Below are 56104 nucleotides of genomic sequence, written 5' to 3'. Positions count from 1 at the left end.
TCGCCGTGCGTGGTGGCCCGGTCACGGTGACGTCAAGGGCCACGGCGAGGAGCCGACCCAGCTGGTCGGCACCACCATGCCGCCGGAGCCCGTCGGCCGGTACTGAGTCCGGCACCGGGTCCGGCCTTGAGTCCGGCCCTGCGTCCGGCGCCCTGATCGAGGGTCGTACAACCAGGCGGCGCCCCGCTCCGGCGGGGCGCCGTCCCCCTTTCCCGGGCCCGGCAAACGTGATCTGTTGAGCAGAAAAGTCCCCGGTCAATCGGGGTGTCGCCGTGCTACAGTCGAGTCAGTTGCAGTTTTGGTTCCCATGAACGCTTGTGTGCGCCTGCTGGTCCCAACCAACAGGCGCATTTGTTTTGTCCGGTGTTTCAGTCTCCGGATGGGGATCGCGGCTACTCCGGGATTCACGAGGTGTGAGTCCCTGATGCCCCAATATGAGGAGACGGTTATGGCTACCGGCACCGTGAAGTGGTTCAACAGCGAAAAGGGCTTCGGCTTCATCGAGCAGGACGGCGGCGGCCCGGACGTCTTCGCCCACTACTCGAACATCCAGGCCAACGGCTTCCGCGAGCTCGTCGAGGGCCAGCGCGTGGAGTTCGAGGTCACGCAGGGCCAGAAGGGCCCGCAGGGCGAGAACATCCAGGTCATCGGCTGACGCCAGCATCACGCTGACGCGCGATCCATGATCTCGTGAAGCGGGGGCCCGTACCGCTCGACGGTGCGGGCCCTCGTTCATGCCGCCGAACGGCCGGGGCGGCGCACTCCCTTCCGACGGCCGATCGACCCGCGATCCCGCGGGCCACCGACCAACGGACGGAGACCCCGTGACCACCCCTGCCCGCACCCCGCGCGAGCGCGGCGACCGCAGCGCGGACCGCACCACCACCCGCTCGGCCGAGCGCTCGGCCGACCAGGGCCGTACCGGCCGCCCCCGCCGCACCGCGGAGGGCGCGGACCGCCCGCGCAAGCCGCGCGGCCGCACCGGCGCCCCCAAGACGGGCGCCCCGAAGAACGGCCGTGCCGTCGCCGCCGAGCCCGCCGACTTCACCGTCGTCGAGGGCACCCCGGCCCGGCCGCCGGCGGCCACCTTCGCCGAGCTCGACCTGCCCAAGGCGATCCTCTCCGCGCTCACCCGCGAGGGCGTCACCGAGCCGTTCCCGATCCAGGGCGCCACCCTGCCCGACTCGATCGCCGGCCGCGACGTGCTCGGCCGCGGCCGCACCGGCTCCGGCAAGACCCTGGCCTTCGGCCTGCCGCTGCTGGCCCGCACCGCCGGTCGCCGCGCCGACTCCCGGCACCCGCTGGCGCTCGTCCTGGTGCCCACCCGCGAGCTCGCCCAGCAGGTCACCGACGCGCTCACCCCGTACGCCACCGCCGTCAACCTGCGGATCACCACCGTCGTCGGCGGCATGGGCATCAGCCGACAGGCCAACGCGGTGCGCCGCGGCACCGAGGTCCTGGTCGCCACCCCCGGCCGCCTGGACGACCTGATCGGGCGCGGTGACGTCAACCTGTCCGACGTCGCCATCACCGTCCTCGACGAGGCCGACCAGATGGCCGACATGGGCTTCCTCCCGCAGGTCAGCAGGCTGCTGGAGCAGGTCGCCGAGGGCGGGCAGCGGATGCTGTTCTCCGCCACCCTGGACCGCAACGTGGACCGGCTGGTCAAGCGCTTCCTGACCGACCCGGTCACCCACTCGGTCGACCCCTCGGCCGGCGCGGTCACCACCATGGACCACCACGTCCTGCAGCTGGAGCCCACCGACAAGGCCTCCGCCACCGCCCACATCGCCTCCCGCGACGGGCGCGTGATCATGTTCGTGCACACCAAGCACGGCGCCGACCGGCTGGCCAAGCAGCTGCGCGCGACCGGCGTGATGGCCGCCGCCCTGCACGGCGGCAAGTCCCAGCCGCAGCGCAACCGGGTCCTCGACCAGTTCCGCGAGGGCGAGGTCACCGCGCTGATCGCCACCAACGTGGCCGCCCGCGGCATCCACATCGACGGCCTCGACCTGGTCGTCAACGTCGACCCGCCGATCGACCACAAGGACTACCTGCACCGCGGCGGCCGCACCGCCCGGGCCGGCGAGTCCGGCACGGTCGTCACCCTGGTGCTGCCCGAGCAGCGCCGCGAGGTCAACCGGCTGATGACGGTCGCCGGGATCCGCCCCACCGTGACCAAGATCCGTCCCGGCGACGCCGAGCTGACCCGGATCACCGGCGCCCGCACGCCCAGCGGCGTCGCGGTCGCGCTGGCCGTCCCGGTCGCCGCCCAGCCCGCGGCCCCGGCCGGCTCCGCCGACGGCAAGGGCGCCGACGGCCGGTCGGGCGGCCCGCGCCGCCGCTCCGGCAAGCGCTCCGGGCTGCCCACCGACGTCGACATGAACGGCAACCCGCGCCGCCCCCGCCCCAAGCAGCGCCTCGGCGCGGCCGGCCAGCAGGGCGAGCGGCAGCAGGCCGCCGGGTTCATCGGGCGCTCCTCCGGCCGGGCCCGGCCGGGCAGCGGCACCAAGTCCGGCTCCAACTACGGCACCGGGCGCCAGCGCCGCACGGCCGACTGACGGCCGGCGGCGTTCGGCCGCCGACCCGGGGTTCCTGCGGACGGGCTCCGCGACCTCCCACTGACGGGGAGGGCGCGGGGCCCGTTCCGCGTTTCGGGCCGAGCCGGGCTGTCCGGCGCGGCCTGGCTGGCTGAAATCATCAGCTCAGATGAATCAGTTGCAGACTGCTTTGAACTAACGCTTGACGGAGGACTGCGGAGGATCGATTCTTCTACACGGCCCGCACACACCTGTCGCACAGTCACCATGCGGCCACAGAAGTTGAGTTGACGTGATCCGCCGACCCGGAAGGACCATCCCCCGATGCGCCGAACCTCCGCTCTGCTGACCACCGCCCTGCTCGCAGGAGCCGCCGCCTTGGCCGCACCGGCCACCTCAGCCCAGGCCGCACCCTCCTGCGGCGCCTACGTCGCGGGCTGGAACGCGATCGGCACCTGCAGCGGCCTCGACCCGATGCAGACCTGGACCGTGACCGCCACCTGTTACTACTGGAACTCCAACCACACCGTGCAGTTCTCGCGCCCCGCGTTCGGCGGCGTGGCGATGGGCGACGGCAGCGCCTCCGCGGCCTGCGGCATCGGCGACACCGTCATGTTCCCGCGCGTCATCGTCGGCGCCGCCCCGCCGGCCGGTCCCACCGGCCAGATCACCGGCTACGCCAGCAAGTGCGTCGACGTCAAGGGCGCCAACTACAGCAACGGCACCCCCGTCCAGATCTACGACTGCAACGGCAGCCTGGCGCAGAAGTGGCGGATCGGCTCCGACGGCACCATCCGCGCCCTCGGCAAGTGCATGGACGTCTCCGGCGGCGGCACCGTCAACCACACCCTGGTCCAGCTCTACGACTGCAACGGCACCGGCTCCCAGCAGTGGCAGGCCCGCGCCGACGGCTCGCTGCTCAACCCGCAGTCCGGCCGCTGCCTGGACGACCTCGGCTTCTCCACCGCCAACGGCAACCAGCTCGGCATCTGGGACTGCAACGGCGCCGCCAACCAGAAGTGGAACCTCCCGGCCTGACGCCCGCCGGGCCGACCCGGGTCCGTCGGCGGACGGACCCGGGTCACGCCCGTACGACGGACCCGGGTCGCACCCGTACGACGGACCCGGGTCACGCCCGTACGGCGACGGCCGTCGGGGCCAGCAGGCGCAGCCGCTGCGCCGTCCGCTCGTCCCGCGGCGCCATCACGATCAACTGCAGCCCCTCGGCGGCCAGCAGCACGTGCTGGTCGATCCGCAACTCGCCCAACCCCTCGTGCCGGACCACCTTCTCGGCCCCCGACCGCTCCGCCACCTGGTGCTCGTCCAGCCAGCGGTCCGCCTCCGGGTGCTCGCCCCGCACGTGCTGGATCATCCGGCCCAGGTGCCGGCCCACCGCGGTGGCCTCACCGCCGCGCTCCGCGTACGCCGACCGCAACTGGGCCAGGAAGTGCCGGGCGTGCTCCTCCCAGTGGTCGACCCGGCGCCGGTGCACGGCGTTCCCGAACACCACCCAGGCCATGTTGCACTCCTCCGGCGGCCGCCCCTCCAGCCCGAACAGCGCGTCCGCGCCCGGATTCCACGCCCGCAGGTCCCAGTTGGCGTCCATCACCCAGGCCGGCGCCGGCCACTGCGCGTGCATCAGCCGCAGCAGCGGGGCCGGGACCTCGGCGGGCGCGCTCACCTCCCCGTCCATCGGGTGGCTGCCCGCCAGCCGGAACAGGTACGCCGTCTCCGCCCGGTCCAGCCGCAGCGTCCGGGCCAGGCTCGCCAGCACCTCCGGCGAGGGGTGGATGTCCCGCCCCTGCTCCAGCCACGTGTACCAGGTCACCCCCACCCCGGCCAGCAGCGCCAGCTCCTCCCGCCGCAGCCCCGGCGTCCGCCGCCGCACCCCCGGCGCCATCCCCACCTGCTGCGGCGTCAACCGCGCCCGACGGCTGCGCAGGAAGCCCGACAGCTCCGTGCGGCGCTCCTCCGACTCGTCCATGTCCCCCGCCCTTCCCGGTCCTTCCTGGTGGTCCGACTACCAGTATCCCCACGCACTGCCGGCGCGACGGTGCCCACGGGAGGCTTGATCACGACACCGAACGCCCCCTCCCAGGGAGTCCCCGATGCAGCGTCACCACCACGCCGTCCGCCGTACCCTGGTCGCCCTCGCGGCCGCCGCCACCCTGGTCGGCACCGCCGGCACGCTACCCGCCGCCGCGGCCGCCCGCTGCCCGGCCCCGGCCGTGATCACCGGCCACGCCCCCACCCTGGTGCCCGAGACCGCCGTCTGGGACCAGGCCCACCACCGCTTCCTGGTCGGCTCGCTGCGGCACGGTACCGTCTCCGCGGTCGGCCTCGACGGCAGCGTCCACACCCTGATCGACGACCCCGGCACCCTGATCGAGATCGCCGGCCTGCGGATCGACCGGGTGCACCGCCGGATCCTGGTCACCAACCTCGACAACGGCGTCGGCGAGCGCAGCGGCCCCGCCACCCTCGGCCGGGTCGCCGGCATCGCCGCCTACGACCTCGACACCGGCCGCCGCCTCTACTACACCGACCTCGCCGCCGTCGCGGGCGACGGCGGCAGCCACCTCGCCAACGACATCGCCCTCGCCCCCGACGGCACCGCCTACGTCACCGACTCCTTCGCCCCCGTCGTCTACCGGGTCGACCCGGACGGCACCGGATCCGTCCTGCTGCGCGACGACCGGCTCACCGCCGCCCCCGGCTCCTACGGCCTCAACGGCATCGCCTACCGCGAGGGCCGGCTCGTCCTCGGCAAGTGGGACGACGGCACCCTGTGGCAGCTCCCGCTGTGGGACCCGTCCGCGCTGCGCCGGGTCGAGATCGCCGACGGCGGGGCCCTGCTCCACCTCGACGGCATCTTCGGCCGCCCGGACGGCACCATCGCGGGCGTCACCAACGCCTTCTTCGGCGCGGGCCGCGACGCCGAGGTCGAACTCCGCTCCGACGACCACTGGCGCACCGCCCGCCTCACCGCCGTCCACCCCTCCGCCGACGCCACCCCCACCGCCGTCACCACCGGCCCGGCCGGCGCCCTCTACCAGCTCTCCGGCGGCCTCGCCGACGCCAACGCCGGCCACCCGGACGACACCTTCGTGCTCCGCCGGGTCTGACGCACCGAGGCCCACGGCGCGCACGGCTCCGGCCGTGCGCGCCGTACACGCTTCCGGCCGCCGTCGCCCGTCCGGGTGACGGTGGTTGGCCTTCGGCGCGGGATCGACGGCAGGCTGCGGCCGGAGAGGAGGTGGAGGCGCGGATGGCAGACGGAAGTAGGGAGTTCGAGGCGATCGCCGAGCACTACGGGACGCACGAGCTGACCGAGGACGAGATCACGGCCGCCGAGCCCGGCGAGCAGGTGGTGGCGGAGTCGGTGATGATCACCACCTCGCTGCGGCTGCCCAAGCCGGTGATGGACGAGGTCCGGCACCGGGCGTTGGAGCGGGGGGTGAAGCCGACGGCCGTCATGCGGGAGTGGATCGAGGCCGCCATCGCCGACGTGGACGAGCCCGTGCCGCTCAGCGTGATCACCGCTGCGGTGGCCGAGTACCAGCACCGCAGGGCCGCAACCGTAGGACGAGAGGCGAGCGGTGGGTCGGAGAGTACCGACACCGTGTCGGGCGAACCGTCGGAGCGCGGGATCCGGCGGCACTTCGCGAGGGCGCAGGCCTGGGAGGCGCTCGATCGTGCCGAGCGCCTGCACCGGGCCGAGAAGAACAGCCGGTGAGGCCTCGCGCTCAGGCGGTGAGGGCCTCCGCCGACCCCGCCTCCGCCGCCCGGCGGGCCTCGTCGTGGCGCTGGAGCAGCAGGGTGGCCAGTTCGGGGGCGGGGCCCAGGACGTCGGCGAGCAGGTCGGCGTCCTCGGCCGCCGCCGCGATGCGGTCGGGCAGCAGGCCCGGGGCCAGCAGGTAGGGCGCGACGGCGGTGCGGGTGGCGCCGGCGGTGCGCAGGGCGGCGAGGGCGTCGGGGACGCGGGGGCCGGCGGCGGAGGCGTAGGCGACCTCGACGGCGGCCCAGCCGCGGGTGCGGCGCCAGGTGGCGGCGGCGGCGCGGGTGGCGGCGTCGGCGGCCGGGTCGGAGGAGCCCGCGGCGGCCAGCACCACACCGGTGCGGGCCCGGACGGCGGCCGAGCGGACGTCGAGCCCGGCTCCGGCGAGGCGCCGGTCCAGGGCGGCGAGCAGCAGCGGGGAGGGGCCGAGCACGTCGGCGACCGGCAGCGCGGCGCCGGTGGCGCGCAGCGCGGCGGGGATGTCGTGCTTGGCGTGGAAGGCCCGGTTGAGCAGCAGCGGGACGGCCACCGCGTCCGTCAGCCGGGCGGCGACCTGCGGGATCCGCGGCGCGCAGTGGTCGAGGTAGGCGGTGGCGACCTCCAGGGCGGGCCGCTGGGCCCGCACCTCCCGCACCAGCGCGGCCACGGTCGCGGCGTGCCGCGGGTCGCGGCTGCCGTGGGCGATCAGCAGGAGGGCGGGCACCGGGGTCCGGCTCACTTTCCGGAGGCCAGCAGGCCGCGGTTGCGCAGCACCCGGCGCTCGACGGGGGTGAACACCAGCAGTTCGATGGCGATGCCGACGAACAGGATGAGGATGATGCCGAGCAGCACGCCGGACATGTCGGAGAACTCGCGCTGGTCCTCCAGGAACCGGCCGAGGCCGCGGCCGAGGTCGGGGGAGGAGGCGACCAGTTCGGCGGCCATCAGCGAGCGCCAGGAGAAGGCCCAGCCCTGCTTGAGGCCGGCCAGGTAGCCGGGCAGCGCGGCGGGGATGAGCACGTGCCGGGCGCCGGTGAGGCCGGTGGCGCCGAGGGTGCGTCCGGCCCGCAGGAACAGCGGCGGCACCTGGTCGATGCCGGCGACCAGGCCGTTGGCGATGGACGGGACGGCGCCGAGCAGGATGACGGCGTACATCATCGAGTCGTTGATGCCGAGCCAGATCACGGCGGCCGGCACCCAGGCGACCGAGGGCAGCGACTGGAGGCCCTGGAGGACCGGGCCGATCGCGGTGCGCACCGGCTTGACCCGGGCGACGACCAGGCCGATCGGGGTGCCGATGACGACGGCGAGCAGGAAGCCGGACAGGCCGCGCCAGACGCTGGTCCAGACGATCGAGAGCAGCGTGCCCTGGTACCAGAGGTCCTGGAGGGAGCGCCAGACGTCGGCGGGGCTGGGCAGCTTGTACGAGGAGGTCACGTGCAGGCTGTAGGCGCCCTGCCACAGGGCCAGCACCACCAGCACGCCGATCAGCGGCGGCAGCGCCTTCTGCCGCAGCACCTCGCCGAGCGAACTGCGCTGCGCGGAGACCGAGTCGAGGGCGTCCAGGCCGGCGCCGACGTCGGCGGTGTCGGAGGCGGTGTCGGACCCGCTGCCGGGGGCGGCGTCGGACGCGGTGTCGCGGTCCGGGCGGGGGAGGGTGGTGTCAGTGCTGGCCATGGCGGCGGATCTCCCCACGCAGTTCTTCGGTGATCTCGATGGACAGGTCGGCCACGCCGGTGGATTCGATGCGGCGCGGCTGGGGCAGGTCGATCCGCCATTCGCGGGCGACCCGGCCGGGCCGGGAGGAGAGCAGGACGACGCGCTGGGCCAGGCGCACGGCCTCGCGCACGTTGTGGGTGACGAAGAGGACGGACAGCTGCCGTTCGGCCCAGATCCGGGTGATCTCGTCGTGCAGCACGTCGCGGGTGATGGCGTCGAGCGCGGCGAACGGCTCGTCCATCAGCAGCACCTTGCTGCCCTGGGCGAGGGCCCGGGCCATCGCGACGCGCTGGCGCATGCCGCCGGACAGCTCGTGCACCCGCTTGCCGTACGCGCCGTTCAGGCGGACCAGTTCGAGCAGGCGCTCGGCCTCGGCGCGCCGTTCGGGGCGGGGGACGCCGGCCAGCTTGAGGGCGAGTTCGATGTTGCGGCCGGCGGTGAGCCAGGGGAACAGGGCGTGTTCCTGGAACATCAGGGCGGGGCGGCCGCCGGGCACCTCGATGCTGCCGCGGGTGGGCTCGTCGAGGCCGGCGACCAGGTTGAGCAGGGTGGACTTGCCGCAGCCGGAGGCGCCGAGCAGGGTGACGAACTCGCCGGGGGCGACGTCGAGGGTGATGTCGTCCAGCACGTGGGTCTGGGAGCCCGGGCGGCCGAAGGACTTGTGTACGTGCGAGATCCGGACGGCGGGCGCACCGCCGGGGGCGTCGGCGCCGGGTGCGTCCGCCGGGGTGGTCAGTGCCGGGGTCATCCGGGCACCTCCTGCGTGAGTGGTCTGGCAAGACTTGAGGGGGCTGCGGGGCCGCGGGGCGGTGAGCCGGGGTCCGGGCCCCGCCCGGCCGGTGGGCATCGATCGGGATCGACCGGGCGGGCGGGGCGGCCGGACCGCGGAACCTGGAGGGCCGGGGCGCTACTTGGCGCCGAGGCCGGCGTCCGACACGGCGGGCTGGCCCTGGGCGGCGAGCACCTTGTTCAGCAGGGTGAGGTCGTAGATGCCGTTGAGGTTGGGCTTCTTGAGGAGCCCGGCGGTGACGGCGTGGTCGGCCTCGGCCTGCAGGGTGTTCGCCAGCGGGTCGTCCAGGAAGTCGATGTCGGCCCAGGCCGGGTCGAGGATCGCGGGCTCCAGGGAGTTCCCGGCCTCCTTCTTGATCGCCTCGTTGGCGTCGGCCTTGGCCTTGTCGGAGTTGGCCTTGATGAAGGCGTTGGTCTTCACCGAGCCGCGCAGCACGGCCTCCACCACGTCCGGGTGCTCCTTGAGGAACTTCTGCGAGACGATGATGTTGGTGATCACGAACTTCTTGTCCGGCCAGACGTCCTTCTCGTTGAGCAGGACCTTCGCGCCGAGCGTGACCAGCTTGGAGGCGGTCGGCTCGGGCACCCAGGCGCCGTCGATGGAGCCGGACCGGTAGGCGTCGGGGGTGACCTTGTTGTCGGTGCGCACCACCGAGACGTCGCCCGCGCCGGAGGCCGCGTCGACCTTGTAGCCCTTGCCCGCCAGGTAGTTGAGCAGGGCCACGTCCTGGGTGTTGCCCAGCTGCGGGGTGGCGATCTTCTTGCCCTTGAGGTCGTCCAGGGAGGTGATCTTCTCCGGGTTGACGACCAGCTTGACGCCGCCGGAGGCCGAACCGCCGATGATCTTCAGCGACTGGCCGTTCGACTTGGTGTAGCCGTTGATCGCGGGGGAGGGGCCGATCCAGCCGATGTCGATCGAGCCGGCGTTGAGCGCCTCGATCTCGGCCGGGCCCGCGTTGAAGACCTGGGTCTTGACCTGGGTGGCGCCCAACTCCTTCTGGAAGATGCCCTCCTGGAGGCCGACCAGCGGGGTGCCGTGGGTCAGGTTGGCGAAGTAGCCGATCTTCACCGTGTCGGCGGACAGCTTGGCGCCCGAAGTCCCGGCGGTGGCGGCGGCGTTGGCCTTGTCGTCGGACTTGTCCGCCTTGGAGCCGTAGCCGCAGGCGGACAGCAGGGCGACCGCGGTCAGGCCGGCCGCGGCGGCGGCGGCGACGCGTCTGATCCGGCCGGCGCCGGGGCGTGTCGGGGTATGCGCGAGGGCGGGGTTCGGTGCCATGGTGGGTCCTGTTCGCGGACGGACCGTCAGAAGACGGTCTCGGGAGCGGAGTTCGGAAGGATGGTGCTCGCGGCAGTGCGCTGCCGGGGCAAGCCGGGCGGCCGAGGGGGAGCGGCCCGGTGACAGGGCGTTCTCAGCCCCGTCGGCCCGCACATCGGGTCAGGCCGCCCTGGCCGCTGCCGAGGACGCCGCTGCCGATGCGGCCGCCTTCCTTGTCCATGCCCGAGAACGCCTCGCTGGGCATCAGACCCAGTCCTCCTCGTCGGGTGCGTCGGTTGCGTCCGCGGCCGGTGCGGTCGCGAAGGCCTCGCCGGCCATGCCGGCGGTGAGGGTGGTGCCGTCGGCCGGGTCGATCAGCAGGAACGAGCCGGTGCGGCGGTTGTCGGTGTAGTCGTCGAGGGCCAGCGGCTCGGCGGTGCGCAGCTTCACGTGGCCGATGTCGTTGACGTTCAACCCCTCTGCGCCGGAACGCTGTTCCAGAGTGTCGATGTCGATCCGGTAGGAGATCTCCTTGACCAGTGCGCGCACCGTGCGGGTGGTGTGCTTGAGCAGCACCTTGTCCCCGGCGCGCAGCGGCCGTTCGTTGAGGTGGCTGACGGTCGCCTCGACGTCCTTGCCGGTCGCGGGGGCCGTTCCGGCGGCGAGCAGGTCGCCGCGGGAGATGTCGAGGTCGTCGGCGAGCCGGACGGTGACCGACTGGGGGGCCCAGGCGGCGTCGGCGGGGCGGCCGAGGGCGTCGATGGCGGCGACGGTGCTGGTCAGGCCGGAGGGCAGGACGGTGACCGGGTCGCCGACGCGCAGCACGCCGGAGGCCAGCTGGCCGGCGTAGCCGCGGTAGTCGGGGTGTTCCTCGGTCTGCGGGCGGATCACGTACTGGACCGGGAAGCGGGCGGGTTCCGCGCTCGGGTCGCTGCCGACCGGCACGGTCTCCAGGTGCTCCAGCAGGGTCGGGCCGCCGTACCAGTCCATGTGGGCGGAGGGTTCGACGACGTTGTCCCCGGCGAGCGCGGAGATCGGGACGGCCAGCACGTCGTGCACGCCGAGCGAGGCCGCGTAGCCGGTGAACTCCTCGGCGATGGCGGCGAACACCGGTTCGGCGTAGTCGACCAGGTCCATCTTGTTGACGGCCAGCACCACGTGCGGCACCCGCAGCAGCGCGGCGACGGCCGCGTGCCGGCGGGTCTGCTCGACCACGCCGTTGCGGGCGTCGACCAGGACGACGGCGAGCTCGGCGGTGGAGGCGCCGGTGACCATGTTGCGGGTGTACTGCACGTGCCCGGGGGTGTCGGCGAGGATGAACCGGCGCCGGGGGGTGGCGAAGTAGCGGTAGGCGACGTCGATGGTGATGCCCTGTTCGCGCTCGGCCCGCAGGCCGTCGGTGAGCAGGGCGAGGTCGGGCGCCTCCTGGCCGCGGTTGCGGGAGGCGTGCTCGACGGCCTCCAGCTGGTCGGCGAGGACCGACTTGGAGTCGTGCAGCAGGCGGCCGACCAGGGTGGACTTGCCGTCGTCGACGGAGCCGGCGGTGGCGAAGCGCAGCAGGGCGGTGGCGGTTGCAGTGCTCATGCTTAGAAGTACCCCTCGCGCTTGCGGTCTTCCATCGCGGCCTCGGACAGCTTGTCGTCGGCGCGGGTGGCACCGCGCTCGGTGAGGCGGCTGGCGGCGATCTCGGCGATCACGGCCTCGATGGTGGTGGCGTCCGAGTCGACGGCGCCGGTGCAGGACATGTCGCCGACGGTGCGGTAGCGGACCAGCCGGCGCTGGACCGGCTCGGTGTCCTTGGGGCCGCCCCACTCGCCGGCGGTCAGCCACATGCCGTTGCGGGAGAAGACGTCGCGCTCGTGCGCGTAGTAGATCTCCGGCAGCTCGATGCCCTCGCGCTCGATGTACTGCCAGACGTCCAGCTCGGTCCAGTTGGACAGCGGGAAGACCCGGACGTGCTCGCCGACGGCGTGCCGGCCGTTGTACAGCGACCACAGCTCGGGGCGCTGGCGGCGCGGGTCCCAGGCGCCGAACTCGTCGCGCAGCGAGAAGACGCGCTCCTTGGCGCGGGCCTTCTCCTCGTCCCGGCGGCCGCCGCCGAACACCGCGTCGAAACGGTTCGACTCGATGGCGTCGAGCAGCGGGACGGTCTGCAGCGGGTTGCGGGTGCCGTCCGGGCGCTCGCGCAGCCGGCCGTCGTCGATGAAGTCCTGGACGTGGGCGACGTGCAGGCGCAGGTGGTGCTCGGCCACGACGCGGTCGCGGTAGGCGATCACCTCGGGGAAGTTGTGGCCGGTGTCGACGTGCAGCAGCGAGAAGGGGACGGACGCGGGCGCGAAGGCCTTGAGCGCCAGGTGCAGCATCAGGATGGAGTCCTTGCCGCCGGAGAACAGGATCACCGGGCGCTCGAACTCCCCCGCGACCTCGCGGAAGATGTGCACCGACTCGGCCTCCAGCGCGTCCAGGTGGGACAGCGCGAAGGGGCCCCCCGGATTCGGGTCGGCGTCGTCGGTGCGGACCGGACTGTCGGTCGCGGTGGTCATGCCAGACCCCTCTCGGTCAGGAAGGCGTGCAGCTCGGCGGCGGACTCGGCGACCGCACGGCCCTGCGTCTGCAGCCGCAACTCCGGTGCGGCCGGGGCCTCGTACGGGTCGTCCACGCCGGTCAGGCCGGAGATCTCGCCGGCCGCCTGCTTGGCGTACAGGCCCTTGACGTCCCGCTCGGCGCACAGCTCCACCGGGGTGGCGACGTGGATCTCCAGGAACTCGGTGCCGGCCGCGGCGTGCCGCTCGCGCACCGCCGCACGGGAGTCCGCGAACGGGGCGATCACCGGGGCGAGCACCTTGACGCCGTTGGCGGCGAGCTTCTCGGCGACGAAGCCGATCCGGGTGACGTTGGTGTGCCGGTCCTCGCGGGAGAAGCCGAGGCCCTTGGAGAGGAACTCGCGGATCTCGTCGCCGTCCAGGACCTCGACCTTGTGGCCCTCGGCGCGCAGCCGTTCGGCCAGCGCGAAGGCCAGCGTGGTCTTGCCCGCGCTCGGCAGCCCGGTCAGCCACACGGTGGCGCCGCGCTCGCAGGGGGAGGCCGCGGGGGCCGCCCCTGCGGCTCCATCGGCGGCCAGGGTGTTCGCTGTCACGGCTCTTTCCTTACGCAGTAGTTGACGGTTCGTCAGGCCTCGCCCCGGCGGGGCGGGCCGGTCAGAGGTGGATGCCGCACTCGGTCTTGCCGGAGCCGGACCAGCGGCCGGCCCGGGCGTCCTCGCCCTCGCCCGGCTTGCGGGTGCAGGACAGCGGCGAGCAGCCGACGGAGGTGTAGCCCTCCCAGAGCAGCGGGTTGAGCAGCACGCCGTTCGCCGCGACGTAGGCGTCCACGTCCTGCTGCGTCCACCGGGCGATCGGGGCGATCTTGACCTTGCGGCGCTTCGGGTCCCAGGCGACCACCGGGGTGTTCGCCCGGGTCGGCGACTCGTCGCGGCGCAGCCCGGTGGCCCAGGCGTCGTAGCCGCCGAGGCCGCGGCCCAGCGGCTCGACCTTGCGCAGCGCGCAGCACAGGTCCGGGTCGCGGTCGTGCAGCCGCGGCCCGTGCTCGGCGTCCTGCTCGGCGACGGTCTTCAGCGGGGTGAGCGTGATGACGTTGACCGGCATGGTCGCGGCCACCGCGTCCCGGGTGCCGATCGTCTCCGCGAAGTGGTAGCCGGTGTCCAGGAACACCACGTCCACGCCGGGGAACACCGAGGCCGCCAGGTGGGCGACCACCGCGTCCTCCATCGAGGAGGTGACGCAGAACCGCGCGCCGAAGGTCTCGGCGGCCCAGCGCAGCACCTCCTGCGCGGTGGCCTCCTCCAGCTCGCGGCCGGCCCGCTCCGCGAGCTCCGCGTGGTCAGTCGCGGTGCTGCTCATGTGACGTACCCCCGTTGGTCGGTGACAGCAGGCCGAGGAACTTCAACTGGAAGGCGCGGCGGCACCCGTGGCACTCCCAGGAGCCGTGGCCGGCCTCGGACGGGCGCAGGTCCTCGTCCCCGCAGTAGGGGCAGAAGAACGGCGCGGCTCGCTCACTCATCGCCCACCTCGCTGCGCTCGGCGTTCGCTTCGCGAACACGCCCTGCCCGATCGGTTCTCCCGCTCCGCTCGTTCACGACAGCTGCTCCTCGGTGGCCCGGGCCGTCCACTGGGCGAAGCGCTCGCCCTCGGTGCGGTCGGCCTGGTAGCGGGTCAGCAGGCGCTCGACGTAGTCGGGCAGGCCGGCGCTGGTGACCTTGAGGCCGCGGACCTTGCGGCCGAAGCCGGCCTCCAGGCCGAGCGCGCCGCCCAGGTGGACCTGGTAGCCCTCGACCTGGTCGCCGTTCTCGTCGGTGACCAGCTGGCCCTTGAGGCCGATGTCGGCGACCTGGATCCGGGCGCAGGCGTTCGGGCAGCCGTTGATGTTGATGGTGAGCGGCTCGGCGAACTCCGGCAGGCGCTGCTCCAGTTCGTCGATCAGGGAGCGGCCGCGCTCCTTGGTCTCGACGATGGCGAGCTTGCAGTACTCGATGCCGGTGCAGGCCATGGTGCCGCGGCGGAACGGGGAGGGGGTGACCCGCAGGTCGAGCTCCTCCAGGCCGGCCACCACCGACTCGACGTGCTCCTCGGCGACGTCCAGGATCAGCATCTTCTGCTCGGCGGTGGTGCGGACCCGGTCGCTGCCGTGGGCGGCGGCGAGGTCGGCGATCCGGCCGAGCAGCTTGCCGTCGACCCGGCCGACGCGCGGGGCGAAGCCGATGTAGTAGCGGCCGTCCCGCTGCCGGTGGACACCGACGTGGTCGCGCCAGCGGCCGGCCGGCTCGGCCGGCGCCGGTCCGTCGATCAGCCGGTCCTTCAGGTACTCGTCCTCCAGCACCCGGCGGAACTTCTCCGCGCCCCAGTCGGCGAGCAGGAACTTCAGCCGGGCGCGGTTGCGCAGCCGGCGGTAGCCGTAGTCGCGGAAGATGCCGATCACGCCGCCGAAGACGTCCGGCACCTGCTCCAGCGGGACCCAGGCGCCGAGTCGCACGCCCAGCTTGGGGTTGGTGGACAGGCCGCCGCCGACCCACAGGTCGAAGCCGGGCCCGTGCTCGGGGTGGACCACGCCGACGAAGGCGACGTCGTTGATCTCGTGCGCCACGTCCAGCAGCGGGGAGCCGGAGATCGCGGACTTGAACTTGCGCGGCAGGTTGGAGAATTCCGGGTTGCCGATGAAGCGGCGGTTGATCTCCTCGATGGCCGGGGTGCCGTCGATGATCTCGTCCTCGGCGACGCCGGCCACCGGGGAGCCGAGGATGACGCGCGGGGTGTCGCCGCAGGCCTCGGTGGTGGACAGGCCGACGGCCTCCAGCTTGCGCCAGATCGCCGGGACGTCCTCGATCCGGATCCAGTGGTACTGGATGTTCTGCCGGTCGGTCAGGTCGGCGGTGCCCCGGGCGTACTCCTCGGAGACCTCGGCGATGGCCCGCAGCTGGGGGACGGTCAGCCGGCCGCCGTCGATCCGCACCCGGAGCATGAAGTACTCGGCGTCCAGCTCGTGCGGGTCCAGGATCGCGGTCTTGCCGCCGTCGATGCCCTCCTTGCGCTGGGTGTAGAGGCCCCACCAGCGCATCCGGCCGCGCAGGTCGGCGGGGTCGATCGAGTCGAAGCCCCGGTGCGCGTAGATCGTCTCAATGCGTGTCCGCACATTGAGACCGTCGTCGTCCTTCTTGAACTGCTCGTTGGCGTTCAGGGGGGTGTGGTGGCCCATGCCCCACTGGCCCTCGCCGCGGTGGCGGGTCACCTTGCGAGCCGCGGCGGCTGCGCCGGGGCGGCGCGCGTCGGCGCGGTCGGCCGTGGGCTCGGCGGTCTCGGGGGAGGTGGCCATGGTGAAGTCCTTCTGGGCAGGTGGGGCGCTGGCGCCGGGTGGGTCGCGGGGCGTGCTCGGCCATGCGGTGCTGCTGTGACCTGCGGGTTTCTCAGGGCCGGCGACTCAGGGCCGGGAGAGCAGTGACCTTGCCGGGTGGGCGCCTGCGCATCCGCGGGTGCGGCGGACGGCGGTGGGATCGGCGCCGGGTGTGGTGGAGCGGCGGGTGGGCTCAGGTCACCGGACAGATGGCGCTGGACACGCGGAGGAGGTCGACGTGGAGTCGACCTACCAGGGTGGTTCCGGCGCTAGACATGGCAAGAGATTCGCACGGCGCAGGACTCGCGGTCCACTAACATCCGAATAATGGACGCCAGGGTTTCGACATGCGGGACGATCGGCCGTTCCCGCCGCTCCCGGCCGGGCGTCCGGCCGGGAGCGCGCCGGGCCCCGGACGGCGGGACTGACGGGGAGTCCGGACCACCGCCGTACACGCGCCGGTACCCCCGGGGAGATCAACAGCGCTGCCCGGGCCCGATACCGTTAGCCCTGTGCAAGCAGCAGGCGATACGAGCAGACCGAACCCCGAGCGGCCCTCCAGGCGCCGGGGCAAGGGCTCCCGGCGCGCGGCCAAACAGGCCACCTGGCGCCGCACGGCGTGGGACTTGGTCAGGGACACCACCAACACCTGCGTCGAGTACCGGGTCACCGGCCTCGCCGCGGAGGCGGCCTTCTTCACCCTGCTGTCGATCCCGCCGCTGCTGCTCGGCCTGGCCGCCACCCTCGGCTACCTCGACGGGTTCATCGGCGCGGAGGCCATCGAACGGCTCAAGCACGACATCGTCGCGGCCTCCGGGACGGTCCTGTCGGACTCCTCGGTCAACGAGGTCGTCAAACCGCTGCTCAGCCAGGTCTTCGACCACACCCGGCCCGACCTGATCTCGATCGGCTTCCTGCTGTCGCTGTGGTCCGGCTCCAGGGCGCTCTACATCTTCATCGACACCATCACCGTCATGTACGGGCTGGACGGCAAGCGGGGCATCGTCAAGACCCGGGCGTTGTCGCTGGTCCTCTACCTCGGCGCCCTGGTGATCGGCTCCCTGGTGCTGCCACTGCTGATGGCCGGGCCCGGACTGGTGGAGAACGCCGTACCCGGCGCCGCCGGAGTGGTCGGCACCGCCTACTGGCCGGTCGCGATCCTGCTGCTGATCGTCTCCCTGACCACCCTCTACCACCTGGCCGTCCCCGTCTCCACGCCCTGGCGCGAGGACATCCCCGGCGCCCTGGTCGCCCTGGTGGTGCTGGTCTTCTGCAGCGTCGGCCTGCGGCTCTACCTGGTCAGCTCGGTCGAGGGGCCCTCGGTGTACGGCTCGTTGGCCGCGCCGGTGGCCGTGCTGCTGTGGATCTTCGTGGTGGCCCTCGCGGTGCTCATCGGCGCCGCCATGAACGCCGCCATAGACCGCCGCTGGCCCACCCTGGAGACCGCCGACGCCCGGGCCGAGAACGAACGCGCCCACGAGGAGGCGGCCGCCGCGGTGGTCCGCGAGGTCGCCGCCCGGCGGGCCGTCGAACGGGCCCGGCGGGCCCGCGAACTGGGGCTGGCCGAGGGCGTGGAGGAGGAGTGGGGCGAGGAGGACGGCGACGACGTCGACGTGCCCGCCGAGTACCCCGAACGGTGGGCCGACGTGCTGGCCGCCGACAACGTGCGCGGGCGCCTCACCGCACGTCCGGGGCCGCACCACCGGGCCGCACCGCCGCCGCCGGACAGCGACCGGCCGTCGGGGGCCGGTCCTTCGGGGGCTCCAGGGCCTTCGGGGTCCTCGGGGGCCGGTCCTTCGGGAGCCTCGGGAGCTTCGGGGCAGCAGGTGCCGGGCTACCCGCCCAGGCCGCCGCGGCCGCCGTGGGAGCAGCGGTAGGCGGGTTCCCTCCGGCTCGCCGTTCGATCGACGTGACAGGGCCTCCCTCGCGGGTGCGGGGGAGGCCCTGTCGTGTCGTGCGTGTCGTGCGCGTCGTGTCGTGCCGGGCGGGGGCCGCCGCCGGCCCGCCGGCCGTCAGCCCGCCGGGTTGGGCGGGTACGGGGACTGCGGGGGCAGGCCGTAGCCGTGGGTGGGCTGGTCGGAGACCTGCGGGTACCCGTAGGAGCCCTGCTGGCCGTAGGAGCCGTGCGGGTCCGCCGGCGGGCGGCCGTAGGAGCCCTGGGGCTCGGTGCCCGGGTGCCCGTACGAGCCCTGCGGGTCGGTCGGCGGGTGGCCGTACGGCGGGCGCAGTTCGGTGGGCGCGCCGGGGTCGGTGGGGACCCCCGCGGCGGGCGTGTGGCCGTACGGCGGGCGCAGCTCCGTCGGGGCGCCCGGGTCCGCTCCGGCGCCCGGTGCGGGGGTGCCGGAGCCGCCGGGGCCGGAGCCGAGCGGCGCGGTCAGGTCGGTGCCGGCGGCCGGGGTCACCGACCCGCCCGGGCCCGGCGCCGCCGTCGCCTGGTCGACCGCCGGCCGGTTGGCCGGGTTGGCCTGCGCCGGGAGCGGTTCGGGGCTGGGCTGGGCCGGGTCCAGGGCGGTGCGCCCCGAGGAGTCGCTCAGCTTGATCAGCAGCGCGATCATCAGCCAGTTCGCCAGCAGCGAGGAACCACCCGCCGCCAGGAACGGCAGCGCCTTGCCGGTCAGCGGGACCAGCCCGCTCACACCGCCGACCACCACGAACACCTGCAGCGCGAGCGCCGCCGACAGCCCGGTGGCCAGCAGCTTGCCGAACGGGTCGGTCAGGCCGATCGCGGTGCGCAGGCCGCGCTGGATCAGCAGCACGTACACCAGCAGGACCGCGGTCACCCCGGCCAGGCCCAGCTCCTCGCCGATGGTGGTGAAGATGAAGTCGCTGCGCCCGGCGAAGCCGATCAGCCAGGGCCGGCCGGAGCCCAGGCCGGTGCCGGTCATGTGCCCGGTGCCGAGGCTGAACAGGGCCTCGGCGGGTTGCGAGGAGATCGCCAGGTTGTTGACCGGCGGGTAGTAGTTGAGCGGGTGCAGCCAGGCCTCGACGCGCCCGTGCACGTGCGGTTCCACGGTGCCGACCACGGCCGCGCCGCCGACCGCCATCAGCAGGCCGAGCACCACCCAGCTGGTGCGCTCGGTCGCCACGTACAGCATCACGACGAAGACGCCGAAGAAGATCAGCGAGGTGCCGAGGTCGCGTTCGAAGATCAGCACCATCAGGCTGACCGCCCAGATCGCCAGCACCGGCCCGGCGTGCCGTCCGCGCGGCAGGGTCATCCCCCAGACCTTCCGCCCGGCCAGCGCCAGGGCGTCCCGGGAGGCCATCAGATAGCCCGCGAAGAAGATCGTGATCGCGACCTTCACGAACTCGTCCGGCTCGAAGGAGGGCAGCCCGGGCAGTTTGATCCAGCGCTTGGCGCCGAAGCTGTCGGTCGGGGAGAAGATCGGCGCGGTCAGCAGGATCAGCGCGCCCGCCATCATCACGTAGACGTAGCGCTGGAAGAAGCGGTGGTGCTTGACGAAGACGATCAGCGCGAGCGCCGCCGCCACCGAGATGAACACCCACATCAGCTGGGAGGGCGCGGCCGGCAGCTTCTGGTAGTCGCCCTTGGCGGCGTGCGCGGCCTTGTAGCTGAAGTCCAGCCGGTCCAGCAGCATCAGGCCGAAGCCGGTCAGGAACACGCCCAGCGGAAGGATCAGCGGGTCCGCGTACGGCGCGTACCGGCGCACCGCCAGGTGCGCCACCACGACCAGCGCCCCGAGGGACAGGCCGTGCACCAGCAGCCCGGGCGGCAGCTTGCCGGTCAGTGCCAGCGAGGCGTCGATGTGTCCGGCCAGGCAGACGGCCACCGCGAGCGCCAGCAGGCCGAGCTCGATGTTGCGGTGGCGCACGGCCAGCCGGCGGCCGTCGCCGCGTGCAGTGCTTTGCACCTGTTGTCGTCCCCTTGCTGTTCACCCACGTGGCCGGTAGCGCCGACGCTGCATCCTGCCAGACGAACGTGACCCCGCGCCGGTTGCGCCTCCGGGCTCGGCAAGGGCAGAACTTTGCCTTGGCAAAGCTTTGTTGGGCTTTGGTAAAGCTTTGGTCAGGTCCGGGTATAGAGGTGGGCCCCGGGTGCGGCGGGCGGCGTCGGCACCGCCATCATGGCCGGGCGCCGCAGGCCCTGTGCGGCGGCGGTCGCCGGCGGTCCGCGGGATCAGGCGGCCGGTGGTGTCGGACGGGACGGGCGGACGGATGAACGGCGCGGCGGAGACGCTCTCCAGCAGTGGCGCGGCCCGGGCACTCGCCTACACCGGGCCACCCGCGTGGCAGTGGTCCGACCTGGCCACCTCGTGGACCCTCGAACCGCTGGTGCTCGCCCTGTCGGTGCTGCTCGGCGGCTGGTACCTGGCCGCGGTGCGCACCGTCAACCGCGGCGACGGCGACCGCTGGCAGCCCACCCGCACCGCCGCCTTCCTCGGCGGGCTGCTGCTGTGGATCTGGTGCACCTGCTCCGGCCTCGGGGTGTACGAGCGCATCCTGTTCACCGACCGGGCCGTGCAGGTCGTACTGCTGCTCATGGTCGTCCCGCTGCTGCTCGCGCTCGGCGCCCCCGTCTCGCTGCTGGTCGAGTCCTCGCCGGAGCGCCGGCGGGAGCGGATCCTGCGGGCGCTGCGCAGCCGGCCGTCCAAGGTGCTGATGTTCCCGGCGGTCTCCACGGCGCTGCTGATGGCGCCGCCGTGGCTGCTCTACTTCACGCCCTGGTACGCGTGGTCGGTCTCCAGCGGGGTCGGGAACGCGGTGCTGCACCTGGCGCTGGTGCTGCTGGGCCTCGCCTACTTCTGGCCGCGGCTGCAGATCGACCCGGTCGGGCACGAGTACCCGCACCTGGTCGGACTGTTCATCACCTTCGCCGAGGTGATCTTCGACGCCGGGCTGGGGATCGTGCTGATCTACGGCGGCCACCTCGTCGCCGAGCACTACTACGTGGCGCTCGGACGGCCCTGGGGGCCGAGCCTGGCCCAGGACCAGACCTGGGGCGGCAACGCCTTCTGGGTGCTGGGGGACCTGGTCGGGCTGCCGTTCCTGGCCGCGCTGGTGCGGCGGATGGTGGTGCAGGGGCGCGAGGAGATCAAGGTCGTCGACGCCGAGCTGGACGCCCGCTTCGAGGCGCAGGCCGCGGAGGCGCGGGCGGCGGGGCTGCCGGAGGAGGAGGAGACCGGCATGCGGCCCTGGTGGCTGGACGACCCGAACCTCAAGCACCGGTACGGGGGATAGGGCGGGGCGTAGGGCGAGAGGCCGGGCGGGGGCGAACTTTGGCCCCCCACGGGCTCGCAGCGCCCCCTCCCGACCGCATTTCCGCAGGTCAAAAATAGGTTGGCCGCCCCCGCCCGCTCCGCTAGCGTGTGACCCATCAGGTTCGGGGGCCATTGGGCCGCCCGAGGAGTAGAGAGCAGGAGGTGAACCCCGTGGTCGTTGTCGCCCCGATAGCTGCCCTGGGCAGCACGCGCGTTCACCTCCTTTTCCCGGCCGCCGGCTGAGCCTTCCGCGCCAGCCGTAGCCCGCCGGGACAACTCCTCCCGAAGGGCCACTGCGTTGTTCAACGCTGCCTCCGTTCCGTCGTTCTCCCCCCTTTCCTCGTCCTCCACGTCCGCTGAGAGCTCGCCGCTGGCCGGCTACGGCTGGACACCCGAGCTGGACGAGCTCTTCGCCCCGCTCGCCGAGGCCGGGCTGCTCCCGGCCCGGATCGTCCGGATCGACCGCGGCCAGTGCGACGCCGTCCTGGCCGACCCGGACACGGGCGAGCTGCGCACCGTCCGGCTCGACACCCGGCCGGTGGGCGACGCCGACATGATCAACTGCCCGTGCACGGGCGACTGGGCCGCGGTCGACCTGCACGCCCAGCCGATGGCGGCCGTCACGGCGCTGCTGCCGCGTTCCACCGCGATCATCCGCAAGGTGGCCGGCAAGCGTTCCGACGGCCAGGTGCTGGCGGCCAACGTCGACACCGTCCTGATCGCCTCCTCGCTCGCGGCCGACCCCGACCTCGGGCGGATCGAGCGCTTCCTCGCCCTGGCCTGGGAGTCCGGCGCCGAACCGCTGGTCGTCCTGACCAAGGCCGACCTGGTCGACGACGCCGAGTTCATCCGGGCCGACGTCGAGGCCGTCGCACCGGGCGTCACGGTGCTGGTGGTCAGCGCCGAGACCGGCGAGGGCATCGACGTGCTCCGCGCCTGCGCCCCCGGCACGACCGTGCTGATCGGCCAGTCCGGCGTGGGCAAGTCCACCCTCACCAACGCGCTGGTCGGCACCGAGGTGATGACCGTCCAGGAGGCCCGCTCGGTCGACCAGAAGGGGCGCCACACCACGACCACCCGGGAGCTGATACCGCTGCCCGGCGGGGGCGTGCTGATCGACACCCCCGGGCTGCGCGAGGTCGGCCTCTACGGTGGCGAGGGGGTGGACCTGGCCTTCGCCGACATAGCCGAGCTGGCCGATGGTTGCCGCTTCCAGGACTGCAACCACCACACCGAGCCCGGCTGCGCGGTCCGCGCGGCGCTGGAGGACGGCAGCCTGCCGCAGCGCCGGATGGACAGCTACCTCAAGCTCCAGCGCGAGAACGAGTGGATCGCCTCGCGCACCGACGCCCGGGTGGCCAAGGCCCGGCTGAACAAGTGGAAGGCGATCAACAAGTCGATGCGTGCGGCGGGAGGTCCGGTGAAGCGCTGACCCGACCTGCCCGCAGCCCGGCGACTCAACGTCCGCCCGGCATGAGCCGGGCGGTGCCCACCCGCACCGACCGGCTGGCCGGCGGCCGGCCGGTGCGGGGGCCTCGGGGGCTCGGAGGGCCCGGGCGGGCGGGGCAGGTTTGGCCGCGAGAGTGGAGGCGGGCGGGCGGCCGGGTGGGGTGCGGGGTGGGTGCGTGCACGCGGTGGGTGCGGCGTGGAGGGCGGTGGGCCTGCGGGCGGTAGGTGGACGGGTGGTGGGTGGGCAGGCTGGGCCCGGTGGTGGTGGCGGAGGGTGGGCGGGGGGAGGGGAGGGGAAGCCCCCGGCATCGGGCCTTTAACCCCTGCACCAGCGGTCCCGTTGCCGCTCCGGCGGGGCCGGAGCGGCAACGGGAGCGGGCAGGCAGGGTGGCCCCCGATGGCGATGTCCGATTCCCGCCAGTCAGCCCCGGCTCGGTGCCGCAGACTGGACAACGTGATCGACGACGACATCCGGTACCGAGCCGTGGACAGCCGCGACGCGCGCTTCGACGGCGTCTTCTTCACGGCCGTCACCTCCACCGGCATCTACTGCCGGCCGAGCTGCCCCGCCGTGACCCCCAAGCGCGTCAACTGCCGCTTCTACCCGAGCGCCGCCGCCGCCCAGGGCGCCGGCTTCCGGGCCTGCCGCCGCTGCCGCCCGGACTCGGTGCCGGGCTCCCCGGAGTGGAACCACCGCGCCGACCTGGTCGGCCGCGCGATGCGCCTGATCGGCGACGGCGTGGTGGACCGCGAGGGCGTGGCCGGTCTGGCCGACAAGCTCGGCTACAGCGCCCGGCAGCTGCAGCGCCAGCTCACCGCCGAGCTCGGCGCCGGCCCGATCGCGCTGGCCCGCGCCCGTCGCGCCCAGACCGCCCGGTTGCTCCTCCAGACCACCGAACTGCCCGTCACCGAGATCGCGTTCGCGGCCGGCTTCGCCTCCGTCCGCCAGTTCAACGACACCGTCCGCGAGGTCTACGACCGCACCCCCAGCGGCCTGCGGGCCGAGGTGCTGGCCGGTCGCCGCACCGCGACCCCGGCCGGCGGCCTCACCCTGCGCCTGGCCTACCGCGGCGCACTCGACAGCGACCACCTGATCGACTTCCTGGAACTGCGCGCCGTCCCCGGCGTGGAGGAGGTGGTGCCCGGCGCGCGCCTCGGCGTGCGCACCTACCGGCGCACCCTCGCGCTCCCGTACGGCCACGGCATCGCCGAGGTCGACGGCCTCGCGCCGGAGGACCCGCGCACCCGTGGCTGGCTCGACTGCCGCCTGCTGCTCGCCGACCTGCGCGACCTGCCGACCGCCGTTCAGCGCCTGCGCGTCCTCTTCGATCTGGACGCCGACCCGGACACCGTGGACGAGCAGCTGGGCGCAGACCCGGTGCTCGGCCCGCTGGTCCGCGAGCGTCCCGGCCTGCGCTCGCCCGGCCACGTGGAGCCGCACGAACTCGCCGTCCGCGCGGTGCTCGGCCAGCAGATCACCGTCGGCGCCGCCCGTACCCTGGCGGGTCGGCTCGCGGAGAAGTACGGCACCGCCCTGCCCGAACCGAACGGCGGCCTGCGGCTGCTCTTCCCCACCGCGGCGGCCCTGGCCACCGCGGACCCGGAGGACTTCGCGATGCCCGCGGCCCGCCGCCGCGCGCTCACCGGCCTGTGCGCGGCGCTGGCCGAGGGCGTGCTGCGCCTGGACGGCGGTGTCGACCGCGAGGAGGCCGCCGCCCGGCTGCTGGCCCTGCCGGGCATCGGCCCCTGGACGGTCGGCTACCTGCGGATGCGGGCCCTCGCCGACCCCGATGTCTTCCTGCCGGGCGACGTGGGCGTCAAGCACGGCCTGATCCGGCTCGGCGTCCCCGGCGATCCGAAGGCCGCCGCCGGCGCCGCCGAGGCCTGGGCCCCGTGGCGGTCCTACGCCGTCCACCGGCTCTGGGCGGGCCCTGCGGGCACCGGCCCCGGCCCCCTGCCGAGCACGAGCGCGAGCAGCACCAGTACCAGCACCATCAGCACCGGAACGGAGATCGACCCGGCATGAGCACCACCGTCTACACCACCATGGAGAGCCCGTTCGGCCGCCTGCTGCTCAGCGGCGTGCGGCCCGAGGACGGCGGCCCGGCCGCCCTGGCCACCGTCACCGCGCCCGGGCAGAAGTACGCACTGGCCGAGCCCGCCGACGGGTGGGAGTTCGACCCCGAGGCGCTCGCCGAGCCGGTCGCCCAGCTGACCGCCTACTTCGCCGGCGAGCGCACCGACTTCGACCTCCCGCTCGCCCCCGAGGGCACCGAGTTCCGCCGCCGGATCTGGGCCGCGCTGGACGAGATCCCGTACGGCACGACCGTCACCTACGGCCAACTCGCCGAGCTGGCCGGGCAGGAGCCGCGGATGGTCCGGGCGGTGGGCGGCGCCGTGGGCGCCAACCCGCTGCTCATCGTGCGCCCGTGCCACCGGGTGCTCGGCGCCGGCGGCGCGCTCACCGGCTTCGCCGCGGGCGTGGACCGCAAGCGCTGGTTGCTGGAGCTGGAGAGCGGCACCCTGTTCTGAGCGCCGTCCCCAGGACGCCAGAACACCGGGACGCCAGAACACCGGGACGCCAGAACACCGGGGCGTCAGGACACCGGGCCGCTCAGCCCCGCAGGTCCACCCGCCAGTCGTTGCTGCGCATGAACCGCCCGGGCGGGAACTCGAAGTCCGTCTCGCCGACCAGCGTGAACCCGGCCTTGGCGCACACCGCGTTGGAGGCGGGGTTGTCCACCGCGGGGAAGGCGTGCAGGAAGCGGTGCGCCGCCTCGCGCCGGGCGGCCGCGACGGCGGCCCGGGCGGCGGCCGCGGCGATGCCCCGCCCCTGGTGCCCGGGCAGGACGTTCCACCCCATCTCGTGCACGGTCCCGCCCGCCCAGGTGCGGGTGCCGTAGCCGACGGTGCCGACCGCCTCGCCGCTGGGCCGCAGCACGATCCGGTACATGCAGCCGAGGCCGGACGGGACGAAGTCCAGGTAGCGCCCGTGTCGGACGAGCAACTGCTCCTCCGTCTCGGGCCCGCCGACGTGTTTCTTCATCTCCGGGGTGTTCACCCGGCGCAGCAGCGCGAGGTCGGTGTCCGTCCAGGGTTCGATCTGTACCTCGATGCCGGTCATGCCGGGACGGTAGTGCCCGGCCCGCCCCGGTGACCAGCGATTTCAGCCGCCCCGGGGCCCTTCGACCGCACCGCCCTCGACGCCGCCCTCGACTCAGGCCTCTTCGACGGACGCCCCGCCCACCGCGGCCCCGTCGACCGCCGCCGCCCCTTCGGGGAGGGCCCCCGGCTGGGCGAGGGCCCGGGCGAGCCGCTCCAGGGCGGGCAGTGCGTGTACGACGGCGTCCCGGTCGCCCGGGTCGAGGGTGCCGAGGGCGGCGGCGATCCGGCGCTCGTGGGCGTGCTGCCAGTCGTCCAGTTGGCGTCGTCCGACCGGGGTGAGCGCGATCCGGGCGGTGCGCCGGTCGCCGGGGTCGGCCTGGCGGTCGACGAACCCGGCCTCCAGGAGCTTGCCGATCAGCCCGCTGACGGTGTTGGGCGCGAGCCGTTGGCGGGCGGCGAGTTCGCCGACCCGCAGGGGCGCGGCGGCCAGTGTCTGGAGGAGTTCGACCTGCGCCATCGGCAGGGACTCCCACGGGTAGTCGGTGCGGATGCTGCTGCGCAGTGCGCGGCGCAGCCGGGTGACGGTGTCGGTCAGCCGCCGGGCGTGCTCGACCGCCGGGTCGGGGCTTTCGGTGGCGGGGTCGGGAACGTGTGGTGACGACGGCATGGCGGACAGCGTATCGCCTGGTACGGGGCGTTCCCGGGGCGCTGTCCGCGCCTCGGACGCGGGGTGGACGCTCTGCGAGATCCTGCGTATCGCAGGACGAGCAACTCGTAGAAAGAACATATCTGCATCCGATATATTCGTGGCATGAACGCCACTGCCCTCGCCGTGCGCCTGTTCACCGAGCGGCCCCGGCCCCGCGGCATAGCCGGCTGGCGCCACGCCCACTGGCTGGCCGTCGGCACGGTCTGTCTCGGTGCCTTCCTGGGCCAGCTCGATGCCAGCGTCATCGCCCTGGTCTTCCCCGCCCTCGGCCGCCACTTCGACGCGGGCTTCGCCGCCGTCGAATGGGTCGCGCTCGCCTACCTCCTCGTCCTGGTCGCCCTGCTGGCCCCGATCGGCTGGCTCTCCGACCTGGTCGGCCGCAAGACCATGTACATCGGCGGCTTCGCCGTCTTCGGCCTCTCCTCGCTCGGTGCCGGGTTCGCCGGCGCCCTGTGGATCCTGGTCGGCTGCCGGGCGGTGCAGGCCGTCGGCGCCGCGATGATGCAGGCCAACAGCGTCGCCCTGGTCGCGCGCGGCGTCCCCGAGCACGCGATGCGGCGCGCGCTCGGCATCCAGGCCGCCGCCCAGGGCCTCGGGCTGGCGCTCGGGCCGAGCCTGGGCGGGCTGCTGGTGGAGCACGCCTCCTGGCAGTGGGTGTTCTGGGTCAACGTGCCGATCGCGGTGTTCGGCATCGTGGCCGGCTGGTACCTGCTGCCCCGTACCCGGACCGGGCAGCAGGCCGCCGTGCCCGGCCCGCGGACGCGCACGGCGCCCCGCGAACCGCACGAACCGGACGAGCTCCGCGAGCCCCGCAGGCTCCGCGAACCGCGCGAGCCCCGCTTCGACCTGCCCGGCATGCTGCTGCTCACCGGCGCGACCACCGCGCTGCTGCTCGCCCTGTCCACCGCCTCCGGTCTGCCGCTGCCCGGCTGGGCCGTCGCCGTGCTGCTGGTGGCCGCCGTCGGCCTCACCCTGGCGCTGGTGCGCCAGGAGCGGCGGGCGGCCCGGCCGATCCTGGCGCCCGGGCTGGTGAACACCCCGGGCGTGCGGTCCGGGCTGGCGGTCGCGCTGATCGGCTACCTGCTGCTGTTCTGCCCGCTGGTGCTGACCCCGGTGCTGCTCACCGGTGCGGGCGTGTCGACGGCCGCCGCCGGGCTGGTGGTCACCCTGCTGCCCGCCGCGTTCGCCGTCGCCGCGACGGTCGGTGGCGGACTGCTGCCCCGGGGCTGGTCGGACGTCACCCGGTGCCGCTTCGGTGCCGGGCTGGCCGCCGCCGGACTGCTGCTGTTCGCCGTGCTGCCGGTCCCGGGCCCGGCGGTGGCGGTCCCGCTGCTGACCGCCGGGTACGGGCTGGGCCTGCTGCTGCCCGCCAACAACGCGCTGGTGATGCGGGCCGTCCCGGCGGCGAGCTCGGCCGTCGGCGGCGGCATGGTGAACATGGCGCGCAGTCTCGGCACCGCGCTCGGGATGGCGCTGTCCGTCCTCGGTGTCCACCTGGCGGGCGCGGCGTCCGGTGGGCGGACGGTGCTGGCCGCCCTCGCCGTGGTCGCGGTGGCGGCCGTCGTGCTGACCCGCCCGGCCGCGGTCAGGCGGTGACGTTCAGGTGGTGACGGTCGGGCGGTGACGGTCGGGCGGTGACGTTCAGGCGGTGACGTTCAGGGCGTCCTGGGCCCGGTTCAGGCCGAGCCGCACCAGCGTCTCCAGGGCGTCCGCGCAACGGTCCAACACCCCTGGCATCGCGGCCAGTTCGTCCTCCGAGAAGGTCTTCAGCACATAGTCGCCGACGCTCTGCCCCTTCGGCGGGCGCCCGATGCCGAAGCGCAGCCGGACGAAGTCCCGGGTGCCGAGCACCTCGCCCACCGAGCGCACCCCGTTGTGCCCGCCCGGGCCGCCGCCGCGCTTCAACTTGCCGACGCCGTAGGCGAAGTCCAGGTCGTCCTGGACGACCACCAGGCGTTCCACGGGAACTGCGTACCGGCGCAGCAGGGCGGCCACCGGGCGGCCGGACAGGTTGATGAACCAGAGCGGCTTGGCCAGCAGCACCGGTCGGCCGTCCACCGTGATCTCCGCGACCAGGGTGGCGATCCCGCGCCGGCGGAACCGGGCGCCGTGCCGTTCGGCCAGCCGGTCCACGGTCAGGAAGCCCGCGTTGTGCCGGGTGCGCCGGAACCAGGGGCCGGGGTTGCCCAGTCCGGCGATCAGCCAGGGTGCGTCAGTGGTCATGCGGGTGCTCCAGGGGGTGGTGCGGACGGCGGACGGCCGGGGCGCGGTGGGCAGGTGCGGAACCGCCCTCGCGCCCCGGCCGTCCGTCCGGGGAAACGGCTGGACCGACCGGTCCAGCGGGAACTGCGGGCTGTCAGGAGGCGGGCACGCCGGGGGCGGCGCCGCGCTCCTTGAGCATGTCGGTCATCAGCCCCAGCTCGGAGGTCTGGGCGACCACCATCGACTGGGCGAGCCGCTTCTCGATGTCGTTCTTCGCCATGTCGACGTACCCCTGGGCCATCTCGACGCCGCCCTTGTGGTGCTCGATCATCAGCTGCAGGAAGTACACCTCGGCGTCCCGCCCGCTGAGCGTGCGCAGCTTCGCCATCTGGGCGTTGGTCGCCATGCCGGGCATCAGCGAACCGTCGTGGGCCTGGTACTCGTGGCCCATCTTCATCCACGCCATCGGCTGGGCGTTCGAGTGCTGCGAGAGCCCCCACTGGTCGAGCCAGCCCATCATCATCCCGCGCTGGTTGGCCTGGGTGTTGATGATGTCGAAGGCGAGGGTGCGGGTCGGCTCGTCGGTGGTGCGGTCCCGGACGATGAACGACAGGTCCACCGCCTGCTGGTGGTGGGTCGCCATGTCGCGGGCGAACCCGGCCTCGGGGGAGTCGTCCGCGGGGACGGTCAGCGAGGACGAGCCGGAGGCCGTCGTCCCGCCCGCCACCAGGGCGGGGACCCCGAGCGCCAGCGCCACCACGGCGGCCAGCGCGGCCGGCCACCACAGCCGGCGGCGGCCGGAACGGGCGGGCGACGCCGCCTGCCCGGCCTCCGCGTGCTCGGTGTCCGCCTCGACCGCGTCCTCCGCCGGGTCCTGCGCGAGGTCCCCGGTGCGGGTCGCGTCGGCGGTCACATCTGCCCCATGGTGCAGGAGGCGCCCGGCTCCTGGGTCTGCTTGCCCTGGACGTACTTGGTGAAGAACTCGTTGACCCGCGGGTCGCTGGCGCTGTCCACGATCAGCTGGGTGCTCCAGGCGTTCAGGGTGATGGTGCCCTGCTCGTCCGGGTACGGGCTCATCAGCGAGTACGGGGTCTTCTGGACCTTGTCGGAGAGGGTCTTGATGTCGTCCGGGGTGGCCTTGCCGTTGTACGTCACCCAGACCGCGCCGTGCTCCAGCGAGTGGACGGCGCGCTCGTTCTCGACCGGCTTGTCGTAGACGTGGCCCATGCAGTCCAGCCAGACCGCGTTGTGGTCGCCGCCGACCGGCGGGGTCATCGGGTAGTTGACCTTGGTCGTGACGTGGTTGCGGGTCAGTTCGCCGAAGGTCTTCACGCCGGGGATGTCCGCGTTGGCGGCGGCCACCCGGTCCTTCTTCTTCTGGTTCTGGTCCATGACGAGCCAGGTGCCGGTGGCGACCGCGCCGATCACCAGCACACCGGCGGCGACCGAGGCGATGATCTTGTTGCGGCGGTCGCGGCGCTCCTCGGCGGCGCGCAGCTCGGCGATCCGGGTGCGGCGGTCGGCGACGGCGGCCTTGCCGCCCGGCTTGTTGGACTGCTTCGAGGCGGAACCCATGATGGTTGTCCTTGTCCCCGCCGCGCACGGCTGTGGCGGCGGTCGGCTGGAGTGGGGGGAGGGGCGGACCCGCCGACGGTGGCGTCGGCGGTGGGTTCCGCTAGGACCGGTGGACCTGGAGCACGTGCAGGTCCGGCGCGGGGCGCGGACCGTCCAGCAGGCCCGCGGGCACCACCCTGGGCAGCGCCTCGGGCGCCGACGCGGCGAGCGGTGACACGACGGGCTGCGGGTGCGGCGGCGGATTCGGCAGCTGGGCGTCCTGCGGGCAGAACGGGTGGCTGGAACAGCCGTTGTCGCTCGGCGGCCGGCCGTCGGCGGTGCAGAGGATCGAGTGGTCCCGGTGTTCCCCGAGCCATTGGCGGTGGTCGGACACCCGGGCGGCGTCACGGGCGTGCGGGGTCGGCGCGAGCGCCTCCGCGGCGGCGACCACCGAGACGGCGGCCGCCGTACCCGGGGACGGCTGGGCGGGAGCGTCCGCCTTCGCCAGGCCCGTGCACGGCAGCGCGGTCAGCAGGGCGACCAGCAGCAGGACCAACAGCGCACCCGCCGGGCGGCCCGCGGATGCGGCCGTCCCCGGTCGGAGTGAGCTCGGGGCCGACGCGGTCATGCGCACATTTAATCAGCCGAACGGGTGAAGCGATGCCCCTCCTCGGCCCTCATTTTCACCCCCCAACACGCCGCAATGTCCAGGAAACGCCCTGCTCGGGGCACATCCGGCAAGCCAGGACGGAACGGAAACCGACGCCCCGGCGACGCCCCCGCCGCGCCGCCCGTCCCGGCGCCGGCGAACCGGCTGGTGAGCGCCGTGGCCGGGATGATCCGGTCGGTGACCGGTTGTCGCCGAAACCCGGACACGGTCGTTGCACTTGGAGACAATGACGCCAGTCCGGCCCCGCCGGGGGCGCGCGACCACGGACCGACCAGGAGCCGCCAGATGAGCAAGCAGGGTGCACCCGCACAGCCTCCCCGGCCCGACGACGGCTGGTGGGACACCGTCTACGACGGTCCGGCGGGCACCCTCCCCGACACTCCGCACGCCGACGCGGGCGACGGCAGCGTCGACGACTGGTTCGACACGGCGGCGGGGCTGATCGGGCAGCAGCGGACGGCGGAACCGGAACTGGAACCCGAGCCCGAACCCGAGCCCGAACCGGCCCCGGTGGCGGATGCCGCCCCGGCGCCGGTGCTGGAACGGGACAGCATCGACGACTGGTTCGACGACGCGATCGGTGTGATCGAGGGGACCGGCGGCATCGGGCGCCAGCGCACCCCGGCCGATACCCACCGGGTCCCCGCCTCCTCCTCCGTCGCCGATGCGCCCCGGACACCGCAGCCGGAGCCGGAGCCGGAGGCGGAGGCCGTCCCGGTCTCCCTGGAGAAGCCCACCCCGGACCCGGCCCCCGAACCCCCGGCAGCCGTGGCACCGGAACCGGAGCCGGAACCGGAGCCCACCCCGGAACCCGAGCCCGAGCCGGAGCCGGCTCCCGAGCCCGCTCCCACTCCGGAACCCGAGCCCGAACCGGCCCCCGAACCCCCGGCGGCCAAGCAGCCGACCCCCGAACCCGAACCCGACCACGCACCCCAGCCCGACCCGGAACCCGCCGCCGTCCCCACCTCCGTCCCCGACCCCCGCCTGGCCGTCCGCGTCCCGCTCACCGACCGGGGCACCACCGTCCCCCACGTCGGCGAGCGCCCCCCGACCTACGGCCCCGAGCCGACGGCCCTGCCCGAGGCGGACCCGGGCGCGCTCGGCGCGGTCGTCCCGGACACCGCGCTGGAGGGCGCCCAGTACGGGACGACGGTGCTGCGGGCCGTCTCCGTCCGCGGTGACTCCGCCCGCTACCGGGGTGAACCGCGCCGGGACAGCCTGCTGGTCACCAGGTTCGGCGACGGCCCCGACGGACTGCTGCTCGCCGTCCTCGCCGGGTGCGAGCGCACCGGCGGTGCCGAGGACGAGTCGCTCACGCCCCGGGCCGTCGCGACCGCCGCCGGCGAGTCCTGCCGCCAGCTCGCGGCCGCGATCGGGCGCAGCCGCGCCGGCCTGGCCGCCGACCTGCGCGACGGCGCCCGGGACCGGCTGCGCTACGGCCTCCAGCGGCTGGCCACCGGGGCCGTCGCCCCGCTGCGTGCGCTGGCCCCCCGCGGCGAGGGGGACGACACCCCGTCCCCGGCCTCGTTGCACTGCCTGCTGGTGTCGCTGGACCCGTCGGCGGGCTACCGCGCCGCGTTCGGCGTCGGTCCGGGCGGGCTCTACCTGCTGCGTTCCGGTCACTGGATCGACGCCTACGCGGCCCGGCTGCTGCACCACCCGGACGGCCAGCCGCCGGTTCCGGAGGCCCCGGTGCCGGACCCGCGACCGTTCCGCTTCCGGCTCGTCCCGGCCACCCAGGGGGACATCCTGCTGCTCTGCACCCCGGGTCTGTCCCGTCCGATCGCCGACGAACCCGCCGTCGCCCACTTCCTCTCCGCCCACTGGGCCCACCCCCACCCGCCGGGCACCGTCGACTTCCTCCGCCAGGTGCAGGTCCGGGCCAAGGGCTACGCCGACGACCGCACCGCCGCGGCGATCTGGACCGAGTGAGCCGGTGGAGCCGGAGCCGGGCGTGCGCGCCGAACCGGTGGGGATGCCCGGGCCCGCTCACAGCGCCACGACCACCGCCCCCAGGTACCGGCCGGCGGCGGTGTCCAGTTGCGCCTGTACGGCGTTCTCGATCCCCGCGATCCGCTGGTGCGGGAACGAGATCAGGCCCGCCTCGCGCCACTCGCGGTAGGTCCGTGCCCATTCGGGCTGCGCCTGCGGGTCGTCGTCCGCGCTGTAGCCCACCAACGTGATCCGCTTGAGCAGCAGTTGGACCGAGTCCAGGGACACCGGCGCGGTGCGTCCGGTGCCGGTGGCCGCGAGCTGGCCGGAGAGCGAACCCATCACGGCGATCCGCGCACCGTGGTTCGCGACCGCCACGGCCGCGCTCAACTGCTCGCCCCCGACGAGGTCGAGGCACTTGTCGATCCCGTCCGGCGCGGCCGCGGCGAGTTGCTCGACGACGGGACCGGCGCCGCGCACCACCACCGCGTCGTATCCGAACTCCTCGACCAGCCGCTCGGCCTTGGCCGCGGAGCCGGCGCTGCCGACGACGCGTCCGGCGCCGAGGCGGCGGGCGATCTGGCCGGCCATCGAGCCGATGGCCCCGGAGGCGCCGGTGATGAAGACGGTGTCGCCGGGCTCGACCCGAAGGGCGCGGGTCAGCGCGGCGTAGGCGGTCCAGCCGTGGCCCAGCGCCGCCTCGACCGGGTCGGCCGGTCCGGCGTCGAGCCGCTCGCAGTCCGCCACCGGGACGGCCGCGTACTCGCGCCAGCCTCGGCGGTGGACCAGGAGGTCGCCGGGGGTCAGGCCGCTGTCGGCGGGGGCGAGGACCACCTCGCCGAGCGTGGTCGCGCCGAGGGTGTCGCCGGGGCGCAGCGCCGGGAAGGGCACCCCGGGCACGTCCTCGGCGCCTTCGCTGATCATCATCCGCAGCGAGCTCGCGATCAGGAAGAAGCGGTTGCGGACGAGTACCTCCCCGGCTGCGGGCACCGGCCGGGGCGTGGTGATGAGGGTGAAGTGCTCGGGGCCCGGCAGTCCGGTCGGTCGGGCGACCAGTCGGACTTCGCGGGAGGTGGTGCGTGGTGTCTCGGTCATGCGGATACCCTGCGCCCGGGACGGCGGAAAGTTCTGCTGTACGGATGGAGATGGAGGGAATCCTCCATCCAGGCGGGCCGGAGTGGGGAAATGATCGAACTCGATGCCCTCGACCAGGGTCTGGTCCATGCCCTGCACCTCGACGGAAGGGTCCCGTTCAGCCGCGTCGCGGAGGCCCTCGGCAGCTCGGAGCAGACGATCGCGCGCAGGTACCGCCGGCTGCGCGCCGAGGCGGGACTCCGGGTCGTCGGCCTGCCGGTGCCCGAGCGGGTGGGCGGGAGTCAGTGGATGGTCCGGTTGACGACCGCTCCGGCGGCGACCCGGAACCTGGCCGAGGCGCTGGCACGGCGGCCCGACACGTCGTGGGTCCAGCTGATCTCGGGTGGCACGGAGGTGAGCGCGGTGCTGACGACCCCTGGTGCGGGTGAGTCGAGCCCGTCGCTGCTGCTGCACGACCTCCCGCGCAAGGCGGGGATCACCGCGGTGAGCGCGTACTGCCTGCTGCACACGTACCTGGGCGGCCCGACGGCCTGGCCGGGGCGGCTGCACGGACTCGACGAGCGGCAGTGCGAGCTGATCCGGCCCTCGGACGGCGTGCCCGGTGCCGAGCCGTTTCCGTCGACCGCGCCGCGCCCGCTGGTCGGGGCCGAGTCGGCGTTGGTCGCCGCGCTCGGGCGGGACGGCCGGGCCTCGTACGCCGAGCTGGCCTCGTCGACCGGGCTCTCGCAGGCCACAGTGGCGCGCAGGCTGGCCGGACTGCGCGCCGACGGGGCGCTGTTCTTCGACGTGGACCTGTCCTCGACGGTGCTCGGGGTGTCCGCGCAGGCGCTGCTGTGGCTCGCGGTGGCGCCGGACCGCCTCGACGGGGTGGCCCGGGCGATGGCCGGGCATCCGGAGCTGGCGGCGGTGTTCGCGACCACCGGTCGGACGAACCTGATGGCCAAGGCGCTGTGCGACAGCCCGGCGGAGCTGCACCGGTACCTGACGGGGCGGTTGAGCGCCATCGACGGGATCCAGAGCCTGGAGACGGCGCCGGTGCTCCAGCGGGTCAAGGGTGTCGGCCCCCACTGGGCCGCCGGCCGGGTGGGGTGAGGGAGCCGCTCAGGGGGTGCGGAGGAGGAGGACGGCGACCGCGGTGGCGTGGCCGAGGGCGGTCGGCGGGTGGGTGCCGGGCAGGCCGATGGCGATGGGGACGGCGAGGCCGTCGAGGAGGGCGCGGAGCCGGGCGGCCCGGGCGGGGGCGGGTCCGGGGGTGAAGTGGCCGCTGGCGGTGCCCTGTTCGATGAGGGTGACCAGGTCGGCCTGCCAGGGGGCCTCGATCTCCTGCTGGCCCTGGCGGAGCTCGGCGCTGGCGGGGGAGCGGCCCCAGACCTCGACCCAGAGGATCCAGCGCGGGTCGCCCGGGCCTTCGGGCAGGTAGAGCCGCAGGTAGGCGTCGAGGCGTTGCCAGGGGTCGAGGGCGGGGTCGGCGAGGGCGGCGCGGCGGCGGGTGCCGAGTTGGTCCTCGCTCCAGCGGAGGGTCTCCAGCAGCAGCTGGTCCTTGCTGCCGAAGTAGTAGAGCAGGTGTCCGGCGCTCATCCGGAGCTGTTTGCCGAGCCCGGCCATGGTGAGTTTGGCGAGGCCGTGTTCGGCGATCGCGGCCCGGGCGGTGGCGTAGACCTCCTCGCGGGGGCGCGCCGGGCGGCGCGGGCGGGGGTCGGCCATGGTGATGGGCCTGCTTTCTGCCGGTTTTCTGCGGAGGGGGAGCGGTGGGGGAGCACGGAGCGGGGGCGCCGGGCCCCCGCTCCGCGGTCGGTCGGATCGGTCGGATCGGTCGGGTCGGTCGGGTCGGGCAGACCAGACGGATCAGAAGGATCAGACGGCGGGCTGCTGTTGGGTGATGCAGTGGATGCCGCCGCCGTTGGCGAAGATCCCCCGGGCGTCGACGAGTTCGACGGTGCGGCCGGGGTAGGCCTCGCCGAGCAGGTCGGCGGCCTGCTGGTCGCGCGGGTCGTCGAAGGCGCAGAGCACGACGACGCCGTTGGCCACGTAGTGGTTGATGTAGGAGTAGTCGACCGGCTCGCCGTCCTCGTCGAACAGGACGGTGGGGGCGGGCAGTTCGATGACCTCCAGGCGGCGGCCGCGGGCGTCGGTGGCGGCGCGCAGGACGGCGACGAGCTCCTGGCAGACGGCGTGGTCCGGGTGGGCCGGGTCGGGCTGGACGTGGGCGACCACGACGCCGGGGCGGACGAAGGAGGCGACGATGTCGATGTGGCCGCGGGTGCCGAACTCGTCGTAGTCGCGGGTGAGTCCGCGCGGCAGCCAGATGGCCTTGGTGGTGCCGAGGTGGGCGTGCAGCTCGGCCTCCACCTCCTCCTTGGTCCAGTCGGCGTTGCGGCCCTCGCCGAGCTGGACGGTCTCGGTGACGAGCACGGTGCCTTCGCCGTCGACGTGGATGCCGCCGCCCTCGTTGATCAGCCGGGAGGCGAAGCGCCGGACCCCGGTGAGTTCGCCGATGTGCTCGGCGATGTGCTGGTCCTTGTCCCAGCGGGCCCAGGACTGGGCGCCCCAGCCGTTGAAGATCCAGTCGGCGGCGGCCAGCGAGCCCTGGCCGTCGATCAGGAAGGACGGGCCGATGTCGCGCATCCAGGCGTCGTCCAGGGGGCGTTCGACGATCTCGACCTGCTCGTCGACGTACGTGCGGGCGTCCGCCGTCTCGCCGGTGTTGACGATCAGGGTGACCGGCTCGTACCGGACGATGGTGTTGGCGACGGCGGCCCAGGCCTCGCGGCCGGCGTGCAGGTTCTCGGGGGTGTCGAAGGTGGGGTTGGTGGTGGGGAAGGCCATCCAGGTGCGGTCGTGGGGGTGCCACTCGGCGGGCATCCGGTAGCCGAGGGAGGTGGGCGTGGGGGTGGTCATCGTCAGGTCCTAGGGGGGTCGGCTCGGGGCTGGGCTTCCGACGGTGATGTTAGAACGTCGTTCAAACATCACCGGCCATTGAACCCGCGCCGGGGCGTCGTGTCCAGCATCGTGTCCGCCGTCGTGTCCGGCATCGGGCCCGGCATCGTGTCCAGCGCCGGGCCCGGCGTCCCGCCCCGGCGCCGGGTGTCGCGGGGGTGGGCGCACGGCGGGGCGGGGCCGGGGGCGCGCGGGCCCGCGCACGGTCCGTACGGGCGCCGGGTGTGCGCGGGATCGGGTGGGGGCGGTCTCGAAAACAGCCTCTGCGCTTCGCAAACCTGTCCGGCGCGAGCAGTTGGATCACGTGAACCTCCCCGTGCCCCTTTCACCCCACGTGATCGGACGCACACTGTTGCAAACGCCGTCAACTGGGCATGAGGATGGGTGGTCAGAACCAGGGGGCCACCCGGCCGGCGGGGGATCCGGAGGCGGGGGCCCGGATTCGAGGGCGGGGGCATGTGGTGATGGACGGTCAGTCGCGATTCCCGCGGCAGCGGACGAGTTCGGGCGACGCCTACCGGTCCGGGCCGGCCCAGGGCCAGGGGCAGGCCGCCAGCACCGGGACGGCCCTGCCGGGTGCGTCGGCCCCGGGGTGCGCGCTGCACCGCAGACTGCACCTGACGCTCGAACCGGCCGACCTGGTCGCGGTGGGCTCGGTGCGACAGCGGCTGCGCACCGCGCTGAGCCACTGGGGGGTGCCGGAGCTGTCCGACACCGCCGAGCTGCTCTCCTCCGAGCTGGTCACCAACGCGCTGCTGCACACCTCCAAGGGCGCGGTCTTCGACGCGGTGCTCGGCACGGACAGCCGGTTGCGGATCGAGGTGCAGGACGGCGCGAGCCGGCTGCCCGGGCGGCGGCGCGATCCGGACGCCGAGTACGCGACCTCGGGCCGCGGCCTGCTGCTGGTGGAGGCGCTCGCCGACTCCTGGGGCGTGCAGCTGCGGGGCGACGGCAAGGTCACCTGGTTCGAACTCGCCCTCCCGTAGCCTGGGCCCGTCGACCGCCACCGGTACTCCCGTTCGCACCATCGGTACTCCCGTTCGCACCGCCCGTACGACAGTTCGCCATCGAATGATCCGTTCCCGAAGCAAGCCCTGAACGCAAGGCGGAACGCAAGATTTCCGGCCCGTTGCCATTGCCGCTCGGCCGAACATTGGACAGGATGGTGGAAATGTGTGTCCACGTGCGGGAAGCAGCGGGGAGACCGAACCTCGACTGACCACCGTCCGTCGGCACCGTCCGATCCAGCACGACCCATCACACCGCCACGCGGCCCGTCCGGACGGTCGGCGCGGTCCGCCACGGCAGCGGCAGGAGCAGCATGCCCACTGAGCCCGAGTCGCCGGGGCCGGCGCTTCCTCCCGGCACGTCCGCCGTCGAGCCGCAACCGTCGACCCCGCCGAAGCCGCCGGCCGCCCGCCCGCCCGCGCGCTCTCCCCGCCCGCCCGCGCAGGCCACCCGCCGCAACTCGGTGCGCACGCCCCCCGTGCTCGCCTCCGGGCGGCTGGCGCCCGTGCTGTCCGGCGGACTGCCGCCCGCCTCTGCCGACACCATGCCGGACTGGCTGGAGCCCGCGATGGCCGCCAACGGCATCGGCTCCTTCGACTGGGACATCCGCCGCGACGTGCTGGAGGGCGATCAGCGGGCCTGCGCGATCATCGGACTGGACGCCGCCGAGCTGGGCCGCTTCGACCGCACCGCCGCCTCCTTCCTCTCCCTGCTGCACCCCGAGGACGCGCCCGTGGTGCGCCGCCGGGTCGAGCGCGCGGTCGCCGAACTGGGCCAGTGCGGCGCCTACTACCGCACCGTCGGGCCGAACGGCACGATGCGTGCGGTGCGCTTCCGCGGCCGGGTGCTCGCGGACGCCTTCGGCCGGGCCTCCCGGATGGTCGGCTTCGTCTGGGACGCCACCGTCGAGCTGCACAAGCGCGACCGGGCCGACCGGATGGCCCTGCTGCGCGAGGAGCGCTCCCGGTTCATCAAGGAGGCCGCGCGCGCCCTCTCCGAGGCGGTCACCGTCCGTGACGTGGCCCGGGTGTTCACCGAGCTGCCGCTGCCCGGACTCCCGCCGGACGGCCTGGTGCTCGCCTCCTTCGAGGCCGGCCGGACCCGGATCCTCGGCGCCTCCGGCTACCGCTCGCAGGCGCTCGCGGTCTGGGACCGCGCCGTGCTGCCGGCCGGCCACCCGGCCGCCGAGGCGCTCAGGTACCGCGCCCCGGTGTTCATCTCCAGCCGCGAGGACTTCCGCGACCGCCACCCGGACGTGTGGGAGCGGACCAGCCGCACCGGGCGCGGCTCCTGGGCGTACCTGCCGCTGGTGGCCAGCGGCCGGGCGATCGGCGTCTGCGTGGTCAGCTTCGACGACGAGCGCGAGCTGGACGCGGACGAGCGAACCCTGCTGTCCACCCTGGGCGGGCTGGTGGCCCAGTCGCTGGCCCGGGCCCGGCTGCACGACGCCGAGCACGAACTGGCGGCCGGCCTGCAGCGGGTGATGCTGCCGCGCACCGTCCCCTCCGTCCCCGGGGTGACCACCGCGGTGCGCTACCTCGCGGCCGGCTCCGGGCTGCAGATCGGCGGCGACTGGTACGACGTGGTGCCGCTGCCCGGCGGGCACGTCGGCCTGGTGATCGGCGACGTCCAGGGCCACGACGTGCACGCCGCCGGGATCATGGGCCAGCTGCGGATCGCGCTGCGCGCCTACGCGGCCGAGGGCCACCCGCCCGCCGCGGTGATGGCCCGGGCCTCCCGCTTCCTCGCCGACCTGGACACCGACCACTTCGCGACCTGCACCTACGCCGAGGTCAACGTGGACTACGGCGTGGTGTACGCGGTCCGGGCCGGCCACCTCGACCCGGTGGTGCGCCGCGCGGACGGCACCGCGGCCGTGGTGCCGGTGGCCGGCGGGCTGCCGCTGGGCATCTACCCGGACCAGGAGTACCGGGTCACCCGGTTCAGCCTGGACCCGGGCGAGACGGTGGTGCTGTGCACCGACGGCCTGGTCGAGGCGCGCGGCATGGACCTGGACGAGGGCATCGCCCGGCTCACCCGCTCGCTCGCCCGACCGCTGCCGCTGCCCGGCGAGGCGGCCCGCGACCCGCTGGAGGAGCTGGCCGACCGGATCGCCTCGCAGGCCGCCGACTCCAACGAGCGCGAGGACGACATAGCGCTGCTCCTGCTGCGCTGGGACGGCCCGGAGGGCGGGCTGGCCGCCCAGCAGCTGCGCCGCCGGATCGGCCAGGCCGACCTGGCCCGGGTCGCCGAGGTGCGCGCCGAACTGCGCGACGCGTTGCGCCGCTGGGGCGTCGCCGAGTTCATCGACACCGCCGAACTGCTCTCCTCCGAACTGGTCACCAACGCGATCCGGCACACCGACCGGGACGCCATGTTCACCGCCCGGCTCTACCGGGAGTCGGCCTCGGACGGCGCCCCGGTCCGGCTGCGGGTCGAGGTGGAGGACGAGTCGGACCTGTGGCCGACCCGCCGGACGCCGGGGGAGCAGGCCTCCTCCGGGCGCGGACTGATGCTCGTCGAGGCGCTGGCGGACGCCTGGGGCGTGGAGCCGCGGGGGTCCGGCAAGCGGATGTGGTTCGAGCTCAGCGGGACCGGCGGCGCGGCCTGACCGGCCCCCGGGTTCCGACCGGCCCCGGGTCAGCGGGCTGTCTGACCCGGGGATCAGCCGAACTGCTGCTCCAGGTCCTTCAGTTTGCGCTCCAGCGAGTCCAGCCGGGGCAGCGTGACGGTGTCCTCGTCGGCGGTGAGGTCGATGGTGCGCCGCTCCGGACGGGCCGGCAGGCCCGGCTGGACGACGGTGCCCTCGGCCGCCCCGGCCTCGGCCGCCCCGACCTCGCGCGGGCCGGCCTCGGGCGCGCCGGAGACCTCGCGCGGGCCGGCCTCGGCGGTGCCGGGGACCTCCCGCGGGCCGGTCTCGGGGGAGCCCGAGGGCCCGCCGGTTATCGCGGACTCCGAGCCGGCCGCCTCCAACTGCCGTGCGGCGCCGCCGCGTCCGCGCCAGTGGCTGCTGCTCCGGTTGATCGCCCGGATCTCGGCCCGCTCGCGGCGGCCGGCCAGTCTGCGGCGCTCCTTCTCCATGGCACGCTCCCGCTTGTCCTCGCGGACCTCGTCGACGGCCTCGTCCAGGCTGCGCACGCCCTCCAGGAGCATCAGCGACCAGGCCGCGTAGGTCTCGCGCGGGGCGCGCAGCCAGCGGACGATGCGGATCTGCGGCAGCGGACGGGGCACCAGGCCCTGCTCGCGCAGCGCGGCCCGGCGGGTCTGCTTGAGCGCGCGGTCGAACAGGATCGCGGCGGACAGCGACATGCCGGAGAAGAACTGCGGGGCGCCGGCGTGGCCGAAGCCGCGCGGGGCGTGCACCCAGTTGAACCAGGCCGAGGCGCCGGCGAAGAGCCAGACCAGCAGCCGGGAGCCGAGCGCCGCGTCGCCGTGGCTGGCCTCGCGGACGGCGAGCACCGAGCAGAACATCGCGGCGCCGTCGAGCCCGAACGGGACGAGGTACTCCCAGCCGCCGGACAGGCCGAGGTTCTGCACGCCGAAGCCGACCAGCCCGTGGAAGGAGAGCGCGGCCGCGACCCCGGCGCAGCAGAACAGCAGTGTGTAGGAGGCGGCGCCGTACAGGGATTCCTTGTTGCGACGCCGTTCCTCGGAACGCTCCCAGGAATCCGCCCCGGCGGCGGATCCCCGGCTTCGGGCCAGGGCCACCAGGAGTGCGCTGACCAGCAGCCCCGCAACCCCGGTGACGGCCCAGCCGAGCGGTATGTCGGACAATTTCATTGCCGGAACCAGCCTCGCTTTCTGCGTCGCGTTCCTGCGCCGTGATGGCGGGGACCATCATGGCGGATGCTCGGCGGGCGAATGGCGGATTCGTCGTCAATGCGCTGAGGAGAGGGATTTCTGACCCCTCGCCAATCACATGGTCATACGAATTCAGCGTGGGATATTCCCGGAATCACGGGCTTTTCGAATCCGTAATCGGACGGATTTTCGTCAACGTCGCGTGACGCGGGGGCAGCCGCCGCACATGTCCGCAGGTTCGACGGTGTAGACGAGGCAACAGCTGGCCCGGGTCCGGTCCGTACTCGAAGCACCGCTGCGGCCGGGCGCCGGGGGCGCGAAGCCGGCGCCCGGGGTGAAGGGGGCCGGGGCGGGAGCGGGCGTCGGGTCCGCGCCGGGCGTGCGCGCTGGTCCGGGGGTCGGAGTCGTGGGCGCGAGCAGCGCGGACAGTTCGGCGCGCGCCCGCTCCTGCTCCCCGAACAGTTCGCCCGCGTAGCAGAGCCCCTCCACCACCGCGTCGGTGGCCATCGCCCACAGCACCCGGGGGCCGCGGCGCACCGCGGGGCCGAAGGCGGCCAGCAGCGGGGTGAGGAACTCGCCCAGCGCGCAACGCAGTTCGGCCGCCAGTGCCGCCCCGTCCGGCGCGGTGCGGGCGGCCACCGGCGGGGTGGTGGTCGGGTCCGCCCCCGGAACGGCCGCCGGGTCCGCCCCCGGAACGGCCGCCTGGCCGGCCGCCGGGTCGTCCGGGAGGCAGACGAAGGCCGCCGGGCGCACCGTCAGCTCCATCGAGGCGGGACCGCGGCGCACCGACACGTCGCCGGGCCCGAGCAGCGGGACGCGCCGCTCCAGGAACCACGGCACGGTGAACAGCAACGAGACCGGCCAGACCAGCCGGTGCAGCCCGAAGCCCGCCGCCACGTCCGGGCGCAGCGGCTGCCCGTACCGGGCCAGGCCCTGCCGGGCGTCGTGGGCGACCAGGTCGCGCACCGCGGCCGGGTCGGCGGCGAGTTCGGCGAGCGGCAGCCAGCCGTCGCCCCGTCGGGGCGGGGCGCAGTGCACGCTCAGCAGCGGGGCCAGTGCGGTCAGCCGGTGGTACGGGGGCGTGTCGGGGGCGGTGGGAGTGCTGGGGGCCGGTGGCCCTGCGGGGGCGTGTGCCTCGGTGGTGCGGGGGGCGCACGGCGCGGGGCCGGGCCGGGTGCTGCTCGCGGTCATGGGCGGGCCCCATCGGGTCGACCGGGGCCGCCGGCCGACCGCCCGACGGCCCCGGCCGTGACCGCGCCGGGCCCGGCCGGACCGGGGCACGGCGGTGCCCGGGGAACAGCAAGGCGAACCTGTCCGGAGCGCTGCTCGCTCCGGACAGGTAAGCCTCACCTTAGCTGATTGTCCCCCGGGGTTCGCGGGCGATGCGTCCGTCCGGGGGAGGCCCCGGCGCGCGCCCCAACTGGCGTGCGAGCCACACCGGCACCCCGCCCAGGGCGTGCACCAACCGGGCCGCCTCGGCGCGCAACCGCGCGGCCTCGGCGGGCTCGGACACCTCGGCGAGCGCCGCGAGCGCCGGCGCCACCCCCACCGTGAAACCGAGTTGCTCGCGCAGCCGCAGCGAGGCGTCGAAGCCCTCCCGGGCGTTGCCGTGGTCGCCGCGGGCCAGTGCCAGCGCGGCCAGGTGTCGCCAGGTGTAGGAGCGCAGCAGTTCGTCCCCGCGTTCCCCGGCGCCCTCGTGCGCCCGGCGGTAGGCGATCCAGGCGGCGCTGCGGTCGCGCAGCAGGTTCTCGGCGACCAGTCCGCGCCGGAAGTCCAGCAGCGGGCGGCCCGGTGCGTCCGGCGGCAGCAGCGCCGAGGTGCGGCCGAGCGCGGCCTGCGCCTCGTCGAGGCGGTCGCGCGGGCCGAGCACGCTGGCCAGGTAGGCGAGGAAGCCGCGCGCGCAGGCCGCCGCCGCGCGCTGTTCGGTGCCCTCCGCGAGGGCTTCGGCCAGTCGGAGCGCCTGTTCCGCCTGGGTCCAGTGCGCGGCGGTGAACAGGCACTGTTCGATGAGGAGTTCGGCTCGTGCGAGGGCCACGACCGGGTCGTGTTCGGCGACCGGGCGGAGCAGTTCGGCGGCCTCCTGCCAGCACCCCCGGGACCGCAGCCGCCACACGGTGTCGCCCGGTTCCTCCGCTGCCGCCCGCCCCCGCCCGTCCGGGCCGCTCGGGCTCCATCCGTGCTCTGACAACGCCACCTCCTTGTGTGCGCCATCCAGCCGGACGCGGACCTGCCCTGGAGCCCGGCCGCCCCGGACCGTTCGCGGCACGACGGCAGCGCAACGGCACCACGACGGCAGGGCGAAAGGCCCGCGCTGTGGCGGCAATTCAACACGGGGGTGAGCTTGTGCACCAGATCACGAGCGGAGGTTGTTGCTTTTCCGGAGGAAATGATCTAGAGGGGTCGAAGGAAATGATCTAGCGGGGCGGAGGAGACGAGCCAAGGCGGACGGAGGAAACGATCCGGCGGAGTCCGGTCGGCGGTCAGGAGGTCCAGCCGGTCTCCATCAGGGCCTCGGCGGCGCCGTTGGCGGGCTGCGGCACTCCGGCCAGGTCCAGGCTGAACAGGGCGACCAGCAGTTGTTCGCCGCGCACGGTGGCCTGGTGGGAGTACCCGGCCAGGGTGAACATCGCGGCGGCCATCTCCTCGGCGTGCAGGGTCTGCAGCCACAGGCACTCGACCGACTTCACGTCGGCGGGCTCGGTCCAGGTGTCCACCTGGGCGACCATCCGGCTGCCCAACAGGGTGACGCCGTCGCGCTCCTGGGCCTCGGTCAGTTCCAGGTCGTCGAAGCCGAGCCACTCCAGGTAGCGGGCGGCGGTGAACACCGCGTCCTGCGAGGTGCGCACCGGGTGGGGGCGGAACGGGGTGCGGTGGCGGAACGGGCGGGGCCGGCCGGCCGGGGCTCCGGGCGGTGCGGGCGGGGTGGGCACCGGGGCGTTCACCGGGTGGGCCGGGTACGGGCGGGTGGACTGCGGGCCGGGGGCGGCGAGCGGACCGGCGGTGCCGGTGCCCAGCCGGGTGGTGCGGTCCACCGGGAGGCGGACGGTGGCGCCGCAGTTGCAGGTGAACTCGGGCTGCGGCCACTGGTCGGAGCGGCCGCAATGCGGGCAGCGCATGCTCAGCCAGGAGTCCTCCCAGGAGCGGAACCGCACCTGCACCGGGACCCCGCCGCGCAGCAGCGGCACCTTCAGCGAGGCGCCGCACGGGCAGGGCAGCGACGGCGGTTCGTAGAGGTGCTCACGGCGGCAGGCGGGGCAGCGGATCGCCCGGGCGCCACCGCCCGTCCCCGGGCCTGGCCGCGCGGGGTCGTGTCCGGTGAAGTCGTCGGGCAGTCCTGCCATCGCGGGCTCCGTCCGTCGGTGTCGGGTGGGTGTTTGGTTCCCATGCTCCCCGAAACGTCCGGCTCTGGGCGCGGAATGGGGCAATCCTCAGGGACGGATCAGGGGTCGCCCCCCGGGCAGGGGGAGGCCCGACCGTTCCCGGGGATGATGTGCGGTCGGCGGAGGGCGGAGGGTGAGGTCGGCGCACGGTGGAGGGCGAGGTCGGCGTACGGGGGAGGCGGGGGCCCAGGGGGTGTCTGACAATTCGCGTCGGATCAGCGCGCGGCGTCGGGGTGCGTGCATCGCAAGGCGGAGGAGGGAGTCCATGCGGAGCATCGGCGACCGACGACAACGCGGCGAGGTGCGTGCCCCGGCGTCGCGCGCCCGGCGGGAATTGTCAGACACGCCCCAGGGGGCGGAAGGGGTGCCGGGTGGGGTCAGCCGGCGGACCAGCGGGCCAGGTCGGCGGGGGTGTCCAGGTCGTCCGGGACGGCGACGTCCGCGCACTCCACCAGGACCAGCTCCCCGGCGTGCGCCGCCAGCAGGGTGCGGGCCCCGGCGTCGCCGGCGGCCCCCCGGGCGGCCTCGGCGAAGTGCCGTGCGCCGATCAGCACCGGGTGTCCGCGCCGCCCGTGGTAGGCCGCCGCGGCCAGCTCGGCGCCGGCCCGGTGCGCGGCCAGCAGCCGGGCCACCGCGGCCGGGGTGACGCCCGGGGTGTCCACCAGCATCACCAGCACCGCCGGGGACCGCGGCGGCAGCGCGGCCAGTCCGGCCCGCAGCGAGGAGCCCATGCCCTCCGCCCAGTCCGGGTTGGCGATCAGCCGGCAGCCCGGCAGGTGCGCGGTGGCGCGGACCCGCGCGCGCTCCGCGCCCAGGACGACCGTGACGTCCGGGCAGCCGCCGGACCGTACGGTGGCCACCGCGTGCTCCACCAGCGGTCGGCCCGCGTACCGGAGCAGGGCCTTGGGCCGTCCGCCGAGCCGGCGTCCGCCCCCGGCGGCGAGGACCAGGGCGGGGACCGGGGCGGGGGCGGGCCGGGGCTGCGGCGGGGCCGGCCGGGCCGGTCGCCCGTCCGCCGGGGCCGGGCCGTTCGCGTTCTGCATGGGCCCAGCCTGCCCGCTCCGGGCCGGGTCGCGCAGCCGGTCCGCGGTTGTACGAATCCACAAGGCGAAGGCGCTGGTCGCGGGCGCTCCCCGGCGGTTCGGCCGCTGGTCCCGCGGCGCCGCTGCCCCTGTACTGGGGCGATGAACACCGCACCGCGCCCGCTGGTGGACCGCTTCGGACGGGTCCACACCGATCTTCGGGTCTCCCTGACCGACCGCTGCAACCTGCGCTGCACCTACTGCATGCCGGCCGAGGGCCTGGACTGGCTGCCCCGCGCGGACACCCTCGACGACGACGAGGTGGTGCGGCTGGTGCGGATCGCGGTCGAGCGGCTGGGGGTGCGCTCGGTACGGCTGACCGGCGGGGAGCCGCTGCTGCGGCGTGGACTGCCGGGCCTGGTCGGGCGGTTGGCCGCGACGGGGGTGGAGCTGTCGCTCACCACCAACGGGATCGGCCTGGCACGCACGGCCGTTGCGTTGCGGGAGGCCGGGCTGGGCCGGGTGAACGTCAGCCTGGACACCCTGCGCGCGGACCGCTTCGCGGCGCTCACCCGGCGGGACCGGATCGGCGACGTGTTCGCCGGGCTGGCCGCCGCCAAGGCGGCCGGGCTGGACCCGGTGAAGGTCAACGCGGTGCCGGTGCGCGGTGTGAACGAGGACGAGATACCGGAGTTGGCGTCCTTCGCGGTCGAGCACGGCTACCGGATGCGCTTCATCGAGTCCATGCCGCTGGACGCGCAGGGGAGTTGGGACCGGGCCGCGATGGTGACGGCCCAGGAGGTGCTGGCGCGGCTGGGCGAGCGCTTCGACCTGGTGCCGGTCGGGCGCAGCGGCAACGCCCCGGCGGAGGAGTGGCGGATCGCCGGGACGGACACCGTGATCGGTGTGATCGCCTCCGTCACCCGCCCGTTCTGCGGCGGCTGCGACCGGGTCCGGCTGACCGCCGACGGGCAGTTGCGCAACTGCCTGTTCGCCACCGAGGAGTCGGACCTGCGCGCCCTGCTGCGCGGCGGCGCGGACGACGGGCGGATCGAGGCGGCCTGGCGGGCCGCCGTCCACGGCAAGGGGCCCGGACACGCCATCGGCAGCGCGGAGTTCGTCCGGCCGGAGCGGCCGATGTCGGCGATCGGCGGCTGAGCGGAGGGGCTGGCGACTGAGCGGCCGAGCGGCCGGCGGTCGGGCGGCCGGGCAGGGGTGGCGCGGGGTGCGCGGGCCGGTGGCCGGGTTCTGGCGGAGTGTGAGCTTCGACATGCTCCTTGGCCTTCCCGTGGCGTCGGCTTGACCCGCTCTTGGGGCGACTGGTCTGCTGGTGCGCCGTCAACCCGCCCCTGACCTCGGGAGTTCTGCGTGCCCGCCCGCCGTACCTGGATATCCGCCGCCACCGTGTTCCTGATAGCCGTGCTCGCGCTGGTCGGCTGGCTGATCGAAGGCCGTGACCACGCCTCGACCCCCAGTGCCGGTGTCGGCACCAGCCCGCTGCAGAACCCGGACGGCACCAAGCCCGGCCTGGCGCCGCTGACCACCCCCGAGGAGCAGAAGGCCGGCCGCGACCTCATCGCCAAGGTCGCCACCGCGCCGACCGGCGGCAAGGACGGCTACGACCGCAACGAGTTCGGCCCCGCCTGGACGGACAGCGTCGAGGGCGTCCCGTTCGGCGGCAACAAGTGCGACACCCGCAACGACCTGCTCGCCCGGGACGGCAGCGGCGTCGAGCGCAAGGACGGCTCGGACTGCGTGGTCACCGCGATGACCATCCACGACCCGTACACCGGCAAGACCGTCCAGTGGACCAAGCAGCAGGCGTCGAAGATCCAGATCGACCATGTGATGCCGCTGTCGTACGACTGGCAGATGGGCGCCGCCAAGTGGGACCGGACCAAGCGGGTCCAGATCGCCAACGACCCGCTCAACCTGATCCCCGCCGACGGCTCGCAGAACGCCTCCAAGGGCGACTCCGGACCGGCCGCCTGGCTGCCCGCCAACACCGAGATCCGCTGTTCCTACGCGGTGCGCTTCGCCCAGGTCTCGCTGAAGTACCAGCTGCCGGTCACCGAGGCGGACAAGAAGGCCATGCTGCAGCAGTGCGGCGGCTGAGGAAGCGGCTGAGGGAGCGGCTGAGGAAACGGTTCACCGCTGAGCCGCCAGGGGCGGCAGCAGGGCCGGGGCCGCGACAAGGTCGTGCCAAGGACGGGTGGGCGGAGGTGCCCCGGCAGGGCGTCGGATGGTATTCGTGGGCGGTGTCCCCGATGACCCCCCGCCTGCCGCGACGCGCCCTGCCCGCCCTCGCCGCCCTCCTGCTCGCCCTGCCCGTCGGCTGCTCCGGCCCCGGCGACGCGCAATCCGCGGGCGGTCCGGCCAGCCGCCCGCCGCTCGCCGAACGGGTCTCCGCCGACACCTCCCCGGCCCTGCGGACCTACTACGACCAGCAGCTCGGCTGGACCCCGTGCGACGGCGAGCCGGAACCCGGCGCCGACCCGGACGAGCCGGTCCTCCAGTGCGCCACCCTCAAGGTCCCGCTCGACTACGCCGCCCCCGGCGGCCGCGACATCGACGTCCCGGTCCTCCGGGTGCCCGCCGCCGACCCCGCGCACCGGGTCGGCTCCCTGCTGCTCAACCCCGGCGGGCCCGGCATCTCGGGCGTCCGGCTGGCCCGGCGCTGGCAGGGCAACCAGGGCCCGCTGCGCGACCGCTTCGACCTGGTCGGCTTCGACCCGCGCGCCTCCGGCGGCACCGTCCCGGTCACCTGCCTGGACGACCGCACCCGCGAACAGTGGACCGCCACCGACGACCCGGCCTACGACCACGGCCGGGTCCTCGCCGACGCCTGCGAGGCCAAGTACGCCGACGTGCTCCCGCACGTCGGCACCCGCGACACCGCCCGCGACATGGACGTGCTGCGCGGCGCCCTCGGCGAACGCAAGCTCGACTTCTACGGGATGTCCTACGGCACCTACCTCGGCGTCCTCTACGCCGAGGAGTTCCCCGACCGCACCGGCCGGCTCGTCCTCGACGGCGCCGTCGAACGCAGCACCGACCTGATGCACCTCAACGGCGAACAGGCCGTCGCCACCGAGGCCGCCTTCCGCGCCTACGCGGCCGGCTGCGCCGCCGACGGCGCCTCCTGCCCGCTCGGCGACGACCCGGACACCGCCCCCGGACGGCTGGCCGACTTCCTCGACGGCCTCAAGGACCACCCGCTGACCGCCTCCGACGGCCGCCGGGTCACCGCCGCCCTCGCCTGGGCCGGCGTCATCGACGGGCTCTCCGAGGGCCACTACAACTGGCCCCGGCTGCGCGCCGCCCTCGACCCGGCGCTCGCCCGCGGCGAGGCCGACGAACTGCTCAAGCTCGCCGACGGCACCACCGGCCGCGACGAGGACGGCCACTACGACACCTCCGCGGACGCCTACGCGGCCATCCACTGCGCCGACGCCCCGCTCGCCCCGAGCGACGCCGACCTGCGCGCCGCGCTCGCCGAACTCGCCGTCCGGGCCCCGCTCACCAGCCGGCACGACACCCGGGTCACCCTGCTCGACCCGGACTGCCGCCCCTGGCCGTACCGCTCCACCGAGCGGCCGCACACCGTGACGGCGCCCGGCAGCGCCCCGATCCTGGTGATCGGCGGGACGGAGGACCCGGTCACCCCCTACCCGTGGGCGCAGCGGATGGCGGCCGGACTGCAGCACGGCGTGCTGCTCACCCGCGACGGCGACGGGCACATCTCCTGGGGCCGCAGCGGCTGCGTGCGCGACGCCGCGGCCGCGTTCCTGGTGGACGGCGTGCTGCCGGCCGAGGGGACGCACTGCGCCTCGGACTGAGCCGTGGGCCGGGCTGCGGGCCGGACGGTGGACCGGGCTCGGCGGGCCGACGACGCGAAGGGGGCGTGCCGCGCGAACGCGGCACGCCCCCAGGGGAGTTCGGGCTCCGGGGCCAGGGATTCCCGGAGCCCGGACCCCCGGTGCGGGGCTCCCGGATCAGGGGTTCCGGGAGCCCTGGCCTCGGGACCGGGAGGTCCGGATCAGGAGGTTCTGATCAGGGGGTTCCGATCAGGCGGTTCTGATCAGGACGTCGGGGCTGTCAGGTCGTAGAAGGTGGCGCCGCCGACCGTCTTGGCGGTGAAGTGGCTGGTCACCCAGGCCTCGATCTGCGCCGCCTCGTTCTGCTGGCCGCCCTCGTCGCCCTCGCCGTTCGCCCCGCCGCCGAAGCCGCGGTGCGAGCCGCCGGCGATGAACCAGTGCACCTTGCCCTGCTCGACGTACTTCTGGAAGCCCGCCAGGCTGAGCGAGGGGTCCGTGCCGTTGAAGCCGCCGAGGGCCATCACCGGCTTGCCGGTGGCGAGTTGGTAGCTCGCGGCGTTCTGCGAACCGGTGGTGGCGGCCGCCCAGGTGTACTGGCCGGCGTCCTGCGAGAGCAGCGCCGCCGCCTCGGAGCTCACCTTGGTGCCGCCGAGCAGGCCGCCCATGCCGCCGCCGAAGCCGCCCGCGCCCTCCGCGCCCTGGCCGCCGGGGAAACCGGGGAAGCCGGGCACGCCCGTGGCGCCGCCGGAGCCCGCCGAGCCGGTCGAGCCGCGCTCGTGGCGGCCGCCGGGGGCGGTCCCGTCGGAGCCCCGGCCGGAGCCGCCCGGGAAGCCGCGCTCGCCGTGCTCGCCGTGGCCGCCCTGACCACCCTGCCCGTTGGAGCCGCCCATGCCGCCGGGGAACCCGCCCTGGCCGCCCGGGAAGCCCTGACCACCTTGGCCACCCTGACCGCCCTGGCCGAACCGGCCGTTGCCCATGGCGCCCGGGAACCCCTGGCCGCCCTGACCGCCCTTGCCGCCCTTGCGTCCGAAGCCCCCGGGCCCGAAGCCCGCGCCCTTCACGGACGGCCCGGCGGTGATGATCGACCCGTTGTGCGCGGTGCCCACGGTGTCCACCGCGTACGCGGCCGGGCCGCCGAAGGCCGCCGCCAGGCCGACCAGGCCCGCCACCGAGGCGATCCGCGCGCCGAGGCGTCCGGAGGCCTTGCCCGCGAACTGCCCGGCGACCAGCGCGGCCGCCGCCGCCAGCCCGCCGACCAGCACCACCCAGCGCAGCCAGGGCAGGAAGTCCGAGCTGCGCCCGAGCAGGACGAACGCCCACCCGGCCGTCACCGCGAGCACGCCCGCCAGCAGCAGCGCGTACGGCAGCCGGTGCCGCGCCCGCCACAGCCCGTCCACGCCCATGCCGACCAGTGCCGCGACGGCCGGCGCCAGCGCCACCGTGTAGTACTGGTGGAAGATCCCGGACATGAAGCTGAAGATCAGCGCGGTGGAGACCAGCCAGCCGCCCCAGACCAGGAAGGCCGCGCGGGCGGTGTCCGGACGGGCGTAGCGGCGGGTCGCCCACAGGCCGACCACCAGCAGGATCAGCGCGGCCGGCAGCAGCCAGGCGATCTGTCCGCCGATGTCGCTGCCGAACAGCCGGGTGATGCCGGTCTGGCCCCAGCCCCGGTTGTGCCCGGCGCCGGCCGGCAGGTCGAGCCCGGCCGGCATCCGGCCGCCGCCGCCCACGCTGCCGCGCTCGTTGCCGTCGACCCGGCCGAGGCCGTTGTAGCCGAAGGTCAGCGAGAGGAAGTCGTTGTCCTGGGAGCCGCCGACGTACGGGCGGGCCGAGGCCGGCAGCAGCTCGACGACGGCGACCCACCAGCCGCCGGAGACCGCCAGCGCCACGCCCGCGAGCAGCATCTGCCGCACCCGCCGCCAGAAGCCGGTGGGCGCCACGACCAGGTAGATCACCGCGAAGGCGGGCAGGATCAGGAACGCCGCCAGCGTCTTGGTGAGGAAGGCGAAGCCGAACATCGCCCCGGTGAACATCAGCCACCGGGTGCTCGCGGTCTCGATCGACCGCACCATCCCGTACGCGGACAGGGTGAGCAGCAGCACCAGCAGCGCGTCCGGGTTGTTGAAGCGGAACATCAGCGCGGCGACCGGGGTGAGCGCCAGCGCGGCGCCGGCCAGCAGGCCGCCGAGCGGGGAGAAGCGGCGGCGCACCGTCGCGTACAGCACGCCCACGGTGGTGGCGCCCATCAGCGCCTGCGGGGCCAGGATCGACCACGAGGAGAGGCCGAACAGCCGCACCGACAGCGCCATCGGCCACAGCGAGGCCGGGGGCTTGTCGACGGTGATGAAGTTGCCGGCGTCGGAGGAGCCGAAGAAGAAGGCCTTCCAGCTCTGGCTGCCGGCCTGGACGGCGGCGGAGTAGAAGGCGTTGGCCCAGCCGGAGGCGCCCAGGCCCCACAGGTAGAGCACGACGGTCGCGGCCATCAGCGCCAGCAGGGCCGGGCGCACCCAGCGCGGGTCGTCCGCGCGGCCGCGCCAGGCGCGGGCCGGCAGGGTGCGCAGCCGTCCGGACCAGGAGGCCGGGCCCTTGGGGCCGACGGGCGGCAGGGGCTGCTCGGGGAAGAGCGGCGCCGGGGCCGGCCGGTCGGCGCCCGGCTGGGGCGCCTCCGGCGGCGGGTAGTTCGCGGCCTCGGGCCACGGTTCGCCGGCCGGAGGGGAGTAGCTGCTCGTGGTCATGGGCCATACCGTGCGTGGCGTGGCTGAGAGAACCGTGAGATACGGCTGTGAGACGGGTGTGATCTGCCCGCTTCCTCCCGTCCCTCACCCGTTCGGGGGCGGGTTCGGGCGGCTCCCGTCGGACGTGCGTGCGGTGGGCCCCCGGAGAATCGGTCGCAGGACGGGTCGGAGGGCCGGTCGGAGCCTCGCCGGAGGGGTTCAGGCGGCGGCCGGCGGCATGGTGATGTGCTTGCCCAGCCACTCCAGAGCCGGGGGGATCTCCCGGGTCCAGGTGTGGAAGTTGTGGCCGGCGGTGTCCAGGGTGATGGTGGACATCTTGGTGGGGGCCTTGAAGGCGGCGACCATGTCCTTGGTCTCGCCGTAGTTGTTCTCGTCGTACGCGGTGGTCAGCAGCAGCGAGACCGGGGCGGCCGGCTGGTTCTTCAGCCGCCACAGCAGGTCGTTCTCCTGCTTGAGCTTGTCGTCGCCGCCGAACAGGTCGCCGGTGGTCGCGTCGTGGGCCGCGCTGTAGTAGCCGGAGAGCGCGATCGCGGCCGGGTAGGAGTCGGGCTTGCGCAGGGCGAACTTGAGCGCGCAGTAGCCGCCGGTGGAGTTGCCGATCACGGCGCGGTTGGCCGGGTCGGTGCCGATCCGGTAGGTGGTGGCGAGCGCCTTGGGCAGGTCGGTGGTGAAGAAGGTCTCGACCTGGGGGCCGTTCGGCACGTCGACGCACTCGGTGTCGCGGTTGTCGACGAGGGTGGGGCGGGTCATCACCAGGATGGTCGGGGGCAGCTTCTTCTGCTCGATGGCGTCCAGGGTGGATGCCGGGTACTGCATCAGCGAGATCAGCTTCTCCGGGGTGCCCGGGTAGCCGGTGAGGACGACGGCCATCGGGAAGCGCTGCTTGGCGTAGTCCGGCTGGAAGTACTGCGGCGGCAGGTAGACGTAGGCCTCGGTGCTCAGGCCGGTGCCGGCTCCTTTGACGTCGACCTTCTGGATCTGCCCGGAGCGGTCCGGCTCCGAGCCCTGCGAGGAGTAGAACTTCTGCTCGCCGGTGACCCGCACGCCGGAGGCGTTGGGCTGGTGGTCGACGACGGTGCCGAGCCCGCCGCTGGTGCCGAGCAGGTCGGTCCAGGAGCTGTAGAAGCCGAAGTAGCTGTTGGCGATCAGGCCCATGGCGGCCAGCACCGCCAGCTGGGTGGCCAGGAAGGCCCCGATCCGGCCCAGCCAGGACTTCCAGCCCTTCCCGCCGAACTTCGGCCAGAACCACATGGTGGCGACGAAGACGACGATCGCGAGGACCGAGGCGATGATCTGGAGGGGGAGTCCGGTGAGACTGAGCACGGGCCCGATCGTAGTTGACCCCGACGGGAGGGCCGGAACGGCCCCTTCGGGTGATCGTCGTGGATCGGGTTGACCGTGGTGGTTCGTACTCGGCACCATGGCGCGGGGCGTGCACACGGTAGGTGTGCCGGGGGTTACCGGGGGTGGGGTCATGAGGTCCGTCGGGAAGGCCGTGCTGGCGGTCGGTTCGGCCGTGCTGCTCGCGGCGTGCACGAGCGGCGGGGGTGGTTCGACGGCCGCGCCCTCCAGCGCGGCGCCGTTCGGTCCGGTCCTCACCCAGAACATCGATCCGGTCAACGCCGCGCTCGCCCGGATCCCCGGTGTCAAGAACCTGAGCGACTTCGACACCGTGCTCGCCGACCTGCACACCTCCGCGCACGACGCCTCCAGGGCGCTGAACATCGCGGACGCCCCGGCGGCGGTCACCGGGTCCAGGCACGACCTGGCGAACGCACTGAGCGTGCTCGATGAGGACGCCGCCACGGTTCGTGGTGACATCAAGGCCAGGGACGTCTGCGCACTGAGTTCGGCCGAGGCCAGGTTGGGCGCCTCCCAGGGGCTGGCATCGGTGTCGGAGGTCCTCACCAAGCTGACCGCGGCCGGCTACTCGGCGAGCCTCACCGTCCCCCAACTGCCCAAGGAGCAGACCCGTTCGTTGGACAACGGCACGATGGTCAGCTCCGGAAAGCGGCGCGGTGAGGGCGAGTTCAAGGTCGACAACGGCAGCAAGTCGGATGCGGTCGTCTCGCTCGTGTTGAGCGGCAGGACGGTGCACTCGGTGTTCGTGGCCAAGGGACAGAAGGCCTCCATCGCGGGGGTCGAGGACGGGACGTACGACGTCTACGTCTCCGAGGGCGTGGACTGGGACACCTCGACCAAGGCCTTCACGCAGAGCTGCGCCTTCACCAAGTTCGAGGACACTTTCCCGTTCGAGACCGGTCGCACCACGACGTCCTGGTCGATCACCCTGCAGCCGGTGGCCGATGGCAACGCCAAGACCAACGATGTGGATCCGAACTCCTTCCCGCAGCCGTAGCGTTCGGCGAGTTCGCTCGTAACGGGCATACCAGGACAGGATATTGCCGTTTCATGGCACAACAGGGGCCTGACAGTGGCGAGTTGTGCAGGAACCGTTGACCTCTTGAGGTGACCATGGCACTTTCGTGCGGGCGCGGGCCCCGACGACCAGTCGGGTCGCCCGCGATCCCCCACAAGGAGAGCCATGTTCAAGAGACTTGTCGCGATGGCCGGTACCGGCGCGGTCGTCGCGAGCGGGCTGGTCTTCGCCGCCGCCCCCGCGCACGCCGTCCAGGCCGCCGACCTCACGTCGACCATCGCCCTCGACGACTGCTCGGCCTCGCTGGTCCGCTTCCCCGCCTCGGTGGCCGGCGACCGGGCCATGATGCTCACCAACGGGCACTGCCTGCCCACCATGCCCCCGTACGGCCAGGTCATCCAGAACGTCGCCGCCAGCCGCAGCGGCACCCTGCTGGACGGCGCGGGCAACGCCCTCGGCACCGTCCAGGCCGACCAGGTGATCTACGCGACGATGACCGGCACCGACGTCACCCTCTACCGCCTCACCGACACCTTCGCGTCGATCAGCTCCAAGTACGGTGCCACCGCGCTGACCGTCAGCGACACCCACCCGGCCGACGGCTCCTCGATGTACATCCCGTCCTCGTACTGGAAGCAGGTCTGGAACTGCTCCGTCAACGGGTTCGTGCCCACCCTGCGCGAGGACCAGTGGACCTGGCACGACTCGCTGCGCTACAGCTCCGGCTGCAACACCACGCACGGCACCTCCGGTTCGCCGATCATCGACTCCGCGAGCGGGCGGATCGTCGGCATCAACAACACCGGTAACGACAACGGCGAGATGTGCACCCTCGACAACCCGTGCGAGGTCGCCGCCGACGGCTCCACCAAGGCCTTCAAGGGCCAGAGTTACGGTGAGGAGACCTACTGGTTCACCACCTGCCTGAACTCCTCCCGGGCCGTCGACCTCACCGTGCCCGGCTGCCTGCTCACCAAGCCGGCCGGCGCCGCCGTCACCGTCGCCAGCCCCGGCGACCAGTCCACCGCGGTGGGCGGCGCGGTCGGCCTCCAGATCAAGGCCTCGGGCGGGACGGCCCCGCTGTCCTACTCGGCCAGCGGCCTGCCGGCCGGCCTGGCCATCAACGCCAACACCGGTGTCATCAC

Annotated in this window: 50 protein-coding genes (1 of these 50 cut by a window edge); 21 read left to right on the top strand and 29 right to left on the bottom strand. The window is 74.0% G+C overall.

All coding sequences use genetic code 11. The annotated features are described in order from the left end of the window. The 4 genes from ABTZ03_RS21670 to ABTZ03_RS44265 all read left to right on the top strand — a co-directional run. Positions 1–106, top strand: partial view of an MMPL family transporter gene (locus ABTZ03_RS21670; RefSeq protein ID WP_350514671.1) — the end only. 2081 nt of this gene lie to the left of the window's left edge; the window shows 106 of its 2187 coding nt (coding positions 2082–2187); its start codon lies beyond the left edge, outside the window; it ends in the stop codon at positions 104–106. Between the two features lie 342 nt (positions 107–448). Beyond that, on the top strand, positions 449–655 hold the full coding sequence (locus ABTZ03_RS21665) for a cold-shock protein (protein WP_350514670.1): 207 nt from the start codon (positions 449–451) through the stop codon (positions 653–655). Between the two features lie 79 nt (positions 656–734). After that, positions 735–2561, top strand: coding sequence for a DEAD/DEAH box helicase (locus ABTZ03_RS21660; protein ID WP_502894540.1), 1827 nt, complete (start codon positions 735–737; stop codon positions 2559–2561). Positions 2562–2864: 303 nt separating this feature from the next. After that, on the top strand, positions 2865–3578 hold the full coding sequence (locus ABTZ03_RS44265; RefSeq protein WP_502894539.1) for a ricin-type beta-trefoil lectin domain protein: 714 nt from the start codon (positions 2865–2867) through the stop codon (positions 3576–3578). Positions 3579–3669: 91 nt separating this feature from the next. Here the strand turns inward: ABTZ03_RS44265 and ABTZ03_RS21650 are convergent, their stop codons facing one another. Continuing rightward, complete coding sequence (locus tag ABTZ03_RS21650; protein ID WP_350514668.1) at positions 3670–4524, bottom strand: helix-turn-helix transcriptional regulator; 855 nt, start codon at positions 4522–4524, stop codon at positions 3670–3672. Positions 4525–4648: 124 nt separating this feature from the next. On the opposite strand from ABTZ03_RS21650, the gene ABTZ03_RS21645 reads away from it, so the two are divergent. Further along, on the top strand, positions 4649–5665 hold the full coding sequence (locus tag ABTZ03_RS21645) for a hypothetical protein (RefSeq protein ID WP_350514667.1): 1017 nt from the start codon (positions 4649–4651) through the stop codon (positions 5663–5665). A 143-nt stretch (positions 5666–5808) separates the two neighbouring features. Beyond that, positions 5809–6276 carry a hypothetical protein gene (locus ABTZ03_RS21640; protein ID WP_350514666.1) on the top strand — a complete coding sequence of 156 codons (468 nt, stop codon included), beginning with the start codon at positions 5809–5811 and terminating at the stop codon, positions 6274–6276. Between the two features lie 10 nt (positions 6277–6286). Here the strand turns inward: ABTZ03_RS21640 and ABTZ03_RS21635 are convergent, their stop codons facing one another. From ABTZ03_RS21635 to ABTZ03_RS21585, 11 genes are all read right to left on the bottom strand, one after another. Beyond that, a complete protein-coding gene (locus tag ABTZ03_RS21635) occupies positions 6287–7036 on the bottom strand; it encodes a sirohydrochlorin chelatase (protein WP_350514665.1) in 750 nt (249 codons plus the stop codon). Further along, a complete protein-coding gene (locus ABTZ03_RS21630) occupies positions 7033–7974 on the bottom strand; it encodes an ABC transporter permease (RefSeq protein WP_350514664.1) in 942 nt (313 codons plus the stop codon). The genes ABTZ03_RS21635 and ABTZ03_RS21630 overlap by 4 nt, the downstream gene beginning before the upstream one ends. Beyond that, the gene (locus ABTZ03_RS21625; RefSeq protein WP_350514663.1) at positions 7961–8764 is read right to left on the bottom strand and encodes an ABC transporter ATP-binding protein; all 804 of its coding nucleotides are present in this window, start codon (positions 8762–8764) and stop codon (positions 7961–7963) included. The genes ABTZ03_RS21630 and ABTZ03_RS21625 overlap by 14 nt, the downstream gene beginning before the upstream one ends. Positions 8765–8923: 159 nt before the next feature. Further along, a complete protein-coding gene (locus tag ABTZ03_RS21620) occupies positions 8924–10081 on the bottom strand; it encodes an aliphatic sulfonate ABC transporter substrate-binding protein (protein WP_350514662.1) in 1158 nt (385 codons plus the stop codon). Between the two features lie 243 nt (positions 10082–10324). Beyond that, positions 10325–11644 (bottom strand): sulfate adenylyltransferase subunit 1, encoded by a 1320-nt coding sequence (locus ABTZ03_RS21615; protein ID WP_350514661.1) that lies wholly within the window; start codon positions 11642–11644, stop codon positions 10325–10327. A 2-nt stretch (positions 11645–11646) separates the two neighbouring features. After that, entirely contained in the window at positions 11647–12603 is a 957-nt protein-coding gene (cysD, locus tag ABTZ03_RS21610) for a sulfate adenylyltransferase subunit CysD (RefSeq protein ID WP_350514660.1), read from the bottom strand. Continuing rightward, positions 12600–13181, bottom strand: coding sequence for an adenylyl-sulfate kinase (cysC, locus tag ABTZ03_RS21605; protein WP_350514744.1), 582 nt, complete (start codon positions 13179–13181; stop codon positions 12600–12602). The genes cysD and cysC overlap by 4 nt, the downstream gene beginning before the upstream one ends. Positions 13182–13257: 76 nt before the next feature. After that, positions 13258–13959 carry a phosphoadenylyl-sulfate reductase gene (locus ABTZ03_RS21600; protein WP_350514659.1) on the bottom strand — a complete coding sequence of 234 codons (702 nt, stop codon included), beginning with the start codon at positions 13957–13959 and terminating at the stop codon, positions 13258–13260. Continuing rightward, positions 13940–14119, bottom strand: coding sequence for a hypothetical protein (locus ABTZ03_RS21595; protein WP_350514658.1), 180 nt, complete (start codon positions 14117–14119; stop codon positions 13940–13942). Before ABTZ03_RS21595 ends, ABTZ03_RS21600 begins: the two co-directional genes overlap by 20 nt. A 72-nt stretch (positions 14120–14191) precedes the next feature. Beyond that, the gene (locus tag ABTZ03_RS21590; protein ID WP_350514657.1) at positions 14192–15925 is read right to left on the bottom strand and encodes a nitrite/sulfite reductase; all 1734 of its coding nucleotides are present in this window, start codon (positions 15923–15925) and stop codon (positions 14192–14194) included. Between the two features lie 211 nt (positions 15926–16136). Further along, complete coding sequence (locus ABTZ03_RS21585) at positions 16137–16220, bottom strand: putative leader peptide (RefSeq protein WP_318264789.1); 84 nt, start codon at positions 16218–16220, stop codon at positions 16137–16139. 235 nt (positions 16221–16455) lie between these two features. Between ABTZ03_RS21585 and ABTZ03_RS21580 the strand changes: the two genes are divergently transcribed. Next, positions 16456–17820, top strand: a complete 1365-nt coding sequence (locus tag ABTZ03_RS21580) for a YihY/virulence factor BrkB family protein (protein ID WP_502894537.1) — start codon at positions 16456–16458, stop codon at positions 17818–17820. A gap of 135 nt (positions 17821–17955) precedes the next feature. Here the strand turns inward: ABTZ03_RS21580 and ABTZ03_RS21575 are convergent, their stop codons facing one another. Then, on the bottom strand, positions 17956–19815 hold the full coding sequence (locus ABTZ03_RS21575) for an FtsW/RodA/SpoVE family cell cycle protein (RefSeq protein WP_350514655.1): 1860 nt from the start codon (positions 19813–19815) through the stop codon (positions 17956–17958). 280 nt (positions 19816–20095) lie between these two features. Here ABTZ03_RS21575 and ABTZ03_RS21570 point away from each other — a divergent pair, with 280 nt between their 5' ends. The 4 genes from ABTZ03_RS21570 (at position 20096) to ABTZ03_RS21555 (ending at position 25143) form a co-directional block, all read left to right on the top strand. After that, positions 20096–21142 (top strand): cytochrome c oxidase assembly protein, encoded by a 1047-nt coding sequence (locus ABTZ03_RS21570; RefSeq protein WP_350514654.1) that lies wholly within the window; start codon positions 20096–20098, stop codon positions 21140–21142. A 318-nt stretch (positions 21143–21460) separates the two neighbouring features. Beyond that, entirely contained in the window at positions 21461–22594 is a 1134-nt protein-coding gene (gene rsgA / locus ABTZ03_RS21565; RefSeq protein WP_350514653.1) for a ribosome small subunit-dependent GTPase A, read from the top strand. A gap of 420 nt (positions 22595–23014) precedes the next feature. After that, entirely contained in the window at positions 23015–24637 is a 1623-nt protein-coding gene (locus ABTZ03_RS21560) for a DNA-3-methyladenine glycosylase 2 family protein (RefSeq protein WP_502894546.1), read from the top strand. Next, on the top strand, positions 24634–25143 hold the full coding sequence (locus ABTZ03_RS21555) for a methylated-DNA--[protein]-cysteine S-methyltransferase (protein ID WP_350514651.1): 510 nt from the start codon (positions 24634–24636) through the stop codon (positions 25141–25143). The genes ABTZ03_RS21560 and ABTZ03_RS21555 overlap by 4 nt, the downstream gene beginning before the upstream one ends. 82 nt (positions 25144–25225) lie before the next feature. Here ABTZ03_RS21555 and ABTZ03_RS21550 read toward each other — a convergent pair whose 3' ends face one another. Next, entirely contained in the window at positions 25226–25735 is a 510-nt protein-coding gene (locus tag ABTZ03_RS21550; RefSeq protein ID WP_350514650.1) for a GNAT family N-acetyltransferase, read from the bottom strand. Between the two features lie 93 nt (positions 25736–25828). After that, complete coding sequence (locus ABTZ03_RS21545; RefSeq protein WP_350514649.1) at positions 25829–26383, bottom strand: MarR family winged helix-turn-helix transcriptional regulator; 555 nt, start codon at positions 26381–26383, stop codon at positions 25829–25831. A gap of 144 nt (positions 26384–26527) precedes the next feature. On the opposite strand from ABTZ03_RS21545, the gene ABTZ03_RS21540 reads away from it, so the two are divergent. Then, positions 26528–28021 carry an MFS transporter gene (locus ABTZ03_RS21540; protein ID WP_350514648.1) on the top strand — a complete coding sequence of 498 codons (1494 nt, stop codon included), beginning with the start codon at positions 26528–26530 and terminating at the stop codon, positions 28019–28021. Between the two features lie 45 nt (positions 28022–28066). Here the strand turns inward: ABTZ03_RS21540 and pth are convergent, their stop codons facing one another. The 4 genes from pth to ABTZ03_RS21520 all read right to left on the bottom strand — a co-directional run bounded on the left by pth (position 28067) and on the right by ABTZ03_RS21520 (position 30809). After that, the gene (pth, locus tag ABTZ03_RS21535) at positions 28067–28648 is read right to left on the bottom strand and encodes an aminoacyl-tRNA hydrolase (RefSeq protein ID WP_350514647.1); all 582 of its coding nucleotides are present in this window, start codon (positions 28646–28648) and stop codon (positions 28067–28069) included. Positions 28649–28781: 133 nt separating this feature from the next. Then, complete coding sequence (locus tag ABTZ03_RS21530) at positions 28782–29414, bottom strand: DUF305 domain-containing protein (protein ID WP_400923171.1); 633 nt, start codon at positions 29412–29414, stop codon at positions 28782–28784. Positions 29415–29536: 122 nt separating this feature from the next. Then, positions 29537–30202: a thioredoxin-like domain-containing protein gene (locus ABTZ03_RS21525; protein WP_350514646.1), complete on the bottom strand. Its 666-nt coding sequence runs from the start codon at positions 30200–30202 to the stop codon at positions 29537–29539. A 100-nt stretch (positions 30203–30302) separates the two neighbouring features. Then, on the bottom strand, positions 30303–30809 hold the full coding sequence (locus ABTZ03_RS21520) for a hypothetical protein (RefSeq protein WP_350514645.1): 507 nt from the start codon (positions 30807–30809) through the stop codon (positions 30303–30305). A 327-nt stretch (positions 30810–31136) separates the two neighbouring features. Here ABTZ03_RS21520 and ABTZ03_RS21515 point away from each other — a divergent pair, with 327 nt between their 5' ends. Then, a complete protein-coding gene (locus tag ABTZ03_RS21515; protein ID WP_350514644.1) occupies positions 31137–32783 on the top strand; it encodes a hypothetical protein in 1647 nt (548 codons plus the stop codon). A gap of 57 nt (positions 32784–32840) precedes the next feature. Here ABTZ03_RS21515 and ABTZ03_RS21510 read toward each other — a convergent pair whose 3' ends face one another. Further along, positions 32841–33878 carry an MDR family NADP-dependent oxidoreductase gene (locus ABTZ03_RS21510; protein WP_350514643.1) on the bottom strand — a complete coding sequence of 346 codons (1038 nt, stop codon included), beginning with the start codon at positions 33876–33878 and terminating at the stop codon, positions 32841–32843. Between the two features lie 90 nt (positions 33879–33968). Here ABTZ03_RS21510 and ABTZ03_RS21505 point away from each other — a divergent pair, with 90 nt between their 5' ends. After that, on the top strand, positions 33969–34970 hold the full coding sequence (locus ABTZ03_RS21505) for an Lrp/AsnC family transcriptional regulator (RefSeq protein ID WP_350514642.1): 1002 nt from the start codon (positions 33969–33971) through the stop codon (positions 34968–34970). Between the two features lie 9 nt (positions 34971–34979). On the opposite strand, the gene ABTZ03_RS21500 is transcribed toward ABTZ03_RS21505, so the two are convergent. Next, entirely contained in the window at positions 34980–35582 is a 603-nt protein-coding gene (locus tag ABTZ03_RS21500) for a TetR/AcrR family transcriptional regulator (RefSeq protein ID WP_350514641.1), read from the bottom strand. Positions 35583–35732: 150 nt separating this feature from the next. Then, on the bottom strand, positions 35733–36776 hold the full coding sequence (locus ABTZ03_RS21495) for an agmatine deiminase family protein (RefSeq protein ID WP_350514640.1): 1044 nt from the start codon (positions 36774–36776) through the stop codon (positions 35733–35735). 503 nt (positions 36777–37279) lie between these two features. Here ABTZ03_RS21495 and ABTZ03_RS21490 point away from each other — a divergent pair. Then, the gene (locus ABTZ03_RS21490; RefSeq protein WP_350514639.1) at positions 37280–37801 is read left to right on the top strand and encodes an ATP-binding protein; all 522 of its coding nucleotides are present in this window, start codon (positions 37280–37282) and stop codon (positions 37799–37801) included. Positions 37802–38136: 335 nt separating this feature from the next. Beyond that, positions 38137–40434 (top strand): SpoIIE family protein phosphatase, encoded by a 2298-nt coding sequence (locus ABTZ03_RS21485; RefSeq protein WP_350514638.1) that lies wholly within the window; start codon positions 38137–38139, stop codon positions 40432–40434. A 53-nt stretch (positions 40435–40487) separates the two neighbouring features. Here ABTZ03_RS21485 and ABTZ03_RS21480 read toward each other — a convergent pair whose 3' ends face one another. The 5 genes from ABTZ03_RS21480 to ABTZ03_RS21460 all read right to left on the bottom strand — a co-directional run bounded on the left by ABTZ03_RS21480 (position 40488) and on the right by ABTZ03_RS21460 (position 46047). Then, a complete protein-coding gene (locus tag ABTZ03_RS21480; RefSeq protein ID WP_350514637.1) occupies positions 40488–41603 on the bottom strand; it encodes a DUF2637 domain-containing protein in 1116 nt (371 codons plus the stop codon). A gap of 213 nt (positions 41604–41816) precedes the next feature. Next, positions 41817–42815 carry a (2Fe-2S)-binding protein gene (locus ABTZ03_RS21475; protein ID WP_350514636.1) on the bottom strand — a complete coding sequence of 333 codons (999 nt, stop codon included), beginning with the start codon at positions 42813–42815 and terminating at the stop codon, positions 41817–41819. 160 nt (positions 42816–42975) lie between these two features. Next, positions 42976–43812 carry a hypothetical protein gene (locus ABTZ03_RS21470; protein ID WP_502894536.1) on the bottom strand — a complete coding sequence of 279 codons (837 nt, stop codon included), beginning with the start codon at positions 43810–43812 and terminating at the stop codon, positions 42976–42978. A gap of 292 nt (positions 43813–44104) precedes the next feature. Continuing rightward, the gene (locus tag ABTZ03_RS21465; protein WP_350514635.1) at positions 44105–44965 is read right to left on the bottom strand and encodes a hypothetical protein; all 861 of its coding nucleotides are present in this window, start codon (positions 44963–44965) and stop codon (positions 44105–44107) included. Between the two features lie 416 nt (positions 44966–45381). Beyond that, a complete protein-coding gene (locus ABTZ03_RS21460) occupies positions 45382–46047 on the bottom strand; it encodes a nucleotidyltransferase family protein (protein WP_502894535.1) in 666 nt (221 codons plus the stop codon). A gap of 141 nt (positions 46048–46188) precedes the next feature. Between ABTZ03_RS21460 and moaA the strand changes: the two genes are divergently transcribed. From moaA to ABTZ03_RS21445, 3 genes are all read left to right on the top strand, one after another. Then, the gene (moaA, locus tag ABTZ03_RS21455; RefSeq protein ID WP_350514634.1) at positions 46189–47184 is read left to right on the top strand and encodes a GTP 3',8-cyclase MoaA; all 996 of its coding nucleotides are present in this window, start codon (positions 46189–46191) and stop codon (positions 47182–47184) included. Positions 47185–47445: 261 nt separating this feature from the next. Further along, positions 47446–48141, top strand: coding sequence for an HNH endonuclease family protein (locus ABTZ03_RS21450; protein ID WP_350514740.1), 696 nt, complete (start codon positions 47446–47448; stop codon positions 48139–48141). A gap of 152 nt (positions 48142–48293) precedes the next feature. Beyond that, positions 48294–49865, top strand: coding sequence for an alpha/beta hydrolase (locus ABTZ03_RS21445; protein WP_350514633.1), 1572 nt, complete (start codon positions 48294–48296; stop codon positions 49863–49865). Positions 49866–50107: 242 nt separating this feature from the next. Here ABTZ03_RS21445 and ABTZ03_RS21440 read toward each other — a convergent pair whose 3' ends face one another. Together ABTZ03_RS21440 and ABTZ03_RS21435 are read right to left on the bottom strand one after the other, a co-directional pair. Then, entirely contained in the window at positions 50108–52579 is a 2472-nt protein-coding gene (locus ABTZ03_RS21440) for a glycosyltransferase family 39 protein (protein ID WP_350514632.1), read from the bottom strand. 198 nt (positions 52580–52777) lie between these two features. Next, the gene (locus ABTZ03_RS21435) at positions 52778–53902 is read right to left on the bottom strand and encodes an alpha/beta hydrolase (RefSeq protein WP_350514631.1); all 1125 of its coding nucleotides are present in this window, start codon (positions 53900–53902) and stop codon (positions 52778–52780) included. 151 nt (positions 53903–54053) lie between these two features. On the opposite strand from ABTZ03_RS21435, the gene ABTZ03_RS21430 reads away from it, so the two are divergent. Beyond that, on the top strand, positions 54054–54938 hold the full coding sequence (locus tag ABTZ03_RS21430; protein ID WP_350514630.1) for a hypothetical protein: 885 nt from the start codon (positions 54054–54056) through the stop codon (positions 54936–54938). Positions 54939–55124: 186 nt separating this feature from the next. Then, positions 55125–56104: S1 family peptidase (locus ABTZ03_RS21425; protein ID WP_350514629.1), on the top strand; the 980-nt coding region annotated here is incomplete at its 3' end.

The organism is Kitasatospora sp. NPDC096077 (genome assembly GCF_040303245.1).
Taxonomy (GTDB): domain Bacteria; phylum Actinomycetota; class Actinomycetes; order Streptomycetales; family Streptomycetaceae; genus Kitasatospora.
Note: the sequence above shows the minus strand (reverse complement) of the source record. Positions and strands in the feature narration are given on the sequence as shown.

Excerpts from the sequence above, each read along its gene's own strand:
- ABTZ03_RS21665 (WP_350514670.1), top strand. The coding sequence starts at position 449 with ATGGCTACCGGCACCGTGAAGTGGTTCAACAGCGAAAAGGGCTTCGGC.
- ABTZ03_RS21660 (WP_502894540.1), top strand. The coding sequence starts at position 735 with ATGCCGCCGAACGGCCGGGGCGGCGCACTCCCTTCCGACGGCCGATCG.
- ABTZ03_RS44265 (WP_502894539.1), top strand. The coding sequence starts at position 2,865 with ATGCGCCGAACCTCCGCTCTGCTGACCACCGCCCTGCTCGCAGGAGCC.
- ABTZ03_RS21650 (WP_350514668.1), bottom strand. The coding sequence starts at position 4,524 with ATGGACGAGTCGGAGGAGCGCCGCACGGAGCTGTCGGGCTTCCTGCGC.
- ABTZ03_RS21645 (WP_350514667.1), top strand. The coding sequence starts at position 4,649 with ATGCAGCGTCACCACCACGCCGTCCGCCGTACCCTGGTCGCCCTCGCG.
- ABTZ03_RS21640 (WP_350514666.1), top strand. The coding sequence starts at position 5,809 with ATGGCAGACGGAAGTAGGGAGTTCGAGGCGATCGCCGAGCACTACGGG.
- ABTZ03_RS21630 (WP_350514664.1), bottom strand. The coding sequence starts at position 7,974 with ATGGCCAGCACTGACACCACCCTCCCCCGCCCGGACCGCGACACCGCG.
- ABTZ03_RS21625 (WP_350514663.1), bottom strand. The coding sequence starts at position 8,764 with ATGACCCCGGCACTGACCACCCCGGCGGACGCACCCGGCGCCGACGCC.
- ABTZ03_RS21620 (WP_350514662.1), bottom strand. The coding sequence starts at position 10,081 with ATGGCACCGAACCCCGCCCTCGCGCATACCCCGACACGCCCCGGCGCC.
- ABTZ03_RS21615 (WP_350514661.1), bottom strand. The coding sequence starts at position 11,644 with ATGAGCACTGCAACCGCCACCGCCCTGCTGCGCTTCGCCACCGCCGGC.
- cysD (WP_350514660.1), bottom strand. The coding sequence starts at position 12,603 with ATGACCACCGCGACCGACAGTCCGGTCCGCACCGACGACGCCGACCCG.
- ABTZ03_RS21600 (WP_350514659.1), bottom strand. The coding sequence starts at position 13,959 with ATGAGCAGCACCGCGACTGACCACGCGGAGCTCGCGGAGCGGGCCGGC.
- ABTZ03_RS21595 (WP_350514658.1), bottom strand. The coding sequence starts at position 14,119 with ATGAGTGAGCGAGCCGCGCCGTTCTTCTGCCCCTACTGCGGGGACGAG.
- ABTZ03_RS21590 (WP_350514657.1), bottom strand. The coding sequence starts at position 15,925 with ATGGCCACCTCCCCCGAGACCGCCGAGCCCACGGCCGACCGCGCCGAC.
- ABTZ03_RS21585 (WP_318264789.1), bottom strand. The coding sequence starts at position 16,220 with ATGTCTAGCGCCGGAACCACCCTGGTAGGTCGACTCCACGTCGACCTC.
- ABTZ03_RS21560 (WP_502894546.1), top strand. The coding sequence starts at position 23,015 with ATGTCCGATTCCCGCCAGTCAGCCCCGGCTCGGTGCCGCAGACTGGAC.
- ABTZ03_RS21555 (WP_350514651.1), top strand. The coding sequence starts at position 24,634 with ATGAGCACCACCGTCTACACCACCATGGAGAGCCCGTTCGGCCGCCTG.
- ABTZ03_RS21550 (WP_350514650.1), bottom strand. The coding sequence starts at position 25,735 with ATGACCGGCATCGAGGTACAGATCGAACCCTGGACGGACACCGACCTC.
- ABTZ03_RS21545 (WP_350514649.1), bottom strand. The coding sequence starts at position 26,383 with ATGCCGTCGTCACCACACGTTCCCGACCCCGCCACCGAAAGCCCCGAC.
- ABTZ03_RS21540 (WP_350514648.1), top strand. The coding sequence starts at position 26,528 with ATGAACGCCACTGCCCTCGCCGTGCGCCTGTTCACCGAGCGGCCCCGG.
- pth (WP_350514647.1), bottom strand. The coding sequence starts at position 28,648 with ATGACCACTGACGCACCCTGGCTGATCGCCGGACTGGGCAACCCCGGC.
- ABTZ03_RS21525 (WP_350514646.1), bottom strand. The coding sequence starts at position 30,202 with ATGGGTTCCGCCTCGAAGCAGTCCAACAAGCCGGGCGGCAAGGCCGCC.
- ABTZ03_RS21520 (WP_350514645.1), bottom strand. The coding sequence starts at position 30,809 with ATGACCGCGTCGGCCCCGAGCTCACTCCGACCGGGGACGGCCGCATCC.
- ABTZ03_RS21515 (WP_350514644.1), top strand. The coding sequence starts at position 31,137 with ATGAGCAAGCAGGGTGCACCCGCACAGCCTCCCCGGCCCGACGACGGC.
- ABTZ03_RS21510 (WP_350514643.1), bottom strand. The coding sequence starts at position 33,878 with ATGACCGAGACACCACGCACCACCTCCCGCGAAGTCCGACTGGTCGCC.
- ABTZ03_RS21505 (WP_350514642.1), top strand. The coding sequence starts at position 33,969 with ATGATCGAACTCGATGCCCTCGACCAGGGTCTGGTCCATGCCCTGCAC.
- ABTZ03_RS21500 (WP_350514641.1), bottom strand. The coding sequence starts at position 35,582 with ATGGCCGACCCCCGCCCGCGCCGCCCGGCGCGCCCCCGCGAGGAGGTC.
- ABTZ03_RS21495 (WP_350514640.1), bottom strand. The coding sequence starts at position 36,776 with ATGACCACCCCCACGCCCACCTCCCTCGGCTACCGGATGCCCGCCGAG.
- ABTZ03_RS21490 (WP_350514639.1), top strand. The coding sequence starts at position 37,280 with ATGGACGGTCAGTCGCGATTCCCGCGGCAGCGGACGAGTTCGGGCGAC.
- ABTZ03_RS21485 (WP_350514638.1), top strand. The coding sequence starts at position 38,137 with ATGCCCACTGAGCCCGAGTCGCCGGGGCCGGCGCTTCCTCCCGGCACG.
- ABTZ03_RS21480 (WP_350514637.1), bottom strand. The coding sequence starts at position 41,603 with ATGAAATTGTCCGACATACCGCTCGGCTGGGCCGTCACCGGGGTTGCG.
- ABTZ03_RS21475 (WP_350514636.1), bottom strand. The coding sequence starts at position 42,815 with ATGACCGCGAGCAGCACCCGGCCCGGCCCCGCGCCGTGCGCCCCCCGC.
- ABTZ03_RS21465 (WP_350514635.1), bottom strand. The coding sequence starts at position 44,965 with ATGGCAGGACTGCCCGACGACTTCACCGGACACGACCCCGCGCGGCCA.
- ABTZ03_RS21460 (WP_502894535.1), bottom strand. The coding sequence starts at position 46,047 with ATGCAGAACGCGAACGGCCCGGCCCCGGCGGACGGGCGACCGGCCCGG.
- moaA (WP_350514634.1), top strand. The coding sequence starts at position 46,189 with ATGAACACCGCACCGCGCCCGCTGGTGGACCGCTTCGGACGGGTCCAC.
- ABTZ03_RS21445 (WP_350514633.1), top strand. The coding sequence starts at position 48,294 with ATGACCCCCCGCCTGCCGCGACGCGCCCTGCCCGCCCTCGCCGCCCTC.
- ABTZ03_RS21440 (WP_350514632.1), bottom strand. The coding sequence starts at position 52,579 with ATGACCACGAGCAGCTACTCCCCTCCGGCCGGCGAACCGTGGCCCGAG.
- ABTZ03_RS21430 (WP_350514630.1), top strand. The coding sequence starts at position 54,054 with ATGAGGTCCGTCGGGAAGGCCGTGCTGGCGGTCGGTTCGGCCGTGCTG.